This window comes from Pseudomonas sp. P4_C1 (assembly GCF_056402155.1).
Window position 1 is genome coordinate 1 of sequence record NZ_JBFUHY010000021.1, and the last position, 57,671, is coordinate 57,671.

Sequence of the window (57,671 nt, forward strand, 5' to 3'; positions counted from 1 at the left end):
GGCCTGACACCCATCAAACCTGTGGGAGCGAGCTTGCTCRCGATGAGGCCATGCCAGCCAACAGAGATGTTGAATGCAAGACCGCCATCGCGAGCAAGCTCGCTCCCACAGGGTTTGTGTACTACATATCGACCTTGTGTTTGGCCGYATACAGACACAGCATCTCCATCGCCAGCGTCGCCGCCGCCAGTGACGTAATCTCCGCGCTGTCATAGGCCGGGGCCACTTCCACCACGTCCATGCCCACCAGATTGATCCCGCGCAGACCGCCGAGAATCTCCAGCGCCTGCACCGTGCTCAGGCCGCCGCACACCGGTGTTCCGGTGCCCGGAGCGAAGGCCGGATCGAGGCAGTCGATGTCGAAGGTCAAGTACACCGGGTTGTCGCCGACCCGCGCGCGAATGGCCTCGACAATCGCTTCGCAGCCACGGCGATGCACCTGCCGCGCGTCGAGCACTTGAAAGCCTTGATGATCATCGTTGGTGGTGCGCAAGCCGATTTGTACCGAGCGTGACGGGTCCACCAGCCCTTCCCTGGCCGCGTGCCAGAACATGGTGCCGTGATCGATGCGCTTGCCCTCTTCGTCCGGCCAGGTGTCGCTGTGGGCGTCGAAGTGGATCAGCGACAACGCCCCGTGCTTGCGGGCATGGGCCTTGAGCAGCGGATAGGTGATGAAATGGTCGCCACCAAAAGTCAGCATCGCCGTGCCGGCATTGAGGATGCGTTCAGCGTGGGCCTCGATGCATTCCGGTGTCGACTGCGGCGAGCCGAAATCGAAGTCGCAATCGCCGTAGTCGATCACCGCCAGGTGATCGAACGGGTCGAAGGTCCATGGCCAGTGCCGTTCCCAGGCAATTCCGGTCGAGGCCGCACGAATGCCACGTGGTCCGAAGCGTGCGCCGGGGCGGTTGCTGGTGGCCGTATCGAACGGCACACCACTGACCGCCACATCGACCCCGCGCAAGTCGCGGCTGTAGCGCCGGCGCATGAAACTGGTGATGCCACCGTAGGTACTTTCGGCGGCCGTGCCGTAAAGGCTGTCACGGGTGATAGCTTGATCGTTCTGCATCGGAACGTCCATTGAAGGCTCCTTCTCTTTTCTTATTGGCGGCTACGGAAAGTGGTCCACAAGCGGGTGCGCTGGCGCATGTCCTTGAGGCTCATGCTGCGGTCGGCGTAAAGCCGGTCACGCACATCGGCGGGTGGGTAAATGTCCGGATCTGTGCGCACTGCCTCATCCACCAGCGGCGTGGCGGCCTGGTTGGCGGTGGCAAAAAATAGCGTGTTGGTCAGCGCCGCGACGGACTCGGGGCGCRACATGAATTCGATGAACTGGCGGGCAGCCTCGGGGTGTGGCGCGTCCTTGGGGATCGCCAGGTTGTCCTGCCACACGATGGTGCCTTCCCTGGGAATCCGGTAGGCGATTTCATAGGGCTTGTTGGCCTTGCGTGCCTGGTCGGCGGCCATGCTGGCGTCACCGTTGTAGGTCAGCGCAAGGCAGATGCTGCCATTGGCCAGATCGTTGATCTGCCGCCCGCTGGCGACGTAAAGCACCGAGGGTTGCAACTGATGCAATAACGTTTGGGCCGCGTCGAGATCAATCTTGTCGGTGCTGTACGGATCCTTGCCCAGATAATGCAAGGCCAGGCCGATCACTTCCTGTGGTGAATCAATGACCGCGATGCCACAGTCCTTCAGCTTGCTGGCGTATTCCGGTTTGAACAGCAGGTCCAGGCTGTTGAGCGGTACATTCGGCAGGCGTTTGTTCACCTCCTCGACATTCATCCCGAGCCCCAGGGTGCCCCAGGTATAGGGCACGCCATAGCGATTACCGGGATCGACCGCGGCCATCTTTTCCAACAGGTCGGGATCAAGATTGGCGTAGCCCTTCAGGCCCTCATGGGGGATGGCCTTGAGCGCACCTGCCGCCAGGCCGCGCGCCAGTACACTGGACGACGGGACGACCACGTCGTACCCGCTGCCACCGGTGAGCAGCTTGGTTTCCAGTATCTCCGGCGCATCGAAGGTGTCGTAGCGCACATGGATGCCCGTCTCCTGCTCGAACCGTTGCAGGGTTTCGGGGGCGACGTAATCGGCCCAACTGTACAGATTGACCACCTTGTCCTCGGCCTGGGCCGAAGCGGCAACGACGAGCAACAGCGCGGGTAAACACAGCTTGAACATGGGAGCCATGACGAACACCTGACCAGAGGAAGTGGTTGCAGGATGCGTCGTTGGATACATTGGTAAAATATCAAGTTAATTAACCTGACTTTATGACGGAGTAATGTTTGATGCTCGGCCAACTGCATGATCTGGATCTGCAATTATTGCGGCTGTTCGTCAGCGTGGTGGAGTGCGGCGGCTTCAGCGCAGCCCAGGGCGAGTTGGGGTTGAGCCAGTCGAGCATCAGCCAGCAAATGGCCAAACTGGAAACCCGCCTTGGCTATCGCTTGTGCAGTCGCGGCAAGGGCGGATTCAAGATCACTCCCAAGGGCGAGCAATTGCTCAGCGCCACCCGTGGACTGTTCGAGTCCATCGAAGCCTTCCGTCATCAATCCAACGGCGTGGCCGGACGCCTGATCGGCGAAGTGCGTCTGGGCCTGTCCGAAGCCCTGGATCAATCGGTGCTGCAACGGGTGGCCGAAGCAATCCGGCGCTTCCGTGAGCGGGACGAGTCGGTGCGTATCGAGCTGATCAGCGCCATGCCCGGCGAGATGGAACGCCTGCTGCTGCAACAGCGGCTGGACCTGGCCATCGGCTACTTCTCGCAAGTACAAAGTGCGTTTGACTACCGCGAACTGTTCATTGAAACCCAGCACCTGTATTGCGCCCCCGGCCATCCACTGTTCACCAACACGAACCCGATCGATCAGGACCTGCAGGCCAGCGACCGGGTCGATCACCCCTACCGTTTCCTGCGCAGTGACGAACCCTTTCAGGGCAAGCGGTGTTCGGCGCGCTCCGAACAGGTCGAAGGCACCCTCGCCTTCATCCTTTCCGGCAAGCATGTGGGTTATTTGCCCAGCCACTTTGCCCGTGGCTGGGAAGACAAAGGTCTGCTCAGGGCCGTGCGTCGCGGCGACATGAGTTTCGATGTCGCGTTTCATCTGGCCCGGCACCGGGCACAGGTGGCCGGCGATGCGCAGAAGGCATTCGAAGAGGACCTGCTCGCGGCGTTTGCCTGAATACGTCGTGGTCTACGCTGTAACAGTACCGGACACAGACATGCAAAAATGCACAGATAACCTGCACTTATCCGGGTTGTACAAGGCAAATTTGCACTGATACGATCCGTCATCGCTCGCGCGCGAGCATCTCGATAAAGAACAATAAAAGCAGGGAGTTAGTGATGACTGCTCAGGTTTCATCGAAGGGGGCGCTGCCCATGGAGGCCATGCAAAACGAAGTGCTGGCCGAGGTTCGCAACCACATTGGTCACCTGACCCTCAACCGCCCCGCCGGCCTCAACGCCCTGACCCTGGACATGGTGCGCAGCCTGCACCGCCAGCTCGACGCCTGGGCCCAGGATTCGCGAGTGCATGCCGTGGTCCTGCGCGGTGCCGGGGAAAAAGCCTTCTGCGCCGGCGGCGACATACGCTCGCTGTATGACAGTTTCAAAAGCGGCGACACCCTGCACGAAGATTTCTTCGTCGAGGAATACGCCCTCGACCTCGCGATCCACCATTACCGCAAACCGGTGCTGGCCCTGATGGACGGTTTTGTCCTCGGCGGCGGCATGGGTCTGGTGCAAGGCGCAGACTTGCGCGTGGTCACTGAAAAAAGCCGTCTGGCGATGCCGGAAGTCGGCATTGGCTACTTCCCCGACGTCGGCGGCAGCTACTTCCTGGCGCGCATTCCCGGTGAACTGGGAATTTACCTCGGCGTCAGCGGCGCACAGATTCGCGCCGCCGATGCGCTGTATTGCGGGCTGGCGGACTGGTACCTGGAAAGCGACAAACTGGGCGCCCTGGACGAGAAACTTGACCAGCTCGAATGGCACGACACGCCGCTCAAGGACCTGCAAGGCCTGTTGGCGAAATTCGCGGTGCAGCAACTGCCTGATGCGCCACTGGCGACTTTGCGCCCGGCCATCGACCACTTCTTCGCCCTACCCGATGTGCCGAGTATTGTGGAGCAACTGCGTCAGGTCACGGTCGCCGACAGCCATGAGTGGGCCGTCACCACCGCCAACCTGCTGGAAACCCGCTCGCCGCTGGCCATGGCCGTGACCCTGGAAATGCTCCGTCGCGGACGCGAGCTGCCCCTTGAACAATGCTTCGCCCTTGAGCTGCATCTGGACCGCCAGTGGTTCGAGCGCGGCGACCTGATCGAAGGCGTGCGCGCCTTGCTGATCGACAAAGACAAGACACCCCGTTGGAACCCGCCCACCCTCCAGGCGCTGGACGCCGAACACGTGGCGAGCTTCTTCAGCGGGTTTGACCAGAGCGAGAGCTGAGCCATGCACGATATCGAATTGAGCGAAGAACAAGTCATGATCCGCGACATGGCCCGGGATTTTGCCCGCGGCGAAATCGCGCCCCATGCCCAGGCCTGGGAAAAGGCCGGCTGGATCGACGACGGTCTGGTGGCGAAGATGGGCGAACTCGGCTTGTTGGGCATGGTTGTGCCCGAGGAATGGGGTGGCACCTATGTCGACTACGTCGCCTACGCCCTGGCGGTAGAAGAGATTTCCGCCGGCGACGGTGCTACCGGCGCTTTCATGAGCATCCACAACTCCGTGGGCTGTGGGCCGGTACTCAACTACGGCAGCGAAGAACAGAAACAGACCTGGCTGGCGGACCTGGCCAGCGGAAAGGTTATCGGCTGCTTCTGCCTGACCGAACCCCAGGCCGGTTCCGAGGCACACAACCTGCGCACCCGTGCCGAACTGCGCGACGGCCAGTGGGTGATCAACGGCGCCAAGCAATTCGTCAGCAACGGCAAGCGCGCCAAGCTCGCAATTGTATTTGCCGTGACCGATCCGGACCTGGGCAAGCGTGGCATCTCGGCGTTCCTGGTACCCACCGACACCGCCGGTTTTATCGTCGATCGCACCGAACACAAGATGGGCATCCGTGCTTCCGACACCTGCGCGGTGACCCTGAACGACTGCACCATTCCCGAAGCCAATCTGCTGGGCGAACGCGGCAAGGGTCTGGCCATCGCCTTGTCCAACCTCGAAGGCGGGCGAATCGGCATCGCAGCTCAAGCACTCGGCATCGCTCGCGCGGCGTTCGAAGCGGCGCTGGCCTACTCCCGTGATCGGGTACAGTTTGGCAAGACGATCAATGAACACCAGAGCATCGCCAATTTGCTGGCCGACATGCACATGCAACTCAACGCGGCGCGACTGATGATCCTGCACGCCGCGCGCCTGCGCACGGCCGGCAAACCCTGCCTGTCGGAGGCCTCACAGGCCAAGCTGTTTGCTTCGGAAATGGCGGAAAAGGTCTGCTCGTCCGCCATTCAGATTCATGGCGGGTATGGGTACCTGGAAGACTATCCGGTGGAGAAGTACTATCGGGATGCGCGGATCACGCAGATCTACGAAGGGTCCAGCGAGATTCAGCGGATGGTGATTGCCCGCGAACTGAAGAACTATCTGGTGTGAAGCCCTGTAGGAGCGAGCTCGCTCGCGATGGAGGTCAACGATGACGCGGGGCACCTGAATCAACCCGGTGCCCTCAGGTTTTTCGCGAGCAGGCTCGCTCCTACAAGGGATCGTGTAAACACTGAGATCCAATGTGGGAGCGAGCTTGCTCGCGATAGCGTCAGCAGTAACGCCGCATCACTTGCCTTGGAACTCAGCCTCGCGCTTGGCAATAAACGCCGCCATCCCTTCCTTCTGATCCTGCGTCGCAAACGCCGCATGGAACACTCGACGCTCAAAGCGCACGCCTTCGGCCAGGCTCACTTCAAAGGCACGGTTGACGCTTTCCTTGACCATCATCGCAATCGGCAGCGACTTCTTGGCGATCAATGCCGCGACTTTCAGCGCTTCATCCAGCAACTCATCGCTCGGCACGATACGCGCGACAATCCCGCAACGCTCCGCTTCCACGGCATCGATCAAGCGGCCGCTCAGGCACATTTCCATGGCCTTGGCCTTGCCCACCGCACGGGTCAGGCGCTGGGTGCCGCCCATGCCCGGCAGCACGCCGAGGTTGATTTCCGGCTGGCCGAATCTGGCGTTGTCGCCGGCCAGAATGAAGTCGCACATCAGCGCCAGCTCACAGCCGCCACCCAGGGCGAAACCGTTGACCGCCGCGATGATCGGCTTGCGGCGGTTGGCCACGCGGTCGCTGTCGCTGAACAGGTCGTCGATGTAGATCTGCGGATAGGTCAGCTCGGCCATTTCCTTGATATCGGCACCGGCGGCGAAGGCTTTTTTCGATCCGGTCAGGACGATGCAGCCGATGTTCGAGTCAGCCTCGAAGCCATCGAGGGCCTGGTTCAGTTCGCTGACAATCTGTGCGTTCAACGCGTTCAGCGCTTGTGGCCGGTTGAGGGTAATCAGGCCCACGCGGMCGTGGGTTTCCAGCAAAATCGTTTCATAGCTCACAGGGGACTCCTTCTTATAAATTGCGCGAAATGACCATGCGCTGAATATCGCTGGTGCCTTCGTAGATCTGGCAGACCCGCACGTCGCGGTAGATCCGCTCCAGCGGGAAGTCGTTGAGGTAACCATAACCGCCGAGGGTTTGCAGCGCCGAGGAGCATACCTTCTCGGCCATTTCCGAGGCGAACAACTTGGCCATCGAAGCCTCGACCAAAGCCGGTTTGCCACTGTCACGCAGGGCGGCGGCGTAATGCACCATTTGCCGCGCCACGGCGATCTGGGTCGCCATGTCCGCCAGGCGAAACGCCACGGCCTGGTGCTCGATGATTGGCTTGCCGAAACTCTCACGCTCACGGGCGTAGTCACGAGCTGCTTCGAAAGCAGCGCGGGCCATGCCCACCGATTGCGAAGCGATGCCGACGCGACCGCCTTCAAGGTTGGCCAGGGCAATCCTGTAGCCTTCGCCCTCCTCGCCCAAACGGTTGGCCACCGGCACCTTCACGTTTTCGAAGAGAATCTGGCAGGTGTCGGACGCATGCTGACCGAGTTTGTCTTCGACCCGCGCAACGGTGTAGCCCGGCGAATCGGTCGGCACGATAAACGCGCTGATGCCACGCTTGCCAGCGCTCGGATCTGTCACGGCAAACACGATCACCACCCCGGCATTCTGCCCGGAGGTGATGAACTGCTTGCAGCCGTTGAGCACGTAGTGATCGCCTTCCAGGCGCGCACGGGTTTTCAGGCCACTGGCGTCGGAACCAGCCTGGGGTTCGGTCAGGGCGAACGCGCCGAGCATCGCACCGCTGGCCAGCGGTTTGAGGAAGCGCTCCTTCTGATCGTCGTTGCCGTACTTGAGGATCGGCACACAACCCACGGAGTTGTGCACGCTCATGATGGTCGAGCAGGCGCCATCGCCGGCAGCGATTTCTTCCAGGGCCATGGCGTAGGCCAGGTAACCGGTGTCGCATCCGCCCCACTGCTCCGGCACCAGCATGCCGAAGAAGCCCAGCCCGGCCATCTCGCCGATGGCTTCCTTGGGAAAGCGATGCTCGCGGTCCCACTCGGCGGCGAAGGGTTTCAGCCGTTCCTGGGCAAAGTCCCGGGCCATGTCGCGGATCTGTTGTTGGTCGTCATTGGGGATCATGGTGAATCCTTGAAGTTTAATTGCCCCCTGTAGGAGCGAGCCTGCTCGCGAAGAACGTCAGGGCACCGCGTTCCTCCAGGCACCCCGCGTCATCGTTAACGCCCATCGCGAGCAGGCTCGCTCCTACAAGGGACTGCGTAGTCAGTAGAGGCATTCCACGGCCATGGCCGTCGCTTCACCGCCGCCGATGCAAATCGCCGCGACGCCACGCTTCAAGCCTTTCTGGCGCAGGGCCGAGAGCAGGGTCACGATAATCCGCGCACCGGACGCCCCGATCGGGTGACCGAGGGCGCAAGCGCCGCCGTGCACGTTGAGTTTCTCGTGGGGGATTTCCAGATGAGTCATCGCCGCCATGCCGACCACGGCGAAGGCTTCGTTGACTTCCACCAGATCGACGTCATTGAGCGACCAGCCGGTTTTCTTCATCAACTTCTTGATTGCGCCAATTGGCGCCACTGGAAACAGACCCGGGGTGTCGGCGAACGCGGCGTGGCCATGAATCACCGCCAAGGGTTTCAGGCCTTGCTTCTGTGCCTGGGACTGGCGCATCAGCACCAGCGCGGCCGCACCGTCGGAGATCGAACTGGAGTTGGCCGCCGTCACCGTACCGCCTTCACGAAACGCCGGCTTCAGCGAAGCGATCTTGTCCAGTTTGGCTTTTGGCGGCTGCTCATCRTTGCTGATCACCACTTGCTCTTTGCCAACTGTCACGGTGAGCGGGACGATTTCGGCCTTGAAGCTGCCGTCCTTGATCGCCTGTTGGGCGCGGGTGGTCGAGGCGATGGCGAACGCGTCCTGGGCTTCACGGCTGAAGCTGTTGGTTTCGGCGCAGTCTTCGGCGAAGGTGCCCATCAGGCGGCCCTTGTCGTAGGCGTCTTCGAGGCCGTCGAGGAACATCGAGTCCTGCACCCGGCCATGGCCCATGCGGTAGCCGGCACGGGCACGGTCCAGCAGGTAGGGCGCGTTGGACATGCTTTCCATGCCACCGGCGACCACGATGTCGGCACTGCCCGCCACCAACATGTCGTGGGCCAGGATCGTCGCTTCCATGCCCGAACCGCACATCTTGTTCAGGGTGGTGCAGCGGGTCGATTTATCCAGCCCCGCACCCAGCGCCGCTTGACGCGCGGGCGCCTGGCCCTGCCCCGCAGGCAGTACGCAGCCGAACAGCACTTCGTCGATGGAATCACTGGCGACCCCGGCGCGTTCAACCGCAGCCTTGATGGCTGCAGCGCCAAGTTGCGGCGCCGTCAGGCTTTTCAGATCGCCCTGAAAACCACCCATCGGGGTACGGACGGCGCTGACGATTACAATCGGATCATTGGACATTGTCATGACAAATCCTCCTTATTTGGCGGCCATGCGCAAGGCACCGTCGAGACGGATCACCTCGCCATTGAGCATGCTGTTTTCAATGATATGCCTGACCAGCCCTGCGTACTCGGCCGGTTTGCCCAGGCGTGGCGGGAACGGCACGCCGGCGGCCAGGGAATCGCGGACTTCCTGGGTCATGCCAGCCATCATCGGCGTTTCGAAGATGCCGGGGGCGATCGTCATGACACGGATGCCGAAGCGCGCCAGTTCTCGGGCCGCCGGCAAGGTGAGGCTGACAATCGCGCCCTTGGACGCCGAGTAAGCCGCCTGGCCAATCTGGCCGTCGTAAGCCGCCGCAGAAGCGGTGTTGATGATCACGCCGCGCTCGCCATCGGCATCCGCTTCGGTCTCGGCAATCGCCGCTGCCGCGAGGCGCAGCATGTTGAAACTGCCGATCAGGTTAACGTTGATCACCTGGCTGAAACTGTCCAGCGCGTGTGGACCGTTCTTGCCGAGAATCTTCTCGCCACGCACGATGCCGGCGCAGTTGACCAGACCATTGAGGCCGCCGAAGGCCTTGACCGTCGCCTGCACGGCCGCTTCGGCCGCCGCTTCGTTGCTGATGTCCGCCACCACGCTGTGCGCGCCAAGGCGCTGGGCCTGGGCTGCAACGGCTTCGGCGTTCATGTCCACCAGCATCACTTTCGCGCCAGCGGCAACCAACACCTCGGCAGTAGCTGCACCGAGGCCGGAAGCGCCACCGGTGACGATAAAAATCTTGTTCTCGATCTGCATCATTGTTTCCCTGGATTCAAGCTGGAACGTTCTTCGCCGCGGCCTCTTGAGCCTTGGCGATTTCCTGGTTGCGCAAGATAAAGCGCTGCAATTTGCCGCTTGGGGTTTTCGGCAATTCGCTGACAAATTCGATTTCACGGGGGTACGAGTGCGCCGCCAGACGCTTGCGCACGTGTTGGCGCAGCTCTTCGGCCAACTCGGGGGCGGCGCGGTATTGCGGGCTGAGCACGACGAACGCCTTGACCAGCTCGGTGCGCTCCGGATCGGGTTTGCCGACCACCGCGGCCTCGACCACGGCCGGGTGTTCGATCAGGGCACTTTCCACGTCGAACGGACCGACCCGGTAGCCGGAGGTGGTGATCACGTCATCGCTGCGACCGACGAAGCTGATGCTGCCGTCCGGGTTCCACTCGACGGTGTCGCCACTCAGGTAATAGTTACCGACAAAGGCCTTGGTCGGCCCGCCTTCGTAGCCGGCGAACCAGCACATCGGCGATTGGCTGCGGTCGATGGCCAGGATGCCCGGCTGGCCAACGCCGAGTTCCTTGTACTCGTCGTCCAGCACCACGATGCGGTGGCCCGGCGAGGCAAAACCGGCGGCGCCCATGTGAATCGGGTGCTCAAGGCCGTGGTGGTTACAGAGCACCATGCCCAGTTCGGTCTGGCCGTAATGGTCGTGGATCATGACGTCGAGGTTGTCGGCGAACCAGCGGATCACTTCCGGGTTCAGCGGCTCGCCTGCGCTGCTGACTATGCGCAGCTTGCCCTTGATCGATTTGGCGAATTCATCGCCGCCGGCAATCAGCAAACGGTAGGCCGTCGGCGAACCGGTGAGGTTGGTAATCCCGTACTTGTTGATCACCCGGCAGGTGCTTTCGAGGGTGAACGGGCCATCGTAAAAGGTGATCGGATGCCCCATGGACATGGGTCCCGTGACACCGAAATAAATGCCGTAGGCCCAACCCGGATCGGCGACGTTCCAGAACGCGTCTTCCGGGCGCAGATCCACCGCATCGCGGGTGTAGCTCTGGAACGCAACGATGGCCTTGAGCGGCACCGACAGTGCTTTCGACGGGCCGGTGGTGCCCGAGGTGAACATCAGCAGGAACGGATCTTCCCCGGTCAGCAGCACCGGCTCGCAGTCGGCGGAATAGTTGGCCAGTTCGGCCCAGAAACTGAAATCGCCGCGAACCAGGCCCTGCCCTTTGGGGCCGGTGACGGTCACCGTGGTCGGGCAATCGGCGACTTCGGCCAGTTTCGGCCGGTTCACTGCATCGGTCACCACCACTTTGGCGCCAGAGCTGCTCAGACGGTGCTCGATGGCTTTGGGACCGAACGCGGTAAACAGCGGTTGATACACCGCGCCGATGCGCCAGGTGGCGAACACGGTGATCAACAATTCGATATTGCGTGGCAACAGGCCGGCCACCTTGTCGCCTTTCTTCACGCCCTGGGCCTGCAGGAAATTGGCGAAACGCGCGGCCTTGTCCTGCAGTTCGGTGAAGGTGTAAGCCGCGCTGCTGCCGTCGCGGCCTTCCCAGAACAGCGCGATGCGACCCGGCAAGGCATGCCGGTCACAGCATTCGACACAGGCGTTGAGGGCCGTCAGATCGCCTGCGAGTGCGGCATCGACGGTGTGCTGATAATTGAACTGAGAAGTAGCAGACAAGTAATCGCGCATTGCCAGAATCCCTCTGTGTTTTTTATTAGGTTGGGGGGAACCGTAATCAACAGGGAAATACTCGCTCTGCGCGGGGTGCCGGGCAATGGTCAAAGCTATCAAGTTGTCTGACTGCTTTGGCCAAAGCCCGCAGGGCATCAAGCGATGAAGTGCACCCCGGGTTTGGCGCGCTCGTCCACGGTCAGCTCGAACACATCCGGGCGGGCGTAGTGGCCGACCACGTCAAAGTCATAACGGGCGCGTACCAGGTCGTCGGTGTCGATTTGTGCAGTGAGCAGACCGGCGCTGTCGCGCAGAGGTCCGGCGAGGATGTCGCCCATGGGACCGACGATCACGCTGCCGCCGGCAATCAACGGCCGATCCGCCGGCCAGTTGGCGATGTCCAGGCCCTGGGCTTGCGGCGATGCCTGGACCTGGCAGGCGCTGACCACGAAGCAACGCCCCTCATGGGCAATGTGGCGCATGCTGACTTGCCACATCTCCCGTTCGTCCACGGTCGGCGCGCACCATACCTCCACGCCCTTGCCGTACATCGCCGTGCGCAGCAGCGGCATCATGTTTTCCCAGCACACCAGCGCGCCGACGCGCCCGACCTGGCTGTCGATCACCGGCAAGGTCGAGCCATCGCCCTTGCCCCAGATCAGCCGTTCGGTACCGGTGGGCATCAGCTTGCGGTGTTTGGCCAGCAGCCCGGCCTGCGGATCGAAGTACAGCGCGGTGCAGTACAAGGTGCTGCCGGCGCGCTCGATCACGCCGATCACCAGATTGGCCCCCGTGCGTGCGGACAGCCCCACCAGCGCCTCGGTTTCGACACCGGGCACGTCAATGGCATTGGCGAAATAGCGGGCAAAGGCTTCGCGCCCTTCCGGCAGGCGATAGCCCAGCTGCGTGCCAAAGCCCTCGCCTTTGGGATAACCACCCAGCAGCGCTTCGGGCATCACCACCAACCCGGCGCCGGATTCGATGATCGCGTTTTCATAGGACAGGATCAGTTCCAGGGTTTGCGCCTTGCCACCGGGCAAGGCGCCGATTTGCAGGGCCGCAACGATTGACTTGGGCATTTCGAAAACTCCATTCGCATCAGGGGTTGCTCATTCTCCGGCGTCACATGATCATCAATAAAGACCGATTCACTGCTGAATGATATGAGCCAAATGAATATCACCGACATCGACCTCAACCTGCTCAAAGTCTTCGAAGCGCTGCACGAAGAGTCCAGCGCCAGCCGTGCCGCCTTGCGCCTGGGCGTGACGCAATCGGCAGTCAGCGCGGCCTTGCGTCGGTTGCGCGAGGTGTATGGCGATCAACTGTTCGTGCGCACCGGACGAGGCCTGGCCCCCTCGCTCAAGGCCAATCAGCTCAAACCGGTGGTCAGCGATGCCCTGAACAAATGCCGGCAGAGCCTGGCGATGGTCGATCCGGCCGCGCAACAGTACGAAGGTCGCTCGGTCACTGTGGGAATGTCAGATGATTTCGAGATTGCCTACGGCCGGCGGCTGATCGAAGAAATCGCCCGCAGTGCGCCGAAGTTGCGGCTGATTTTCCGCCAGACCCACAGCCAGATCGTCGCCCAGGCGTTGCTGGAGCGCAGCATTGACCTGGCTATTACCGCGGGCGGGTTTGCCGAGCGGCTGCTCAGCCGTCAGGTGCTGGGGGAAGGTGGTTATTTGTGCCTGGCGGACCCGTCGAGCCTGGTCGAGGGCCAGCAGAGCATCAGTCTTGAGGAGTTTGTGGCCCGCGAACACATTCTGGTGTCGTCCGGCGGTTTTATCGGGATTACCGATGAAGGATTGGCGGCGCTGGGACTGAGCCGACGGGTGTGCGCCTCGACTACGCATTTTGCCGCGTTGCCGCATTTGCTCAAAGGCAGCCGGGCCGTGGCGACCATTCCGGCCCATGCCGCCCGAAGCATCGCAACGCTCAGCGGACTGGCGCTGCTGCCCTGCCCCCTGGCGTTGCCGCGTTACCCGATCGAACTGGGCTGGCGCACCAGTACCCAGCTCGACCCGGTGGTGTTGAAAGTGCGCGAGGCGATTGTCGCGAGTTTCACGTGACGACCGATGTTACTTGTTGGCCGCCATCAGGCGATTGACTTCACTGCGCACCATGTTGGCGAATTCCGGGGGCGACATACCGTCCAGCTCGGCACGTACCCATTCAGCCCACTTGCCTTTGCGCTTGGCCCGCTCGCCGAACAACCGCGCGGCCTCGCCCTTGGCTTTGCCGAGGTTGTTTTGCCAGAGTTCGAACAGACGGGATTTCTCGTCTTCAAGCGCAGCGCGCTCGGCGAGGGGTTTGTCGGCCAGATTGAAGCTCATGGGAATTTCCTGCTGCGTAAAATAGGCGACATCTTACACTGTAGGACGAAATGTCCTGCGTCGGTTTTTCAGCAAGATGGCCTTCCCCGGCAAAATAATTGGTGGGCATCCATGGCAAACCGTGGCCATTTGCGTCGGGTTCGGTCTGGTCGTCGGGTTGCTGCTGGGCCAGCGATAAACGCGCAATCCGCCAGCCATGAAGCCCCCTGTGGGAGCGAGCTTGCTCGCGATGGCGACAGTCCAGTCAACATCTGTGTTGAATAGGCTGACGTAATCGCGAGCAAGCTCGCTCCCACAGGTTCTACAGCGCCTGTTGACAGCGTCACTCCCCCGCCAGCTCCCGCAAGTTCGCCAGCGTCTGCGCATCCAGCTCAATGCCATTGACCTGTGATTTGGCGCGTTGATGGTGACGCCGGTCACCGGGCAAACGCTTCAAGCCGACACCGTGCATTTGCCGCACCAGTTCCTGGCTGCGCTCGGCAAAATTTTGCCCCGCCGATTTGCTCGGGTCGATCACGATAAGCAATTGGCCAGTCCAGGGCGTCTTGGCGCCGGGATGGTTGTTCCAGTCGAATTCGAAGGAAAAATTGCCGCCAGTCAGTGCCGCCGCGAGCAACTCGACCATCATCGACAATGCCGAGCCCTTGTGCCCGCCAAAAGGCAGCAATGCGCCGCCCTCAAGAATCGCTTTCGGGTCTGTGGTCGGCTGGCCGAGGCTGTCCACGCCCATCCCTGCCGGCAAGCGTTTGCCCTCGCGTGCGGCAATTTGCACATCGCCATGGGCAATGGCACTGGTGGCCAGGTCGAAGACAATCGGTGCGCCATCGGCCCGCGGCGCAGAGAAGGCAATCGGGTTGGTGCCGAACAGCGGCCGGTCGGCACCGTGGGGCACCACGCAAGTCATGCTGTTGACCACGCTCAAGGCCACGAGGCCTTCATCGGCGAAGGGCTCGACATCCGGCCACAAGGCAGCGAAATGGTGCGAGTTACGGATTGCCAGCACCGCAATGCCGGCACTTCGGGCCTTCTGCACCAGTAGTTCACGTGCAGCCGCCAGGGCCGGTTGCGCAAAGCCGTTAGCGGCGTCGACCCGCACAAACCCTGAAGCCACATCTTCGACCACCGGAACGGCCTGGCCATTGACCCAGCCGCTTTGCAGCGTCGAAACATAACCCGGAATCCGGAATACCCCGTGACTATGCGCGCCGTCGCGCTCGGCACTGGCGCAGTTTTGCGCAAGCACCCGGGCAACGTCGGCCGACGTGCCGTGACGCAGAAAAATCTTCTCGAGCAAAGCGCTCAGCGCTTCGAATGACAGGTGTGACGAGATCGCAGTAGACGTGTGATCGTGTGGCGCAGACATCTGAAGCTCCAGACTGATTATTGGAGGGAACAACAGCGTACAAAGACCCGCCGATTAACAACGCGCGGCGAGCGACCTGTCAACCTTTCGCTCAGGGTCGATGAGGTATATCCGTATCACGAATGCCCAAGGCCCGTGCGTTATCCATGTCGATGGAAACACCCAAGGAAGAATTGTTCGCACGCTGGAACAGTGGACTGAAAAAGTGGGTCAGCCTTGATTCGATTCCGGATTCTGATCACGTCGGCAAGGCCATTCTACGGCTGACTGGCAGCAAGACCATGGAGAAGGCACGGGAAGCTTTTTTAAACGTGCAGGATCCGAAATCCCGAGCCGATGTCATTTTGCACAATGCCGACTCGATCGCCTTTCTGATCTGCGAAATGGGCCGGCAACTGGACCCGGTGCCGGTCGCCACGACCTCTGACACCTGATCCCGACGTAATAACGCGCAGATCTGCGGATCTGCGCTGCACAGCGGTGTTTGTCTTGATCTCTTTTTCACGCGCCTCACGCGCACTGTGGATTCGCGTGACCGGTACCCAATTCAACGTCTGGATGTATGAAGACCAGGTCAAGGTCAATCTGATCGAAGGCTCGGTACTGGTCGGCAGCAACGCCGACCAGCCCGGTGACGGCTTGCGCCTCGACCCGGCGCGTTTTACCGCGTAATGGCGCATGGACTCACGGGTTGATCACGCGATGGCGACAAATTTTCTACATTTGAGCCTTCATGATTTGCGCTGCTCATGCGTCTAGTCTTGTAAGAGCGCCCACTTTTTCCTGATCAGGCTCTGAAAAGGAGTTTTGCAATGTACAACTCGCAACTGCCAACGGACGGTAGCAATGCGCCAAAGGGTACTTCCATGGGAGTCGGCGTATTCGAGCCGCGTACCGATCGCCACCGCAACGAGCGGATCAGGATCCTGCTCAAAAGCTTTGGCCTGCGCACCAGCCTGATCCGCCTGAAAGTCATCGATGCCCTGCTGACGGCCGCCGAAAACGACCGCAGCCTTGGCGTGCGTGGCGTGCACAGCCAATTGCTGGACCTGGACATTCCGTTGTCGTTTCTGAGCGTGCGTGAAGTGCTCAAGCGCTTGTGCAGCGAAGGCGTGATAGTCCTCAACCCCGACAAAAGCTACAGCCTGCATCCCCAGGCTGCCGCCATTCTGCGCAACCCTTGATCGACTGATCAGGGCTTGACCTTGCGGCGCATCACACCATTGATGACCACCACGATCACCGCCACGCCAATGGCGATGTACTGGAACATTTTTTCGCTGATGACGCCGGTGTTCTGCAACCAGGAAAGGCCAAACATGATCCCCAGTACCACCAGGGAGATCAGAATCGAGTATTTCAAACGTTGCGACTGAGTCATTGCGGGTTCCTGAATCTGAAAATGTATCCGGTTTGTATCGATACGCATGCCAGGTGCCTACCCTGTTTCGGGGATAAGCAACTACAAGCGGGGTCTCATGTTACAGCCGATGAAGAGTTTTAGCTTCATTGCGGCGATAACCATGGCGGACCGGGTTACTACCAGCATCGTTAACAGCTATTCAACCTCCTGAATCCTTTCGATAGAAGTCATTGCCGGGCTGGGCACACAGCTCCACCAGCCAATCGACAAACACACGCACCCGCCGGGATAACTGGCGGTGCGGCGGATAAAGCGCCGTCATCGGCATGCCCGGTGGCGGCACTTCTCCAAGCACTTCACACAAGCGTCCCTCCTGCAGTTGCCGCGCCACGTGATAGTACGGCGTCTGCACCAGACCATATCCGGCCTCGCACGCTGCCAGATAACCATCGGCACTGTTGACCGCCACCTGCTTGGGCAGATCGACCGACCGCACCTGGCCATCCACGACAAACTCCAGCCCATAGCGTTTTGCGTTGCTGGAGATGTACTCGACCATCCGGTGCCCGTCCAGGTCGTCCAAGGTATGGGGCGTTCCGTGCCGCTGCAGGTAGTCGGGACTGGCACAGGTCACCTGATCCATCATCACCAGCGGCCGTGCCACCAGCGAATCGTCCAGCGGCGAGCCTCCGCGCAACACACAATCGACACCTTCGCGAATCAGGTCCACCGGCCGGTCATTCAAACCTATTTCCAGCTCGATCAAGGGATAGCGGGCCGTGAATTGCGGCAGCGCCGGAATCACTACCAGGCGCCCCACTCCCGCCGGCATGTCCACCCGCAACAGCCCCTTGGGATTGTGGCGTGCAGCACTGAACACCGCTTCAGTCTCTTCAAGATCCGCCAGCAAGCGCACGCAACGCGGGTAATAGGCCGCACCGTCGAGCGTCAGGCTGATCTGCCGCGTGGTGCGTTGCAGCAGTTGTACCCCCAGATGTGCCTCCAGTTGCTTGATCAGGATGGTCACCGAGGCCCGGGGCAATTGCAGGCTGTCGGCGGCCCTGGCAAAGCCACCCAACTCGACGATTCGGGTAAAGACGCGCATGGCGTTGAAACGGTCCATTGCTGGCTCCACCGGCAGATTGTTTAGATTTAACGAATAGTGATAGCCGATTTAGCCGGTTTATCTAGTTTCTGTCGAGACGAACAATAGCGACTCACTTCACAGGGAGCTGATTTCATGCACACACGTCAATTGGGAAAAAACGGTCCGCAGGTGTCGGCCATCGGCCTGGGCTGCATGGGCATGACCGACTTCTACACCACCGGCACGGATACCCGCGAAGCCACGGCCACCCTGCATCGCGCGCTGGAACTGGGCGTCAACCTGCTCGATACCGCCGATATGTACGGCCCGCACACCAATGAAGAACTGATTGGCAAGGCCATTGCCGGCAAGCGCGATCAAGTGTTCCTGGCCAGCAAGTTCGGGATCGTCCGCGACCCGGCCAACCCCACCGCCCGGGGCGTCAACGGTCGGCCGGAATACATTCGCCAGTCCATCGATGGCAGCTTGAAACGCCTGGGCGTGGAGACCCTCGACCTGTATTACCAGCACCGAATCGACCCACAGGTGGCTATCGAGGAAACCGTCGGCGCCATGGCCGAACTGGTCAGTGCCGGCAAGGTGCGTTACCTGGGATTGAGCGAGGCATCGGTGGCGACCCTGGAACGGGCGCACAAGGTTCATCCGATCAGTGCGTTGCAAAGTGAATATTCATTGTGGAGCCGTGACCAGGAAGAAAACGGTTGCCTGGCGGCCTGCCAGCGTCTGGGCGTCGCCTTTGTGCCCTATAGCCCGTTGGGCCGAGGCTTTCTGACCGGCGCTTTGAAAAGCCCGGATGATTTCGCGGCGGACGATTATCGTCGCTTCAGCCCGCGCTTCCAGGGCGAAAACTTCGCTAAAAACCTGCTGCTGGTGCAACAGGTACAAGCGCTGGCGGCAGAAAAAGGCGTGACGGCGGGACAACTGGCGCTGGCGTGGGTGCTGGCCCAGGGTGATTACCTGATTCCGATTCCGGGCACCAAGCAACGTAAATATCTGGAAGAAAACGTGGCTGCTCTGGATGTGACGCTGAACGCCGAAGAACTGCACGCGCTGGAAGCGATCTTTCCGGCGAATGCCACCGCAGGCCTGCGTTATCCGGAAGAAGTCATGAAACTGCTCGACCGCTAAGGGTCACCGGCCCGTTCGATGAACCGGGCGGGCCGGGCAACATTCCAACCTGACGATTTTGTAATGCATCCCTCATCAGCCTGACAGCGTTGATCTACGATGATGAAGCTGCCGAGCTCTGTAGTAATTCGAAACACTCCAAGAATACCTGACCCGGAAAAGTGGTCAGAATGCGTTTTTTGCCCGTGAGCCGAGACGAGTTTCCCCATGCGAACCCACTTGCGACTGATCGCCCTGAGCGCCCTGTTCATGTCCTCCCTGGCCCAGGCCGCCGACCTCATCCCGATCGAGGTTCATCGCGACGCCAATTGTGGTTGCTGCAAAAAATGGATCAGCCACCTGGAGGCCAATGGCTTCAAGGTCGAAGACCACGTCGAAGCCAGCATGAGTGAGTTCAAGCAACAGCACGGTGTGCCGCCGCGCCTGGCGTCGTGCCACACCGCGTTGATCAACGGCAAATTCGTCGAAGGTCATGTCCCGGCCGACCAGGTCCTGGCCCTGAGCAAGCGCGACGATCTGTTGGGTATCGCCGCACCCGGCATGCCCATGGGTTCGCCCGGCATGGAAATGGACGGCATGAACGATGCCTATCAGGTCATCGGCCTGAAAAAGGACGGCACTGACGTGGTGGTTGCGGATTACCCCGCCCATTGATGTCCGGCGCGTATCTCGGGCTGTTTTTCGCGGCATTCGGTGCCGCCACGCTGCTGCCGCTGCAATCCGAAGCCATGCTGGTGGGCCTGTTGCTCAGCGATCGGTATTGGCTCTGGGCACTGCTGGCAGTGGCAACATTCGGCAATGTTCTGGGGTCGCTGCTTAACTGGTGGCTGGGGCGCGGGATCGAGCGGTTCCGCGACCGGCGCTGGTTTCCGGTAGGCCCCCGACACCTGGAAAAAGCCCGGCTGCATTATCAACGCTACGGCCACTGGTCATTACTGCTCAGCTGGCTGCCGGTGATCGGCGATCCGCTGACGCTGGTCGCCGGGGTCATGCGCGAACCGCTGGGGCGCTTCCTGCTGATCGTCACCCTGGCCAAAGGCGCCCGCTACGGCGTGCTGGCCGTGGCGACCCTGGGCTGGATGGGTTGAACCATCGAGGGCGGCGATTGCCTGTGTTTAATAGCGCCCTAATCGAGCCGATCCAGCATCGGCGGATTTTCCATGGAGCTCTCCCATGTCGCGTCCCCTCACCCGCTGGTTACCCAGCCTGTTGCTGACCGCCGCCCTGCCCGCCATCGCCCACGCCGAAGGACCGGCATATGGCCCCCAATTGCAAGGTTTCGACTACCCCTACACCCTCAAGCACTTCGCCTTTGAATCCCAGGGCCAATCCCTGCAAATGGGTTACATGGACGTCGCCGCCCACGGCAAGGCCAATGGTCGCAGCGTGGTGTTGATGCACGGCAAGAATTTCTGCGGCGCCACCTGGGACACCTCGATCAAAGCCCTCAGCGACGCCGGCTATCGGGTCATCGCCCCGGACCAGATCGGTTTCTGCACCTCCAGTAAACCGGCGCACTATCAGTACAGCTTCCAGCAACTGGCGACGAACACTCAACAATTGCTCAAGGCGCTGGGCATCCAGAAAGCCACCCTGCTGGGGCACTCCACCGGCGGCATGCTCGCCACCCGCTATGCCTTGCTATACCCCGAACAGGTCGAACAACTGGCGCTGGTCAACCCCATTGGCCTGGAAGACTGGAAAGCCCTCGGTGTGCCCTATCGCACCGTTGATCAATGGTACGAACGCGAACTCAAACTCAGCGCCGACGGGATCCGCACCTACGAGCGCAACACCTATTACGGCGGCCGCTGGAAGCCGGAATTCGATCGCTGGGTCGACATGCTCGCCGGCCTGAACAAAGGCCCGGGGCATACGCAAGTCGCGTGGAACTCAGCGCTGATCTACGACATGATCTTCACCCAACCGGTGTACTACGAATTCCAGAACCTGAAGATGCCGACCCTGCTGTTGATTGGTACGTCCGACACTACCGCCATCGGCAGTGACATCGCCCCGCCCGAGGTCAAGGCGAAGCTCGGGCACTACGACGTCCTCGGCAAACAGGTGGCCAAGCGGATTCCCCAGTCCACGCTGGTGGAATTCCCTGGCATGGGCCACGCGCCACAGATGGAAGAACCGGCAGAATTCCACCAGGCCCTGCTCGCCTGGCTGAACAAGACCAACCCCGTGCGTTGAAGAGGAAAGGCTGATGCCCGTGCAAATTGCAGTGCTTGATGATTGGCAGGATGTGGCGCGGAACGTGGTGGACTRGTCGGCGCTGGACAGCGTCGGCCAGGTGAGTTTTCTCCATGACTACCCCACCGATACCCCATCCCTGGCCGAGCGCCTGGCCGGGTTCGAGGTGATCTGCGTGATGCGCGAGCGCACCCGTTTCGATGAAGACCTGCTGCGCCGCCTGCCGAAGCTCAAACTGCTGGTGACCGGCGGTATGCGCAACGCCGCCCTGGATCTGAAAGCCGCTGCCGCGCTGGGCATTCAGGTCTGCGGCACCGACAGCTACAAACACGCCGCGCCGGAACTGACCTGGGCGTTGATCATGGCCGCAACCCGCAATTTGGTGGTCGAGGCCAATGCCCTGCGTGCCGGCCAGTGGCAACAAGGCCTGGGCGGTGACTTGCATGGCAAGACCCTGGCCATCCTCGGTCTGGGCAGCATCGGTCAGCGTATTGCACAGTTCGGTCAGGTGTTCGGCATGCGCGTGATCGCCTGGAGTGAAAACCTCACCGCCGAACGTGCGGCGCAGGTCGGTGTGACCTATGTCAGCAAGCAGGAACTGTTCGAACAGGCTGACGTGTTGTCGGTGCACCTGGTGCTCAGTGAGCGCAGTCGGGGCCTGGTGGATGCACAGGCACTTGGCTGGATGAAGCCCACGGCGCTGCTGGTGAACACCGCTCGCGGACCGATTGTCGATGAAGCGGCGCTGATCAAGGCGTTGCAGAAACAACGGCTGGCCGGTGCCGCACTGGATGTCTTCGAGCAGGAACCGCTCCCTGCCCACCATCCGTTTCGGACCCTGGATAACGTGCTGGCAACGCCCCATGTCGGATACGTGAGCCAACAGAACTACCAGCTGTTTTTCTCGCAAATGATCGAGGACATCCAGGCCTGGGTGGCGGGTTCACCCATTCGTTTGCTGGGCTGATACCGCGTCATCGTTCATCGCGAGCAAGCTCGCGCCCACAGGGTTACATTGGCGGACGCAGCAATTGTGCCCGGCACAAATCCTCTGTGGGAGCGAGCTTGCTCGCGATAGCGGAGTTTCAGTCGACATAAACGTTGAATGACACTGCGCTATCGCGAGCAAGCTCGCTCCCACAACGAATAATTGTTCATGCTGCAGTGTTCTCATCACATCGACCTTGCACTGCGTCTGACGAGGCGCGACCTGATCTGAAACCCGTGAACCTCTGGAGCAAAGCCCATGAATATTCGTTTTGCCGTTCTGATGACCCCGCTGTTGCTGACCGTTGCGTTGTCCGGCTCCCTTGCCCTGGCCAACGGTGGTGGCGGCGGTAACGACATGCCCACCAGACCCACCTGCCCGAAAGGTCAGGTGCTGGATACCCGATCGCAGCGGTGCGTCAGGCAGACCAGCAACCTGGTGCCGGACGAAGACCGCACCAACTATGCGTATCAACTGGCCAAGGACGGACGTTACGAAGAAGCTCTTGCCCTGCTTGACACGCTGAAACAGCCAAATACGGCAAAAGCGCTGAACTATCGCGGCTACGCCACGCGTAAACTAGGGCGTACCGACGAAGGCATCGGCTATTACCTGCAATCGGTGAAACTCGACCCGCAGTACGCGCAAGTCCGCGAATACCTCGGCGAGGCCTATGTGATCAAAGGCCGGCTGGATCTCGCGCAGGAGCAACTGCAGCAGATCAAATCCATCTGCGGCAATACCCAGTGCGAGGAGTACCAGGATCTGGCCGAAGCCATCAACGACTCATCGAAAACCTGACAACCCGAGCGGACGGAGGTCGCCATCGCCAGCGATCAGGCAATACGAACGGAACTGAACCAGCATCTGGCGCGGTTATGGCGCTACGGCCTGCTGCTGTCCCGGCAACGGCATGTCGCCGATGACCTGGTGCAGGCCACCTGCGTGCGGGCGCTGGAACGGGCCGCGCAATTCGTGGCGGGAACGCGCATGGACCGCTGGCTGCTGAGCATTCTGCATTCGATCTGGCTCAACGAAGTCCGCGCCCAGCGGGTGCGTCAGGGTCAGGGTCAGGTGGATGCCGATGAGGCCTTGTCGTTCGATGGTGAATCCGTGGCCCAGACCCATGTGTTGGCGGCACAAGTCATCCGTCGCGTCGATGCGTTGCCCGAGACCCAGCGCGAAACGGTGTTTCTCGCCTACGTCGAGGGCTTGTCCTACCGCGAAGTCGCCGACGTGCTGCAAGTGCCCATCGGCACGGTGATGAGTCGCCTGGCCGCCGCTCGGGCGAAACTGGCCGAATATCCACCGTTGCACACGGTGCCGCACCCTTACCGAGGAGAACATTGATGAGCGCGAGAACCTCGGACGAACAACTGGTGGCCTACCTCGACAACCAACTCGATGCCGAGCAGCGCTCGCGCGTCGACGCGGCCATCATCAAAGACCCGATGCTCGGCCTGCGCCTGCAATGGCTGGATCGCAGCAGCCTGCCGTTCAAGGACGCCTACGATGAACTGGCCCGGCAGGCGCCGGTGGATCGCCTGCAAGCCATGCTCGCGACGCTGCCCTCGCCCGTCCGCCCCGGGCTCAACCGGCGCTGGTTCCTTGCCGCCGCGGCCGCACTGTTGGCCGGCGGCGTGCTGGCGGACCGGTTGTTTCTCGGCTGGCAAGCGAGTCGGCAGACACACAACTGGCGCGGCCTGGTGGCCGATTACATGGCGCTCTACGTGCCGGAAACCCTGGATCATTTACCCGCTGATGAAGCCGCCCAACGGGCACAACTGCGGACCATCGATGCGCGCCTGGGCCTCGATCTCGCGCCGGCAAAACTGAGCCTGCCTCGTGCCGAGTTCAAGCGTGCGCAAATCCTCGAGTACGACGGCGCGCCCATTGCCCAGATCACCTACCTCGATCCGGTGCACGGCCCCATGGCGCTGTGCATAACCCGCTCCAACAGCGGCAGCCGCCAATTCGCCCATGAACAGCGGCGCGAGCTGAACATCGTGTATTGGGCTGACATGGAACACGCCTGGATGCTGATCGGGCATCAGCCGATCGCGGATCTGGAGGCGATGGCGAAGCTGTTGCGTAGTCGCCTGAGTACCTGAGAAACCCTGGCTCAACGCAGGCGCTGCGACAGTGCCTGCGAAGCGCGTCAGGCCGAACCCGGCAACCACAAGCGAAACCGCGCCCCACCCAGGGGCGAGGCTTGCACCGTCAGCGTGCCGCCCTGAGCCTCCAGGGCGCGGCGGCTGATCGCCAGCCCCAGACCGAAACCACCCGTGGCGCGGTCGCGGCTGCGGTCGAGGCGGTAGAACGGTTCGAAAATCCGCTCGCGCTCGTCATCCGGAATGCCAATGCCGTCATCGTCGACCCAGATTTCACAGGCGCCGGCATACACCTGCACACCGATCTGGATACGCTTCTCGCAGTAGCGCATGGCGTTGCGCAGCAGGTTTTGCAGGGCGCGAGCGGTCAGGCGCGGGTCCAGGCTGAAGCGTTCGAGTTGGCCGTGCAGCAGCACGTCGATGACGATATCCGGGGACTCCAGTTCTTCGTCGACGCTGCCCAGAATGCTGTCGATGAATTCATCCAGCGACACCTCGACCTGCTCTGGTAGCCGCGCCGGGTTTTGCAGGCGACTGTAGGACAGCAACTCCAGCACCAGCTCATCAAGCTCACGAATGTGCGCCACCAGGCTTTGCAGGCGCTCGCGGCTGGCCGCTGGCAAGTCGTCGGACAGCGCCAGCGCCAGGCCGAAATCCAGGCGCGTCAGGGGCGTGCGCAACTCGTGGGATACCGCATTGAGCAAGTCCCGCTGCTGGTTGAGCAGGTTTTCGATGTCGCCGGCCATGGTGTCGAACACTGTGGCCAGGCTACCAATGTTGGAGCTCGGGGAGATTTGCGTGCGCTCGCTCAGGTGCCCCTTGCCAAAGCGTTCGGCCGTGCCCTTGAGGCGCTCCAGATCACGCCAGTGCGGGCGCAGCCACAACAACAGGCAAGCGAGCATGGTCGCGCCGATCAGGACGTTGATGCTCCAGTACAACAGGTTGACGTCCAGTGGATCGGGCGGCACGACCATTTGCACCACGGTGTGCTCATTCAGCGGCGCGACCGCCAGCGTGCGCCAACCCCAGTCGCCCACGCGCACGACGTTCTCGCCGCGCTGCAAACGCTGCTGTTCATCAGGCGTCAGGCTGCTGTCGTCATTGCTGCCGAGCACGATGTGCAGCGGTTCGAAGTCCTCGTCCATCTCCTTGGCCAAGGCTGGCCATTGTTCCGTCGGGGCCGCGTGAAACTGTTTGACGATCAGCGTTTGCAGCCCACGGGAATAATCGAGGTTGTAGGTGACAAAGCGCTCGTGGAACACCTTGATCACCAGATCCGGCACCAGGTAAATCGCGGCGCTGAAGGAGACGATGGTCACCAGGTACAAACGAAAGAGGATTCTGAACATCGGCTCAGCATTCCCATTCGGAACGGCTGAACAAGTACCCCTTGCCCCACACGGTCTTGATCTTGCGCGCCTCGCCGGCGTGGTCGTCGAACTTGCGCCGCAATTTGGAAATCGCCACGTCCACCGAACGGTCAGTGCCATTGAATTCGATGCCACGCAGGCGTTGCAGGATCTGGTCGCGACTCAACACTTCACCGGCATGCCGGGCCAGCACCACCAGCAGGTTGTACTCACCACTGGACAGGTCCACCAATTGCCCGCGCCAGGTCACGGTGCGTTCAGACAGGTCGATGCACAGGTTGCCCATCAGAATGCGGTCGTTGGCGGTCTGCGGTTCGCTGAGGCTGCTGCGGCGCAACAAGGTTCGCACCCGGGCCAGCAGCACCCGCGGCTCGCACGGTTTGGTGACGTAGTCGTCGGCGCCCATTTCCAGGCCCAGGACCTGGTCGTGGCTGTCATCGCGGGCGGTGAGCATCAGGATCGGCAGGGTCGCCGAATCGGCGCGCAGCAAACGACAGACTTGCAAGCCGTCGAGGCCGGGCAGCATCAGGTCGAGGATCACCAGGTCCGGCGGATTGAGCCGCGCTCGTTCGCGCACATGGTCACCACGACCGATCACGCTGACGGAATAACCGTTGCGTTCCAGGTAGCTGGCAATCAGTTCGGCGAGGGCGGTGTCGTCTTCGACCAGGAGGATGTTGGGCATGGGGTGTTTCCAGAAAGTGCTTTGGCGCCAGATAGATTGCCATCGCGAGCAAGCTCGCTCCCACAGGGATTTGATGTGAACACAAATGTTGTGAACACCACCGGCCACTGTGGGAGCGAGCTTGCTCGCGATGGCGGCGTATCTGGCGCAATAGAAATCAAGGACTGAAGGATATACGCCCTCACGCACACCTGAGTAAAACCCTTACACAATTTCACACAGCACCAACAAAGCTTCACCGCTACCCTCGCCTGCGCCCAGTAGGATGCTGGGGTCATTATTGGGGTTATTACATGTCAAACAATCTGCTTGCCAGGCTCAGCCTGATTGCACTGGCGCTGATGCTGGCCGCTTGCGACAAGGCGCCGACTGCCGAAGAGCAGACGCCGCTGGCCACGGTTCGCATCGAAACCATCGAAGCGCGGCCGCTGACCATCAGCAGCGAACTGAGCGGGCGGATTGCCGCACCGCGCATGGCCGAAGTGCGTGCCCGCGTGGCTGGCGTGGTCTTGCAGCGCACCTTCCGTGAAGGCAGTGATGTGAAACAGGGTGATGTGCTGTTCCGCATCGACCCGGCGCCGTTCAAGGCCGACCTGGACAGCGCCGAAGCGGCGTTGCGCAAGGCCGAAGCCAATGCGTTCCAGGCCCGGCTGCAGGAGCAGCGCTACGCCCGGTTGATCGACGACAAGGCCATCAGCGGTCAGGACTACGATAACGCCCGGGCCAACGCACGGCAGACCGCCGCCGACGTCGCCGGCAACAAGGCCGCGGTGGAACGCGCCCGGCTGAACCTCGGCTACGCCACCGTCACCGCGCCGATTTCCGGGCGTATCGGTCGCGCGCTGGTCACCGAAGGCGCGCTGGTCGGGCAGAACGAAACCACGCCGCTGGCGCTGATTCAGCAACTGAACCCGATTCACGCCGACCTGACCCAGTCCACCCGCGAACTCAACGAACTGCGCCGCGCCTTCCGTTCCGGCCAGTTGCAGCAGGTCGGCCAGGACCAGGCCAAGGCCACGCTGATTCAGGATGACGGCAGCCTGTACCCGCTGCCGGGCAAAATGTTGTTCAGTGACATCAGCGTCGACCCGGGCACCGGCCAGATCATCCTGCGCAGCGAGTTCCCCAACCCCGACCTCGACTTGCTGCCCGGCAGTTTCGTGCGCGTACGCCTGGAACAAGCGGTCAACCAGCAGGGCATTAGCGTGCCGCAACGGGCCATCCAGCACGACAGCGCCGGCATCGCCCAGGTGCTGCTGCTCGACGACGAACAGCGGGTCGGCCAGCAACCGGTCGAACTGGGCGCCGTGCAGAACGATCGCTGGATCGTCACCAGCGGCCTGAAAGCAGGCGACCGCATCGTCATCGAGGGACTGCAGCACGCCCGCCCCGGCGAGAAAGTGCAGATCGACGACACCCCTCTTCCACTTGCCCAGGTGACTGGTCAGTAAGCAGGACGCTTTTTTATGCCGCAGTTCTTTATTGACCGCCCGGTGTTCGCCTGGGTGGTTGCCCTGTTCATCCTGCTGGCCGGTGCGCTGGCCATTCCACAACTGCCGGTGGCGCAATACCCGGATGTCGCGCCGCCACAAATCGAAATCTACGCCGTGTACCCGGGCGCTTCGGCGCAAACCGTGGACGAGAGCGTGGTCAGCCTGATCGAGGAAGAGCTCAACGGCGCCGATCACCTGCTGTATTTCGAATCCCAGAGCAGCCTCGGCAGCGCGACCATCAAGGCCACCTTCCAGCCGGGCACCAACCCGGAACTGGCTCAGGTCGATGTGCAGAACCGCCTGAAAGCCGTGGAGTCACGCCTGCCACAAGCGGTGATCCAGCAAGGTTTGCAGGTGGAGAAAGTCTCCTCCGGTTTCCTGCTGTTGATCACCCTGACGTCCAGCGACGGCAAACTCGACGACGTGGCGCTCAGCGATTACCTGGCGCGCAACGTGATGAACGAGGTCAAGCGTCTGGACGGCGTCGGCAAGGCGCAGCTGTACGGCGCCGAGCGGGCGATGCGGATCTGGATCGACCCGCAAAAACTGCTTGCCTTCAATCTGACACCGGCGGACGTCAACGCCGCCATCGTCGCGCAAAACGCCCAGGTGTCGGCGGGCAGCATCGGCGACCTGCCGACCCGCACCACCCAGGAAATCACCGCGACCATTCTTGTCAAGGGTCAGTTGTCGACCCCCGAAGAGTTTGCCGACATCGTCCTCAAGGCCAATCCGGACGGTTCTACCGTGCGCGTCAGCGATGTGGCGCGGGTCGAGATCGGTAGCCAGGAATACCAGTTCTCCACGCGCCTGAACGGCAAGCCGTCCACCGCCGTCGCCGTGCAGTTGTCGCCCGGTGCCAACGCCCTGAACACCGCGACCCTGGTGCGGGCGAAGATGGATGAACTGTCGCGCTACTTCCCGGCGAACGTCGAATACAAGATCCCGTATGACACCTCCCCCTTCGTCAAGGTCTCGATCACCAAAGTGGTCTACACCCTCTTCGAGGCGATGCTGCTGGTGTTCGCGGTAATGTTCCTGTTCCTGCAGAACATCCGCTACACGCTGATTCCGACGCTGGTGGTGCCGGTGGCGCTGATGGGCACCTTTGCGACAATGCTGGCGCTGGGGTTTTCGATCAACGTGCTGACCATGTTCGGCATGGTGCTGGCCATCGGCATTCTGGTGGACGACGCCATCGTGGTGGTGGAAAACGTCGAGCGAATCATGACCACCGAGGGTTTGTCACCCAAGGAAGCCACGCGCAAGGCCATGCGGCAGATCACCGGGGCCATCATCGGCATCACCCTGGTGCTGGTCGCGGTGTTCATTCCGATGGCGTTCATGCAGGGCTCGGTCGGGGTGATCTACCAGCAATTTTCGCTGTCGATGGCCACGTCCATCCTGTTCTCGGCCTTCCTCGCCCTGACCTTGACTCCGGCCCTGTGCGCGACATTGCTCAAGCCGATTGCCAAGGGCGAACACCACGAAAAGACCGGCTTCTTCGGCTGGTTCAACCGTCGCTTCGAGCAACTGACCGAGCGCTATCAGGGCTGGGTTGCCTATGCACTGAAACGCAGCGGGCGTTTCCTGCTGATCTACGGTGTGCTGCTGGTGGGTCTGGGCGTGTGCTTCAGTCGTCTGCCCTCCTCGTTCCTGCCGGTGGAAGACCAGGGTTACACCATCACCGACATTCAATTGCCACCGGGCGCGAGCAAGAACCGCACAGTGCAGGTGGCCGAGCAGGTTGAAGCGCACAACGCCGGGGAACCGGGCATTCGTGACAGCGTGGTGATTCTCGGATTCAGCTTCTCCGGCAGCGGGCAGAATGCGGCGCTGGCGTTCAGCACGCTCAAGGACTGGTCCGAGCGTGGCAGTGACGATTCGGCCAGCTCGATTGCCGACCGGGCCAACGTTGCCCTCAGCCAGATCAAGGACGCGGTGACATTTGCCGTACTGCCACCGCCCGTGGATGGCCTGGGTACCTCCAGCGGATTCGAATTTCGCCTGCAGGATCGCGGCGGCCTCGGTCATGAGAAGTTGATGGAGGCTCGCACCGACCTGCTCGCGGCGGCCGAAAAAAGCCCGATCCTGATGAACGTGCGCGAAAGCGCCCTGGCCGAGGCACCGCRGGTGCAACTGATCGTCGACCGCAAGCAGGCCAACGCGCTGGGTGTGTCCTTTGCCGACGTCGGCAACGTGCTGTCCACGRCCGTGGGCTCGGCCTACATCAACGACTTTCCCAATCAGGGGCGGATGCAGCGCGTCGTGGTGCAGGCCGAGGGCGACCAGCGCAGTCAGGTGGCTGACCTGCTGAAGATTCACGTGCGCAACACCCATGAAAAAATGGTGCCGTTGTCGGCCTTTGTGCAGGCCAAGTGGACTCAGGGCCCGGCGCAGTTGACCCGCTACAACGGCTACCCGGCAATCAGCATTTCCGGTGAACCGACGCCGGGCCACAGTACCGGCGAGGCCATGGCCGAGATCGAGCGGCTGGTGGCGCAAGGCCCGGCAGGCCTGGGCCAGGAATGGACCGGGTTGTCGTTGCAGGAACGCCTGTCCGGTAGCCAGGCACCGATCCTGCTGGGGTTGTCGCTGTTGATCGTGTTCCTGTGCCTGGCGGCGTTGTACGAGAGCTGGTCGATCCCGACCTCGGTGCTGCTGGTGGTGCCACTGGGTGTGCTCGGCGCGGTGCTGGCAGTGACCTTGCGCGGGATGCCCAACGATGTGTTCTTCAAGGTCGGGCTGATCACCATCATCGGCCTGTCGGCAAAGAACGCGATCCTGATCATCGAGTTCGCCAAGAGCCTGTACGACGAAGGCCACGACCTGATCGACGCCACCCTGCAAGCGGCACGCCTGCGCTTGCGGCCGATTGTCATGACCTCGCTGGCGTTCATCCTGGGCGTGGTGCCATTGGCGATCGCCACCGGCGCCAGTTCGGCGAGCCAGCAAGCCATCGGCACCGGGGTGATCGGCGGGATGATCACCGCGACCCTGGCCGTGGTGTTCGTGCCGGTGTTTTTTGTGGTGGTGATGAAGCTGGTGCGCAAGCGACATAAAAACACCTGACCAAACACTGGTCCCTGTGGGAGCGAGCTTGCTCGCGATGGCGGTGTGTCAGTCGATGACTGTGTTGACTGTCAGCCCGCCATCGCGAGCAAGCTCGCTCCCACAGGGGGCCTCAGTGATTTCAAGAATGTGTTCACCTGGGCTAAGGTGATTGCACAGCCCCAATCCAACGAGCCTCCATGATCTTCCTCGCACGCACCCACCCTCGCCTGTCCGCCGCCATCCTGCTGGGCATCGCGGTGGGCTTTCTGGTTCCGGCCGATTCGCCGATCGGCAAGATCCTCATCGGCTGGAATGCCGGCGTCTGGATCTACCTGTTGCTGATGTTCTGGCTCACCGTGCGTTCGAAAGCGACTGACGTAAAACGCATCGCCGAAATCGAAGACGAAAACGCCGGGCTGGTGCTGGCGCTGGTGTGCATTGCGGCACTGGCCAGCCTGGCGGCCATCACCTTCGAACTGGCCGGCAGCAAAGACCTGGAAACCACCCGCAAGCTGCTGCACTACGGCTTCACCGCGCTGACCGTCATCGGCTCATGGCTACTGATCGGCGTCATCTTCAGCCTGCATTACGCCCGGCTGTATTACATCTGGGACGGCAAGGAACCGGCGCTGCGTTTTGCCGAAGGCCTGACGACCCCCAACTACTGGGACTTCCTGTACTTCTCGTTCACCATCGGTGTGGCGGTGCAGACCTCGGATGTCGGTGTGGCCACCCGGGGCATGCGCAAGATCGTGCTGGCGCAGTCGTTGATCGGTTTTTTGTTCAACACCGCCATTCTCGGGTTCTCGATCAACATCGCCGCCGGCCTGTTCGGCTGATGCCTGCACAAACGTTCTAGGCATGGTCCTCGGCCGAGGGGTTTAATAGCCCGGCAAACCGTTTCACAGGTACCCCATGAACACTCACAACTGGATCGACCTGGCCCAGGATGCCGACACCGGCATCGAGACCCTGCGCGCGCATTTCGAAGGTCACGCCTACGACCCGCACTGGCATGACAGCTATTTGGTGGGCGTTACCGAGCAAGGGGTCCAGCAATTCAATTGCCGACGGGCCAGGCACCAGAGCACGCCGGGCAAGGTGTTTCTGCTTGAACCGGGTGACATCCATGACGGCGAAGCCCCGACCGCCGACGGTTTCACCTACCGCATGCTGTACCTCGACCCACAGTGGTTGCAGCGTGAACTCAGTGCCGTGTTCGACCATGCCCCCGACAACAGCCAGCTCAGCTTCGCCGCCACCTTGGCCTGCGATGCGCGTCTGGCCCAGGCCACCAGCCTGGCGTTTGAAACCCTGCATCGCGGTGAACTGAAGATCGTCCGCCAGACCGCCCTCGACGGTTTGCTCGAGCGCCTGACCAGCCACTTGCACTGGCGCGCCCGCGATGGCCAGGACCCGCGTCTGCCGCGGGTGGCACAGAAAGCCCGGGAATACCTGCATGCCAACGCGCAATACGACATCGGCCTCGATCAACTGGCCGCCGTCACAGGCGTCGACCGCTTCCGCCTCTCCCGCGCGTTCAAGGCTGCCTATGGCATGGCGCCCCACGCGTATCTGGTGCAACTCCGCCTGGCCACCGCCCGCCGCCTGCTGGCCCGTGGCGAACAACCGGCGGCGGTGGCGATGGCGCTGGGCTTTGCCGATCAGAGCCATCTGGGGCGCTGGTTCATGCGTGCCTACGGCCTGACGCCGGCGCTGTACCGCAAACGCTGCTCAAATCTTCCAGACAGATAACCCCCGGGATTGTGAAGATCGACTTCACTGATCTTCACCGGAGTTAGCCCGCGATGCTGCCCTCGTTCCCGACGTTACTGCCGTTCCTGCTGTTTGCCTTTGTGGCTTCGATCACCCCCGGCCCGACCAATATTCTGGTGCTAAGCAACAGCGCTCGATACGGGTGGGTCGCGGCTGTGCCGATCATCGTCGGCGCCTGTGCCAGCGCTGCGACGCTCGTGTTGCTGGTGGGCACGGGCATCGGTTCATCATTGACCGCGTGGCCCGCCGTGCAAAGCGTCATGCAATGGGCCGGCGTGGCGTGGCTGAGTTATCTGGCCTGGCAGATTTTCAGCACCCCGGCGACTGCCATTGCCGCCCGCAACAGCGAAGCGCGCCTCGGATGGATGGGCGCCGCCAGCCTGCAACTGGTCAATCCGAAAACCTGGATGATGGCGCTGGCGGTGGTCAGCGTATTCGCCGGGGGTGGCGAGCATCGCGCCGTGCAGGTGGTGTATTTGTCCCTGGTGTTTTTTCTGGTTTCCCTGCCATGTCTCGCGGTCTGGGCGATGCTCGGCGCCGGTTCAAGCCGCTGGTTGCGCTCACCCCGTGCCATGCAACGCTTCAATCGCTGCATGGGCCTGTTGCTGCTGGGTTCGGCATGGTTGAGCGTGCTGGCCTGACGGTCACTTGTCGCTCATTGTTCGACAATCAACCATTAGGGGCTTGACGGCGAATTGGATTTTGGTGTCTTCTGAAACCGGTTTCAGTGCTGTCTCACGAAGCACTCGACCTTATAAATCCAATAAGAAGGTTTCAGACCGTGAACGATTTCTCCGCCGCCCAGCGCAGCCGCGTGACCATGCTTGACGTGGCCGAACACGCCAAGGTCTCCAAGGCCAGCGTGTCGCGGTTCATTGGCGAAGACCGTGCCCTGCTTTCCGATGCAATTGCCTTGCGCATCGAGCAGGCGATTGCCGAATTGGGCTACCGCCCGAACCAGATGGCCCGCGGCCTGAAGCGCGGCCGAACCCGCCTGATCGGCATGCTGGTGGCCGATATCCGCAATCCTTATTCGATTGCCGTGATGCACGGGGTGGAAACCGCGTGCCGTCGGCACGGCTACAGCCTGGTGGTGTGCAACACCGACCGCGATGACGAGCAGGAACGCCAGCACCTGGCCCTGCTGCGTTCCTACAACATCGAAGGCCTGATCGTGAACACCCTCGGCCACCATCGCGATGAATTGCGCGAACTGCACCGGGAAATGCCGCTGGTACTGGTGGACCGCAAGGTCGAGCAGCTCGAAAGCGATCTGGTCGGGCTGGACAACCCGGCGGCGGTCGAGATGGCTCTGACCCACCTTGAAGCCCAGGGCTACCGCGATGTGCTGCTAGTCACCGAACCCTATGACGGCACCAGTTCGCGAATCGAGCGGGTCAGCAGTTTCAAGGCGCGGATTGCCCAGCGTCCGGCGCTTCGCGGCACGCTCATCGAAACCGGCAGCGAACTGACTGCCCGACTGAAAACCTTCCTCGATGCGCCAGGTCCCGGCCCGAAAGCCCTGTTCTGCGCGAATGGGATTGCGGCGTTGGCCAGCACCCATGCCTTGCGGGAATTGCAGTGCAAGCTGTTCGAGGATGTCGGCCTGATCGCCCTCGATGACCTGGATTGGTACCCCTTGGTGGGCAGCGGCATCACTGCCCTCGCCCAGCCGACTGCCGAGATTGGCGCGAGCGCTTTCGAGTGTTTGCTCAAGCGTTTGCGTGGGGATGACGGTCCGGTGCGGACGGTGGATTTTTCGGCGCGGTTGATTGTGCGGGGGTCGACGCTTGGGAATTTGCGTTGAATGTTAAGACGCCATCGCGAGCAGGCTCGCTCCTACAGTGGATTTGTGAATATAGGCCCATTGTAGGAGTGAGCCTGCTCGCGATGGGGCCCTGACTAGCACCACAAAAAAATTTGAACAAAAATGAAACCGGTTTCAGAGGTAGAAAAACAATGAATAAACCACCCGTTTCCATCAGCCTCTCCAGCTACGGCGCCGACCTGGTGCGCCAACTCGGCCAAGGCAGTTTCATCGAGATTCTCGCCGCCGCCGGCGCCACGCGCATTGAGTGGCGTGAGGAATTACTGACCATCGAGGACCCCGCTCAACTGGCCGATGCCACTCAAGCAGAAGGCCTGCAGAGCGTGTATTCATCACCCATGGAGCTATGGCTGGCCGGGCAATCCAGACCCAACCCCGAACTGATCACGGCCCTGCAGCGCGCCCAGGCGTTCGGCGCCAAATGGCTGAAAGTGTCGTTGGGCTATTTCACCGACAACTGCGATCTGCAAACCCTCGCCCGAGTGCTGGGCGAAAGCGCCGTGCAGTTGCTGGTGGAAAACGACCAGACCCTGCACGGCGGCCGCATTGAACCCTTCCAGCGCTTTTTCGCGGACGTCGAGCGGCACGAGCTGCCGATCAAAATGACCTTCGATATCGGCAATTGGCACTGGCAGGACCAGTCCGCCGCCAGCGCCGCACGGTTGCTCGGTCGTCATGTCGGTTATGTGCACTGCAAAGCGGTCACGCGCCGTGCCGACGGCAAACTGGTCGCCATCCCGCCCGCCGCCAGTGACCTGCAACAGTGGGAACACCTGCTGCAGCACATGGCCCAGGGCGTTATGCGGGCCGCGGAATATCCGCTGCAAGGCGATGACCTGGTGCAACTGACCACCGAGCACGTCGCCGCCCTCGTCCACCTCGGCCAATCGCAGCTGGAGAGTGCTCATGTCTGAGATCGATATTCTGTCCTTCGGCGAGACCATGTCGATGTTCGTCGCCGAGCAGGCGGGTGATCTGGCCAGCGTCGGCGCTTTTCACAAACGCATTGCCGGCGCTGACAGCAATGTCGCCATTGGCCTTTCCCGACTGGGCTTCAACGTGGCATGGCTGAGCCGCGTCGGTGCCGATTCGCTGGGCCGGTTCGTGGTCGATACCCTGGAAAAAGAAGGCCTGGATTGCCGCCACGTCGACATCGACACCGCCCACCCGACCGGTTTTCAACTCAAGTCCCGCACCGACGATGGCAGCGATCCGGTGGTCGAGTATTTCCGCCGCGGCTCGGCGGCCAGTCACCTGTCGCCGCAGTCGATCATGCCCGAATTGCTCAAGGCCCGACACCTGCACGCCACCGGCATTCCTCCGGCGCTGTCGGAGTCGGCGCGGCAGATGTCGTTCGAATTGATGACCCGCATGCGCGCCGCCGGACGCAGCGTGTCCTTCGACCCGAACCTGCGCCCGAGCCTGTGGGCGAGTACGCAACAGATGATCACTGAAATCAACCGCCTCGCCGCCTTGGCCCATTGGGTGCTGCCGGGCTTGAGCGAAGGTCGGCTGCTGACCGGTTTCGAAGACCCCGCCGACATTGCGGCGTTTTACCTCGACCAGGGCGCCGAAGCCGTGGCGATCAAACTCGGGCCGCATGGGGCGTACTACCGCACCCACCAGGATCAGGGATTTGTCGCGGGCGTACCGGTGAATACCGTGGTCGACACCGTCGGTGCCGGCGACGGGTTTGCCGTCGGCATGATCAGCGCGCTGCTGGAAAACCATAGCTTTGCCGACGCCGTGAAGCGCGCCAACTGGATTGGCAGCCGGGCGGTGCAGAGTCGGGGGGATATGGAGGGGTTGCCTACCCGATCCGAAATGGTCAGCGAATTTGAGGCCACCATCGCGAGCAAGCTCGCTCCCACAGGGGATATGTGTCGAACCTAGATCCCTTGTGGGAGCGAGTTTGCTCGCGATGAGGCCAGTAAAGGCACCGAAGATTCAAACCGTTACCTGCTGCGACAAAAACAACAAGCTCAGGAGCACCACCATGAAAACCGCAACCCTCGCCACCCGCCGCTGGTGGTACATCATGCCCATTGTGTTCATTACCTACAGCCTGGCGTACCTCGACCGCGCCAACTACGGATTCGCCGCCGCATCCGGCATGGCGGCGGACCTGATGATTACGCCCGGCCTGTCGTCGATGCTCGGCGCGCTGTTCTTCCTCGGCTACTTTTTCTTCCAGGTACCCGGGGCGATCTACGCGCAGAAACACAGCGTGAAAAAGCTGATCTTCGTCAGCCTGATTCTCTGGGGCAGCCTGGCCACCTTGACCGGGATTGTCTCCAACGCCTGGTGGCTGATCGTCATCCGTTTCATGCTCGGCGTGGTCGAAGCCGCGGTCATGCCGGCGATGCTGGTGTACCTGTGCCACTGGTTCACCCGTGCCGAACGCTCGCGCGCCAATACCTTCCTGATCCTCGGCAACCCGGTGACCATGCTCTGGATGTCGGTGGTATCGGGCTATCTGGTGCAGCATTACAGCTGGCGCTGGATGTTCATCATCGAAGGTTTGCCGGCAGTGCTCTGGGCGTTTATCTGGTGGCGCCTGGCCGATGACCGTCCGGCCCAGGCCAAGTGGCTCAGCGACCAGGAAAAACAGGACCTGGAAAGCGCCCTGGCCGCCGAACAGGTCGGCATCAAGGCGGTGAAGAACTACGCCGAAGCCTTCCGCTCGCCGAAGGTGATCATCCTGGCCTTGCAGTTTTTCTGCTGGAGCATCGGCGTCTATGGCTTCGTACTGTGGCTGCCGTCGATCCTCAAGGCCGGGGCGCAAATGGACATGATCGAAGCGGGTTGGCTTTCGGCGTTACCTTATCTCGCCGCAGTGATCGGCATGCTGCTGGTGTCCTGGGGTTCGGACAAATTGCAAAAACGTAAACGCTTCGTGTGGCCACCGCTGTTGATCGCCTCGATTGCGTTCTACGGCTCCTACGCCCTGGGCGCGGAACATTTCTGGTGGTCCTACACCTTGCTGGTGATCGCCGGCGCTTGCATGTACGCACCTTACGGGCCGTTTTTCGCCATCGTTCCGGAAATCCTTCCGGCCAACGTGGCGGGCGGCGCCATGGCGTTGATCAACAGCATGGGTGCCCTCGGTTCGTTTGGCGGTTCCTATCTGGTCGGTTACCTGAACAGCTCCACCGGATCGCCCGGTGCGTCGTATCTGTTGATGAGCGGCGCACTGATGCTGTCGGTGGTGCTGACGTTGTGTCTCAAGCCAGGCGCCAGTGACCGGGTCGTGAACAAGGTTGCTGTACAACGGCCAGTGGCTACTCACCCTTGAATTGATGTTGAGATGACGACAATGAAAAAGCAGGTTGTGCTGTACAAGAAACTCTCGCCGGCGCTGATGGCTCGCCTGCAAGCGCAGGCCGAGGTGACGCTGATCGAAAGCCTCGATGCCGCAGGCCTGGCCAGTCTGCGTGATGCCCTGCCCCGGGCTCATGGCTTGCTCGGTGCCAGTCTGAAACTGGATGCCGAGCTGCTCGATCTGGCGCCACATCTGCAAGCCATCGCCAGCGTCTCGGTGGGCGTCGACAATTACGACGTCGACTACCTGACCGAACGGCGAATCCTGCTCAGCAACACCCCGGACGTGCTAACCGAAACCACCGCCGACACCGGGTTCGCGCTGATCCTGGCGACTGCCCGACGCGTGGTGGAACTGGCCAACGTGGTTCGCGCCGGCGAGTGGACGCGCAATGTCGGCGCTGCGCAATTCGGCACCGACGTGCATGGCAAAACCCTGGGCATCATCGGCATGGGACGGATCGGCGAGGCGCTGGCCCAGCGCGGGCATTTCGGTTTTGGCATGCCGGTGATCTACCACAGCCATACGCCGAAACCGGCGGTGGAACAGCGATTCGATGCGCAGTACAGGAGCCTGCCACAGTTGTTGCAGGAGGCTGATTTCGTCTGCCTCACATTGCCACTGACGGCTGAAACCGAAGGACTCATTGGTGCTGAAGAATTTGCCCTGATGGGGCCTGAAACGATCTTCATCAACATCTCCCGAGGCAAGGTGGTGGATGAAACCGCCATGATCGAAGCGCTGCATAACGGGCAGATTCGGGCCGCGGGGCTGGATGTGTTCGAGCGTGAGCCGTTGAATGCCGACTCGCCGTTGTTGCAGCTACACAACGTGGTGGCGACGCCGCACATTGGCTCGGCGACCCACGAAACGCGCGAGGCGATGGCGAAGTGTGCGGTGGATAATCTACTGGCGGCGCTGGGGGGTGAGCGGCCGAAGAATCTGGTGAATGTTCAAGCGTGGAAGGCCTGATGGATCTGGCGATTATGAGATAGCCTTCGCGAGCAGGCTCGCTCCCACAGGGTTTTGTGAACACCACAGATCAAAATGTGGGAGCGAGCCTGCTCGCGAAGAGGCCAGCCAATCTGCACAAAACCCTCAGGCCCGCCTCGCCTCCAGAAGCTGCGACGCACACGACGCAATCCGCCGACACGCATCGGCCAGCTTGCGCCTGTCCACTACCAGTCCAATCCGGATATGCCCCGCCGCACTCGGTCCAAACGCTTCGCCGGCCAGCACCGAAACGCCATAACCGTCCAGTAGTCGCTCGGCAAAACGCTGGGCCGACAGGCCGGTCTGGCGCACGTCGACCATCACGAACATCCCGCCATCCGGGCGTATCGGCCGCAGGCCCGCGCATCCGTCCAGGCTCGCGCACACCAGGTCGCGACGCTGGCGGTACTCCTCGCGCATCGACGCCACCTCGGGCAGCTCCTCTTCCAGGGCCCGTTGCGCCGCCTTCTGCACGAACTCCGGAATACCGAACAGCATGCACAGCGACAGATGTTCCAGGTGATCGGCCAAGGGCTTGGGCCCGATCACCCAGCCCACCCGCCAGCCACTCATGGCGTGGGATTTGGACAAGCTATTGATGGTCGCGGTGCGTTCGGCCATGTCCGGCAGGCTGGCCGGACTGATGTGGTCGCCCTCGTACAGCAGATCGCTGTACACCTCGTCACTGATCAGCCACACGTCATGCCGAATGCACAACGAAGCCAGTGCCTGCCAGATCTTCAGAGACAGGCTCGCACCGGAAGGATTGTTCGGGCTGTTGAGTAAAATGGCCCGGGTTCGTGGCGTGATCAGCGCCGCGACATCGCCCGGATCGACCCGAAAGCCGTTCTCCGGACACACCGCAACAGGCACGACTTTCGCCCCAATGGCACCGAACACGCCCTCATACGTCACGTACATCGGTTCGGCGACAATTACCTCGTCCCCCGGATCGAGCAGGCATTGCGCCACCGAATACACCGCACACTGGGCACCGGGCATGACGATCACATGCTCGGCATCCACCGCCTGCCCGCTCTGTCGCTGATGGCGACGGGCGATGCTGTCGCGCAACCGACGGTTGCCGCGGACTTCCGAGTAATGGGTGTCACCCGCCAACAAGCTGTCTATAGCGGCTAGAACGATAGGTTGCGGGGTATCGAAATCCGGGTCGCCGACCGAAAGCAGCAGTATATCGACGCCCTGTTCGCGCAATTGCACTGCGCGATTGTGTATCTGCCAGGCCGCGGCGCCTTCACCGGCGATGCGTTGGGTCAAGCCTGAATAGCGCATGTGGTTCTCCAGTCGCGCAGGTTCCTGAGTCAACCCTATCTCAATTCACCAAACGCGCCACCCTGGCATTCAAAATCCCTGGCATGGGACGAACGGTGGCGGGAATCGAAGTTTTTTTTTTTGGCAAAACACAGAAGATTCAGGAGGTTCCGGCGAATGAAGGAGGCTACCTGTAATTTGTGACAGGTCCCAAGAATTATTATTCGCGATATAAGAAGACCGAACCGACAGCCGCCCACACAGGCCTCTGACCATCTCGTCAATGCGCAACAAGGCAATCAGAGCGAGACTTTGCGTTTTTATCAGGGCCAGCAACTGAACGCTGTCGTTCAGGATGATCGCCAGACTCAAATCCTCTACAACCTGGACCAGCCCCTAGGGCAACAACAAACGGGTGACACTGCACAAACCTTGCTGTTGATGACTGACGCGAACAACAGCGTACTGGGTGAAAGCCAGCAACGTGACCTGCGCACGGCCGTCTACAGCGCCTACGGCGAACGCCACAGTGATGACGCGCTACAAAGCCTGCTGGCGTTCAACGGCGAAGTGCGTGACCAAGCCAGCGGTTGGTACTTGCTGGGCCGGGGTTACCGGGCTTACAACCCGTGCCTGATGCGCTTTCACAGTCCGGACTCGCTCAGCCCGTTCGGCAGCGGCGGGGTCAATCCTTACACGTACTGCCTGGGCAACCCAATCGCGCTGCGTGACCCGACCGGGCATGAGGCGATCGGCTGGAGTGGCAGGTTGCGGCGGCCGGATGAGGACCAGACGCCTTCATTGTCAGCGGGTGGGGGCGGTGACTGGCTGGCATGGGTGTTTGTGGGTGTCGGAGCACTGTTTACCGTGGGTGCCAGCGTTGCGGCATACAAATCCGTTGTCGTCGCTACAAAATTGGCTGGGAAGGCCTTGATCTCTGCCGCTATCGGTGCTGCGCTGCTTGTAACGAGTGCGACCTTGACCGCTGCAGCAACTGTCGCCAGTGGATACGCCACTGCGACCGGTGACGAGGAGGCAAACGAATGGGCAGGGTATTTCGGGATTGGGGCGTTTGTGACGGCGATACCCAGTATCGGCAGTGGCATTTTTGGGGTAGTGAATAAGTTCTTCACGAGGAGGGCTGCAAACTCAGCGTGGAAAGAGATGTTGGATGAGATACCCATTTACTTGGCACAACAGACGCGAGCAGCACCCAACGGCATGAATGCTGACCTGGGAGGACTTAATCGCTTTAGTCTTCCCGCAACGGTGGGCCCATCAGCACAACCACCGGCACCACCACCGGCACCACCAATTGCACAGGCATCAAGTTCACCGCTTCTCCGCACCCAGTCAGTCCCAAATCTTACTGACATACAGCAGGGGAGTTCAAACCTGAAACCGACTCCGCCCAGTGGACCTAAGCAAGTTGGTGAGACGAATCCGTTTATTCGGCAGCTCCAAGAAGCGACTTCAAATTTCAACGGCGATCCCCGCTCGGCTGCGAATCACGCAAATAGCAAGGTCAAAACCTTCATAGATGCTACGGTGAACGGTAGAACGGTTCGCCAGAATTAATACTTACTTAAACTTCGGCGGCAACTTATCAGCTTTGCCGCCGAAGCTTTTATCTTCCCATCGCCACTTCGATCTAAAATTCGATCACAACCAAGATACTTCCCAACGCCCGCCCCCAACCCCTTGCACGCCCTCCTCAAACATCCCTGATTAGTCATCAACATTTTTTGTCGCAACACAATTTGAAAAAAATAATATCAATACAAACAATATTTTACGAAAAAACATAGCCAATAGCCAGCATCGAGAGTATTCCTACACACCCCGTCGAAATATCAACATAACGATCACTATCCTAATTATAAAACCCCCTCTAAGATCCCTCCCGATCATGACTAACTGATCACAACCAACCCAGTACAAGTGCACCCATCTAAAACTACATCTTGTACTAACGCGCACCAAACCAACTAAGGATTCACCATGAAAAAACATCTACTCGCACTTTCCCTGGGACTTTCTGCTGCAGTGGCAGGCACTTCCGTGTATGCAAACACCGGCACCATCCATTTCGAAGGCAAGATCAAGAACAGCACCTGCCCGATTGAAATCATCAACCCGGAAGATGGCTCTGTCGGCAATCAGGTGAAAATGGGTAGCATCGAAGCATCCCGCTTTACCGCCGTTGACCAGGAGTACAGGGGCAAGAGCTTTGCATTACGCGTAAGTGGCGGTCCCGGTTGTGGCCTTAAGCCAGCTGACAACACCGCCAAAGTCACCTTCAACGGCACTGCACATGCGGACGACAGTGATTACTTCGCGGTCACCAGCACCCCTGATGGTGCCGGAGGCGTAGCGATCTCACTAAGGGATAGAAGCGGTGCCTCGATCGCGCCGGGCACATCGTCCGTCGATTACGATCTGGCAGATACCGGTTCTACCGACATGGTATTCAACGCCTACTACCGCTCCATCACCCTGCCAGTGACAGCCGGTGCGGCTTCGGCCGACGTCCCGTTCATCGTCACCATCAACTGATAGTCACCCTGCCCTCTTGAACACAGTGCCTGAGTGCGTCGTGTTCAAGCGGCATTTCGATACGTCCGGGTGCAATGTGCTCACCCGGGCGTATGGAGTTAGATCCCATGTCCCGCATACCCCCACCACCGGTAATTTCATGGCGTGCACTGGGCGTCGGCCTGACCGTGCTCATGCTCAATGTACAGGCCCCCACCGCCCAGGCGGCTTTGACCATCGGCGCCACTCGCGTGGTATTCGACAGCGACAAGCGCAGCACCTCGGTGATAGTCGCCAACCCCAGCAACCGGCCGTTCGCCGTGCAAACCTGGGTTAACACGGCCAGTGACGATGACACCGTTGCCGTTCCCTTCATCCCGTCCCCGCCCTTGTTTCGACTCAACCCCGGCAAGGAGCAGCAAGTACAGATCAATGGACTGCCTAACATGCTGCCAAGCGATCGCGAGTCGCTGTTCTATTTCAATGTGCAGGAAATTCCTCAGGCCGACGGCAATGACAGCAATGTCCTGAACATTGCCCTGCGCACCCGTATCAAGCTGTTCTATCGCCCCGTCCAGCTCAAGGACAACCCCGTCACACGCCTCAAGGACCTGCAATGGTCGATCAAGGACCTCAATGGCCAGCCACACCTGATGGTGGATAATCCGACCCCCTTTCACGTGTCATTTGTTCGTATCGAGATGACGGGCAACGGTGAGCATCAGGCGATCAAGAACCCGGACATGGTCGAGCCGCTCAGCCGCCAGACGTTCGCCCTCAAACCAGGCAAATCCAGTCAAGGCTTGCAGGTCGTGTTCTCGGCGATCAACGACTATGGCGGCTACACCGTGCCATTGACCGTGCCAATTCAACTGGCCCCCTGAGGCAGTGCTTCCGCACTAACTGCCAGGAACCATCACCATGACTTTTTCTTTACCCGCCCGCGGGTGCGCGGCCGTGCCTGCGCGTCTGCGCCTCGCTCAGTTGCTCTTCATCGGCAGCAGCGGTGCTCTTTTGCTGGAAATCAAGCCCGCCAATGCCGCTCAGCCGATTGAATTCCAGAGCGGTTTCATGCGCCAGAGCCCGGCACATGCCAGCGACGCCGGCGTCGCGGCCCTGCGCGCCCTGACCCATGCCCAGGACTTGGGACCTGGGCGCTATTGGGTTGATATTCAGGTCAACCTGCGTTACTTCGGCCAGCGCGAAATCACCTTCGAGCCCGGTCCCGAACGCGATCGTCTGTTGCCTTGCCTTTCTCCCGAATTGCTTGAAGAGTTGGGGGTTCGGCTCGACAGCCTGGCCGACCCGACGTTGTTGCGAAGCCCATGCGTCGATCTGTTCGCACTGATCCCCGGTGCCGAGGTCGACCTGGACGCCGGCAAGCTGTTGCTGTCGATTTCCATTCCACAAATCGCCATGCGCCGCGATGTCATCGGCCGCGTCGATCCGGAGCGCTGGGACTACGGCATCAACGCCGCCTTCGTTAATTACCAGCTGTCTGCGCAACAAGGTACCAGCCGCTATGGCGGGCGTAACACCTCTGACGATCTGTACCTCAACAGCGGCATCAATCTGGGCCCCTGGCGATTGCGCAGCAACCAGTCGATGCGGCAGGACGAAGAAGGTAAACGCGTCTGGAGCCGGGCTTATACCTATGCCCAGCGCGATCTGCCCGGCACCCATGCCAACCTGACATTGGGTGAAACCTTCACCGGCGGCGATGTTTTTCGTAGCGTGCCGATCAAGGGTGCGCTGATCAATTCGGACCTGGGCATGCTGCCCGACTCGGCCCAAGGCTATGCACCGATCATCCGCGGCGTGGCGCAATCGCGCGCCAAACTGGAGGTACTGCAGAACGGCTACCCGATTTATTCCACCTATGTCAGCGCCGGCCCTTATGAAATCGACGATCTGAGCACCGTGGGCGGCGGCGGCGAACTGGAAATCGTCCTGACCGAGGCCGACGGCCAGGTTCGGCGGTTTACCCAGCCCTACGCCACGCTCGGCAACCTGCTGCGTGAAGGTATATGGCGCTACAGCGGCGCGGTCGGACGCTACAACGCCACCGGCGACCTCGATGAGCCGCTGCTATGGCAAGGCACTCTGGCGATGGGAACCGTCTGGAACTCGACGCTGTATGGGGGCCTGATGGCCAGTGACTTCTATCGTGCCGGCACCCTGGGCATTGCGAGGGATCTGGGATCGATCGGTGCGGTGGCCCTGGACGTCACTCGATCCGACGCCGACATCGACACCCTTGACACGCAATCTGTTCATGGCATGAGTTATGCGCTCAAATATGGCAAATCCTTTGCGACCAAAACCAACCTGCGTTTTGCCGGGTATCGCTATTCGACCGAGGGCTATCGGGACTTCGATGAAGCCGTTCGCCAACGCAGCGCCAGCTCGACGTTCCACGGCAGCCGCCGCAGCCGCCTGGAGACTTCGATTTATCAGCATCTCTGGACCGGTAGCGCACTGAGCCTGAGTCTGTCCCAACAGGATTACTGGCACAGCACTTATCGACAACGTCAATTCCAGTTCACCTTCAGCACCCAACTCAAGGGGGTGAGTTACAACCTGTATGCCTCCCAATCGCTCAGCGATAACCGCAGCAACCGTGAGACCGACCGCCTGTTCGGCCTGAGTGCGTCGTTGCCCCTTGATTTTGGCCATTCCAGCAACGCGACCTTTGATGTACAGCGCAACCGCGACCGCTACAGCCAGCGAGCCAGCCTCGGCGGCAGCGCCGACGACAACCGGCTTAACTACAGCGTCAGCCTGAGCAGTGATGAAAGCCGCCGGCAATCGACAGCATTGTCGGTCGGTTATCAAGCGCCCTTTGGCGCTGTCGGTGCGGGGATGACCCAAGGCCAGGATTACCGCAGCGTTTCAGTCAATGCCAGCGGTGCCGTGCTGTTACACGCCGACGGTCTCGAGACAGGTCCTTATCTGGGCGAAACCAACGCTTTGATCGAGGTGCCAGGCATCGCCGGCGTCGGCGTCATGAACGCGGCGGGCACCAAGACCACCCGACATGGCTACGCCTTGGTGCCGCATATGCAACCCTACCGGGCCAATCAGGTGGTGCTGAAGACCGACGATCTGGGGCCCGAGGTAGAAATCGATAACGGCTCCGCCCAAGTCGTCCCCAGACGCGGCGCGGTCGTCAAAGCCACCTTCCCCGCACGCACGGTCAATCGCCTGATTATTTCTGGCCGAACCGCAAAGGGCCAGCCATTGCCTTTCGGTGCTCAGGTCAGCAATGCCGAAGGCACCCTCATGGGGATCGTCGGCCAGGCCGGGCAAGTGATGCTATCCACCGGCACCGATCCTCAGACCCTCGATGTTCACTGGGGAGAGCAAGCCGACCCGCAGTGCCGGCTGAGTATCGATCCTGAGAGCATGGAGCAGGCTCAAGGTTACCGATTACAGGAACTGACATGTCTTTGAGCATGAAGAAGTCGGCCCACACCCACGGCCGCCCATCAGGAAACACCATGAAACTCAAGATGCACCGAGTGCTGCGCGCCGCCCTGCTGGCCGCCGGATGTATGCCTCCATTGGCGCTGGCGGCCAATTGCGAATGGGTCCCCGCGGGGGGGCCGACCACCATGAACTATCAGAGGAACATGGGCACCCTGTACGTTCCTCGAGACGCCCGTGTCGGCACCATTATTGGCAGCATTGATATGAGTCATTTCACGCCTAACAACGCGAACATGCTAGCAAGCTGCCGTAACGATGGTAGCCATCGTCTGGAGTTCAACGCCCGCGCCACTGCACCGATCTTTCCTGGCCCGCTGGAGCCGATCAATGGAGAGGATGTCACTGGCAAAATCCTGCAAACCAATATTGCCGGCGTGGGCGTTCGAATAAAACTGGGCTTTCCACTCAATGGCGAGGGTACCACCTCTTTCGTCCCTATCGGCCGTCCGACCGTGCCCTATGATGGATTCAACGACAAAAACATATTGACAGCCATTCAGCTCAATAGCTTGAACAATCAGGTAACACTGGTGAAAACCGGCCCTTTGGCACCAGGCCCTCACAGCCTTGATGGTAGCGAGCTGTTCAGTGGGCATATCACTGATCTGGGCAAAGCGTTCGGATATGGATTGATTGGCACCATCATTCAGGCCCAATGCAGCGTCGGCGTCAACCCGGTCAGTGCCGACCCCGTACCACTTGGGAGTTGGGACACCACTGACTTCACCGGGGAGGGCTACACCACCACGCCGGTCCCTTTCAATATCACGTTGAGCCAATGCGAGACCGATCCGCGTGTAGGTTTCGTCGCGACGGCCAATATCCGCCTCGACGGCATCCTTGGGTCAGCCCCCATCGGCCCTACCACCGACGGCGTATTCAGCCTGACAACCGATTCGGATGCCAAAGGAATGGGCATTCAGATACTCAAGGGTGATGGTTCGCCCGTGGAGCTTGCCACCGAAGTGCCAATAACCGCGATATCGCCAGGCACCACCGTGCTGAATTTCAAAGCGCGCTTCTACCAGACCGAACCCACCACTGCGGTTCGCCCTGGTGTGGCCAAAGGTGCACTGAGCTTTACCCTCACCTACAAATAAACCCAGATAAGGGGTACCCGGAACGAAGGAGCGGGTTTGTCCTGTCAGACAAACCCGCTCCTCCAATCAAGCCTCAGGCAATGAGTTGCGGGGTCAATTTTCCAAACGTCTTCCAGGTCTGCAGGCTGTCGAAACTTACCTTGACCACCACCTCAAACCCCAGATTCAGTTTGAAACGTTGCAGATCGGCCTTTGCAATCCGCCCGACAGAAATGACTGGCGCCACTTCCGGAACCCGGGAGTCGGTGAGTATCGGGATCTCGAGTTTTTGACTGTTGCTGTCGACGCCTACCACGGTGACGGTAAGGTACTGATCGGTCGCCATGAAGGTCCAGCTTGCGAGCGTGAAGTCAGCGAACCCTGTCGTGAGGCTCGCGAGGCTGAGCTTGCCGCCCGCTACCTGGGTGCATTGCACACTGGGTAAACCGGTCAGCTCTTCAACCCGTAAACTGTAATTTTGCGACTTATGCGGGTCTGTCACACCGGGCTCGATGACCTCGTAATACACCGGCAAGGTCTTGCCCAGATGCTGAGCAATCTTGTCTTTTGGAATGTTGTACTCCCTGGAACCTGCCGAGACCGGCGTATTGGTTCTAAATTCGCCGACAGTCCCTGGCGCGGCCCATTGCACGAAGGCCTCTTCACCCTCGTAAATGACTGCGTCGGACGGGATAGTGACCGTGACACCGTTGACCCCATGGCTGGGGATCAGTACACCGCTCGATGCTCCCGACGACGCCTCCTTGACTTTTGATGGTGGCAATTTGCGCGGGATTGGCGTGGCGTCGACGTCCAACTCGACGAAATCCACAGACTTGCTGACGTTRCCAGCCCGGTCTTTGATCTCGTATCGCACGTACCGCACGCCATTGCCCCGATCACGTATCAGATCTCCAGTAACGTTGAACTTAACAGGCAAGGTGTAATTGGTATCGTTAAGCTCAATGACGCCGCCAGGGTTCTCATCACTCAGTCTTACCCCCCAATGCCAAGTGATGCGGTCCCAGGGTCGGGGGGCTGTATAGCCAGGCAGTTCAACCTTTACCTGATCGCTGTTTTGCTCGAGGTAGCGGGCGGTGAGTTTGTTGGACGGGAGCACTTCACGAGGGAAAATCAGTTTGCTGTCGGCCGCCAGAACAGGGGCCATGATATCGAGCGTGATCACCAGATCTTCGGAAAACTCTTGCGCCCCGTTATAAATCGTGAACCGATAAGCCAACCGGTGTTGACCTTCATTACCTACGTTTCTCAACCACGCTTTGGGCAACCAGACAAACTGATCCGAATCCTCGATGGGGGCGCTCCACTCCCGTTTAGAAATCGGGATCGAGGTGTCGTCAACATAGTCAACGAACAGTTCGACTGTTTCCTCGTCGGCCGAGGGATCCGAGTGAGCCGGCACTGTGAACCATACTTTCAAATCGTCATGGGTCAACGTCGCTGGAATCAGGTTCGGCTCCCCTCCCGGCACTTCGGGAAGCAATCCTGACACCTCGGGTTGTGGCATTTTGATATCACTGAAAATACTCATGACCATGAACAAGACTCCTCAGCAAAAGTGCGCCGGAGAAATCATCCAGTCCCCTGAACAACTCTCCCGCGCCCCACGAAAAGAATATTGAATGCACGGTGTAACGGTTTGCCTCAGCCCGGTGACATCAAGTCATCCGACTACCAGTTGTAACGAACACCGACATTGGCGCCCCAAGGCTGCTCGATCTTGTCGCCATTGCTGTAATCAAGATCAACGTGCATCGACACCCTGTCGGTCACAGTCATCGCCACGCCCGCGCCCAACTCGCCGCGAGAACCCGACAAATCATTACTGAAACGGTTGCTGTTGACTTCGACGTCACTGTTCTTGGCGAATTCATGCACGTAAGCGGCGCGCAGATACGGCTGCACCACCTTGCCTTCACTGAGGGTGAAATTGCGTCCGACCGTGGAGCCCAGCTTGGCCAGCAACGAGCGTGAGCGGTCGCCGTCAGCTGACAAGCCATTGTCCAGATCGTATTTCGCGCCCTCGAAGGTCACGGCGGACAGTTGGGTAAACGGCTCGACAAAGTAGTCATCCGCCAGCTTGATGTTTCGCCCAAACTCCAGCGATGCACCGATGCCGTCAGTGTCGTAATTGCCCTTGGTTTTCTTGCCGTCGCTGAGTTGAACGTCAGATTCGTTCTGGAACCGGTTGTATTTGATGACACCGTCGAAGTAATACCCGCTCTGCGCATCCAGCCAGGTGGTATAGGCGCCCAGGTAGTAGCTGTCGACTTCGCCGGTGGTGCCACGGCTCATGTCCAGGTCGGACTGGCTGTAACCGCCCAGCACACCGACCAGCCATTGCCCGCCGCCCATGGGCAGCGGCGCATCGGCACCGAACGAAATGCCTTGCTGGGTTTGCTTGTAGGCCACGCCGGCACTGTCACTCACGTTGTATTTGTTGCCGTAGGCACGGACCCAGCCACCGGCCTTGCCCTGATCCATGCGCACCTCGCCCATGCGGGTGCGCAACGTGCTGAGCTCACCGTACCAGACCGTCGGGGCCGCATTGAACAACGCCATGACCGACTGTGTACCGGGGCTGATCGTCTTTGTGGCCGTATCCAGCACCCAGTCGTTGTCGCCTTGCTTGATCAAGTCGTAGGAAAACGCCCCGAGGTTCACGGCACCACCGGCCAGGGCGAATGTTGCGTCACCCGAGCCGATATGCACCACCGCCTTGGAACCAGCCCCTGCCGGCTCTGTGCCCTGGCTGTCGAGGGCGACAAGATGGTTGCCACTGGCATTGCCAGACACGGTCAGGGTATCCACCTGCCCGGTGGTGAAGTCGTTGTGCATATGGAACGTTCCCCCCGTACCCGACAGGGTTTCCACGGAGAGATTGAAAKACTGCCCCGGGTTGCCGAACTGGACGCCACCGCCGTTGAGCGAAAGGTTCTCGACACTACCGTCACCGACCATCACCCAGAGCGCATTGTTGTTGACCGCCAGGTTCTGAACGTTTTCCAGGCGCCCGGTCAGGGTTGCAGACTGGTCGAGCAACACGTCGGCACTGCTGCCGTCGGCCACGACGATATCGCCGACCAGATGGCTGTTGTTGACGTTGAAATTAGCTGCAGAACCGTTGGTGACTTCCAGCAGCGTGCCGTTTCCCCCTTTCAACGTAGAACCGTTCGTGACCGTGATATTGGCCCGCTCGGAGTTGGTTTGGGTCTGGCCGTTGACAATAATGGCCGAGCCACTCAAGCCCTCGACATGGGTCTTGTCAAGAATCAGTGCATTGTTCGCTGGCAGGTTGCCCGCGGTGAACAGGCTGACACCGTTGAGCCCGCCGACGATCGTGCTGCCAGTCGCCTGTACCTTGCCGCCGAAGCTTTGAATACCAATGCCGTCAGCGTTGCGAGCGGTGACCGTGGTGCCGGACTCCAGCGTCAGCTCCGATTGCGCGCTGAGGCTTGCGCCAAACTGGCCGCCGGTGATCTGGCTGGCGCTGACCCGTGCAGTTGAGCCACCGTTGGCCGTGCCGATCAGACGCAATCCAGTGCGATCACTGACGACCCGACTGTTGGTAATGCTCGCCTCACTGTTGGACAGTTCGATGCCGTTGCTTGTACCCAAGGCCGTCGCCGTGGTGCCGTTGAGTGAAAGCTTCGACCCCGTCTCGACACGAATCTGGTTAGTGGCGGCACCGTTGGCCGTCAGACTGGAACCGCCTCGCACCAACCAACTGTCCTGCGTCGTGGTTGCGTCGATGGTCATGGAGGCGCCATTTTCAATCGTTGAAAGTGCCAGCGCGCACGGACTGATCAATAGCATCGGCGCAAAGGTGGCAAGCTTGAGCTTGCGTGCGAGCGGCGAAAATGAAAATGAATGTCTGACGTACATGAGGTCGCTCCTGAGTCTGTCGGCTATAGGCAAAAACTCCACCTACTGGCGCTTTTCCAGATCGTGTATCTGTTGGGGCGGCAATCCTAAGAAACTTCCTACACCAGATATGTAGGAGTAATCCGAAACAACACTTGAGTACTCCCTTCCAACTGGGTAGCCGATGTTCACAAGTGTTGAGCCAGAGTCGACACGGACGGCAAACATCCGAATCGACTCTGTGATTTCACCTAAGGCACTATTGGGCAAGGATCATTCGGCCTGTGGAACGCTGTGCGACTGACCAACGCCTCAGACTCGACCGTCTCTGTTCCATCATCGAAGAAATACTGGATCTTCACTCGCCCCCGGCGAGTCGTCGGATTCTGGTCATAAAGCGGCTGGATATAAGTGGCGTAAGGCTCAACCCGAAATTCGAAGCCGGTCACGGGCGTACCCGCACTACCCAAGTCAAAATCCTTTTCGAACTTCACGTTGGGAATGGGATTGTCGGGCGAGGACAAGTCATCCCCTATCATGGGAGTGAACTCGAAACTGATGGTGTCGCCATCGTCTAGCAGCCCCGTCAGATCGGGTATTCGCACCAACAGCGCGCCATCAGACTCCAGCGCCGAACACCCCGGATAACCGGCTGGATTGGGGATTTTCGGAAAGCTTGCAGCGGGCAACTCAACTGCTACCGCATTGACCTCAACGTCCGTGGTTTTGGAATCCTGGTCGTTTTCCACACCAGGCCGGTGGACCCGATAGTGCACTGGTACGGGGTCGCCATTGCCACCGTCTCTGATGTATTTCCAAAGGATATCAACCGTAAGGTCATCGCCAGGCGTATGGGTTGCTGCGTCAAAAATGACCTGTGCCTCAACGACTCTCAGCCCGTTCCAGAAAAAATCAACGACATCATCATCCTTTGCCGAGGCATACCACTTGAAGGTGAATTTGGCGTCCTTGCCCTTGTCAGCCCTTATCAGCTGATTGGTCCGGCTGTCATCGAAGTTTTTGACTTCACCGGCGAGCAGGTCTGGATGAACAGGATTCGGCCAATCAATGGGGGGCCACGGAATCCATGGAATAGGTACCTCGAAGTTCACTGGAAAGTTGGCGGACTGAGGGCCGAACGGGCGGCCCTTGCGGAAAATCTGATAACTGACCGGTGTCGCTTTGGTTCCGGTGCTGGCCTGCCCGTACTCATTCAACATGAGCACGGCAGGCAACACCGGAACTTCCATGGTGGATATGTTGAGAAAGTCAAGGTCCGGCTCTACGCGAGTGGCGCCCCATGTAACACGAACCTTGTCACCAGCCTTCCAGTTATCGTACTTGTCGATCCAGACACTCACACCCGCTCGAACATGTTCGTTCACCAACGGCCCCGGGTCCGCTTGCGGAACTTTCGGTGGTTTTAAATTTGCGGGCAGAGGCCCGAAGGTCAGGCCAACCAATTTGTGCACAGACACTGCGCTGGGGTTTTGCGCCTCATCAATCAACACATAAAGAAGCACACATTCCGCATCGCCAAAAGCACGGATCTTATCGGCAGGAACCTGCACCGGTGTATCGCTGATACCGGGTGACGGAACATTGTCGAAAAACACCAACTCGGCATCCGTCGGATCAGGCGGAATTTGCGCAGCATCCACCAGATAGATGGCAATTTTATCTTTTGCTTTCCAGTCCGGATAACCGGGAACCGTAACAGTGAGGTTTCCTCCAGCGGGCAGATTGGTGTCATCCAGGTAATCAGCAGCGAGTTTCAGTGCATCGGGGGGCAAGTGCTTGTAGGGTGGCAAACGATCGCAAATGACCGTTGTTTCCTGAGAAGGAGTTTCCTCTTCGTTGTAACTGGTAATGATGTACTGCAGTTTGCACGTCGCGTCATCCGGAAGACTATTGACACCGATAGTCATGGGATAAGGGAACTTCTCCGGGAAGGGCGCAATGAACTCGTGATAGCCGACCTCCTCCCAGCCCGCTCCGCTATCAAAATAAAGCCTGACTTCATCACTGGCACCTGGCGGGGCCGCGTTGTCCCATTCCGGGATATAAACCGTCAGCCCGCTGGCCAGCCTGGGTCCGTTGAGCAGCCCCGTTGCAGCGTCGGCATAATCCTCAGATTTGATCTCGATCACCATATCGGCAAGATTTGCCCGATACTCCGTGCGCATTTTCAAATAGGCCGCGCTTGCCTCCTGTCGTTGCAGCTTGCTCGCTTGAGTTGCCATGTCCCGCTCTCCTGGTAGCCACTTGAACCATCGGCCATGTAATGGCCTTTCCATCGGTCGACAACAGGGACGCTGCGGGCAAGCCAAATGAACGTCTTCGCGCAGCAGGCCGAACTGACCTTGGGCGGATTAAGCACTCATGGAAAAAAAAGCGATACTGTCAAAGTTGACAGGTGGGTGCCGATTCCCTGCGCAGGAAGGATGGGGGCGCAGGGTTCAAAACGACGAAGAAAACCTCAAGACCGCGCCGAAAAGCTCAGGCTCGCAGCCCCCTCGAGCAAGTCCGTTACACACAGAGAAATACGTCGACAGGCGTCCGCCAGCTTCAGCCGGTCCACCACCAGGCCGATGCGAATGTGCCCCGCCGCACTCGGCCCGAAGGCTTCGCCGGCCAGCACCGAAACGCCATATAGCCATCCAGCAGCCGCTCGGCGAAATGCTGGGCCGACAACCCGGTCTGGCGCACGTCGACCATCACGAACATGCCGCCATCGGGGCGAATCGCCCGGATGCCAGGGCACAGATCCAGACTGGCGCGCACCAGGTCGCGACGCAGGCGATATTCCTCACACATCAGCGCCACGTGCGGAAGGTTTTCATCCAGCGCCAATTGCGCGGCGTTCTGGATGAAATCCGGAATGCCGAACAGCATGCACAACGACAGATTCACCAAATGTTCACACAGCGATTGCGGCCCGACCACCCAGCCCACCCGCCAGCCACTCATGGCGTGGGATTTCGACAGGATGTTGATGGTCGCCGCTCGCTCGGCCATGCCCGGCAAACTCGCGGGGCTGATGTGCTCGCCCTCGAACAGCAGCTCGCTGTACACCTCGTCGCTGATCAACCACAGGTCATGGCGAATGCATAATTGGGCCAGCGCTTTCCAGGCCTTCATTGGCAGGCTGGCCCCGGAGGGGTTGTTCGGGCTGTTGAGCAACATCGCGCGGGTGTTCGGTGTGATCAGTGCCGCGACATCGGCCGGATCGACCCGAAAGCCGTTCTGCGAACACACCGGCACCGGCACCACTTTGGCCCCGCTGGCACCAAACACGGCTTCGTAGGTCACGTACATCGGTTCAGCGACGAGCACTTCGTCGCCCGGGTCAAGCAGGCATTGCACCACCGAATACACCGCGCACTGCGCCCCGGGGAATACGATTACATGCTCGGCATCCACCGACTGGCCGCTGCGCTGGCGATGACGCCGGGCGATGCTGTCGCGCAAGCCTTGGCTGCCGCGCACCACCGGGTAGTGGGTGTCGCCGGCCAGCAAACTGCCAATCGCGGCCTGGACGATGGGTTGTGGGGTGTCGAAATCCGGGTCACCGATCGACAGCAGCAAGACATCGACACCCTGCTCGCGCAGCGCCAGCTGCTCGATCATGAATCTGCCAGGCCGCCGCTCCGTCACCGGCGATTCGTTGGGTCAAGGCTGAGTAGCGCATGGTGTTCTCCTGTGGCGCGTGTTCCTTGCCTCAACCCTATGTCAAATCGCGAAACACGCCAGCCGCGGGCGCCTGTTTAAAGGCGTTTAAGATTACTTCATGCAAGCTACAAGACCTTGCACCATTGCCTACGGTTACGCCAGAATCCGCCGGCTTGTGCGCCTTGGAGCCCATCGGTAACTTGATTCGCGTCACTGATTGTCAGTGATCGGGTTTAGCAGCCTGTGTTAACTCAGTTGTGCGTGCATCTGTCATGCAGGTCTTTCTGTTGCCTGTACTTGATGGTAGCTGTACGCAGGGCGCTCTCGAGCGCGCCGGATTGCTGAGTTTCCGGTCTGCTAACCTGCGTGCAGTTGCCACCCTCTTCGTTTAGCGGCCGGAGGGTTGGCACATCATTAGGACAACTCAGCATATGTTCAAAGTAACTCCAAACCCGCCGGACACCGACCCGACATCCCCGTACGAACCCGATTCAAAAAAACTCAACGAAGCCGCCGAGCGTGCCCTCGCCTTCCACTTCCCCTCGACCGCCGACATCAAAGCCACGCCGCGTACTCCCGGCACGCTGTTTACCGTGAACCTTGAAGCCACGACCGAAACCCTGGTGGTGTATCTGGTGGAAACGCTGGCGTCAGTCGACGTGATGGTCCACCAGTTGGTGGATCATCTGGACGGAGGGTCACGCAATGCGCTGCTGGGGATTTCCAACAGCGTGATGCTGGCGGAGATCACGGCGAATCGAGTGCTGGATCAGATTGATCCGCCCGAATAGCCGATCAAGACACAAAACCTGTGGGAGCGAGCTTGCTCGCGATGGCGTCTTGTCAGTCAGCATTGATGTCGCTGACACTCCGCTATCGCGAGCAAGCTCGCTCCCACAGGGATCGTGGTGTTCAAACGCTTTACTGACTGGCCGCCCGCCACACGCGTGCAATATCACTCGCCCGCTCGCGCAGCAAGCGCGGCGCCTCGGCACAGGCCTGCTCCAGGGTCATCGGCCCGCTCGCCAGGGCAAACGCAGCGTCGATGCCGTGTTCATAGAGCGCCTGATAACCGTCGCCCAGGGTGCCGGCGATGACGATGACCGGCACCCCGTGTTCCCGGGCGATCCGTGCCACACCAAAGGGCGTCTTGCCGCGCAGGGTTTGCGCATCGAAACGACCTTCGCCGGTGATCACCAGGTCGGCGCCGGCTACGGAGTCAGCCAGGCCCACGAGTTCGGCCACCACCTCGACCCCGGCCTTGAACTGCGCACCGAGGAACGCCTTGGCGGCAAACCCCAGGCCGCCCGCCGCGCCACTGCCCGGCTCGTCGCGCACGTCGTTGCTCAAGGCAATCGCGCAATGGTCGGCAAAATGCCCCAGGGCACGGTCCAGTTGTTCGACCTGTACGGGCGAGGCGCCTTTTTGCGGGCCAAAAATCGCCGAGGCGCCGTGGGGACCGCACAATGGGTTGTTGACGTCGGCGGCGATGTCGAAGCGCACCCGCGCCAGACGCGGATCAATGCCGCTCAGGTCGACCCGGGCCAATTGCGCAAGGGCAAGACCGCCTGGTGACAACGTCTGCCCCCGGGCGTCCAGCAGTTTCACGCCCAGGGCCTGCATGGCACCGGCGCCGCCGTCATTGGTCGCACTGCCGCCAATCGCCAGGATCACCCGTTGCGCACCGGCATCCAGCGCGGCGCGGATCAATTGCCCGGTACCGAAAGTGCTGCTGATGCAGGCATCGCGTTGCGCCACCGGGACCAACTGCAAACCGCTGGCCTCGGCCATTTCGATGATCGCGGTGTGGCTCTGCGGCAACCAGCCCCAGGCGGCATCCACCGTTGCTCCCAGCGGCCCGCGAACCATGGTGCGGCGCTGTTCGCCTTCACAGGCGGCAAGAATCGACTCGACAGTCCCCTCCCCGCCGTCGGCCATCGGGCATTTGATCAGTTGGGCATCAGGCCAGACTTGCGCCAATCCCAATGCAATGGCGTCGGCCACGCCTTGAGCGCTGAGGCTGTCCTTGAACGAGTCGGGGGCGATCACGATTTTCATGGGAATTCTCCAGTTCCAATGCCCACATGCTGCCAGCCGCCTTGAACAATAACGCCGGGCCGCTGCACAAGCGGTGTTGAGGATTATTGTTCATTTCCACAAAGCCCGGCGGAAGCGGCATCGTCCACAAATCTGTGCACCACCACAAATAACTGTGGGAGCGAGCTTGCTCGCGATGGCGGCGCATCAGTCAGCATTAATGTCTCTGACACACCGATATCGCGAGCAAGCTCGCTCCCACAGGGAATGTGTATGGTTCAGGGGTTCGTGTCTGTCTGGGGGAGCAGTTGCACGCCGAGGTACAGCGCGAGCATCCCATCGAGTCGCAGTGGATCAACCCCGCTGAGCTCGGCAATCCGCTCCATGCGATAACGCAGGCTGTTGCGATGGATGCCCAGTGCATCGGCGCAGGCCTGGCTCTGGCCGTCGTGTTCGCACCAGCTGCGCAGGGTCGCCAGCAACTGACCGTTGCTGTCCTTGGCAATGACCCTGCGCAGCGGGTTGAGCAGTTCGTCGAGGGCGTCGTCGTTGCGGTGGCGCCAGAGCATCACCGGCAGCCGATAGCGGTTCAGCATCAGCAATCGGGAGCGCGGCAGCACCTCGCGTCCATAGGCCAGCAAGTCACCGACCCGACGATAGCAGCGGCGCAACCCGGCCAGCCCGTCGGCTTGCCCACCCACGGCGATACGCAGGATGTTCCAGCCAAGGCCATCGAGCTTGTCCAGCAAGCGCTCGTTCTCCACCGACTGACTGGCCGGCCGGCACCAGAGCAATGAAGTTTTGGCCGAACTCACGCACCAACTGTCGGGGTGACGGGTCGTCAACCAGGCACTCAGAGCCTCGACGGTTTGCCCTGGAGCGTGTTCCAGGCCCAGCTCGAACAGATAGGGCACCCGGGTCATTTGTGGTTTGAGCCCAAGCTGCTGCGCTTCATCGACCAGTCGCGGAGAATCTCCGGCTTCGCTGAGCAACAGCGCCAGCAGATCATCGCAGCGCTGGCGCCGCCATTGCTGTTCGGCCTGCTGGTTGCGCTGGCCCACCAGCATTTCGGCGGTCATGCGCACCAGTTCGGCGTAGGTGCGCAGT

At 60.6% G+C, this 57,671-nt stretch carries 50 protein-coding genes and 4 pseudogenes (1 of these 54 running past the window's edge); 33 read left to right on the top strand and 21 right to left on the bottom strand.

The features are described from left to right. Window positions 1–121 precede the first annotated feature (121 nt). On the bottom strand, window positions 122–1,081 hold the full coding sequence (gene speB, locus AC1DU9_RS14635) for an agmatinase (protein ID WP_477810402.1): 960 nt from the start codon (window positions 1,079–1,081) through the stop codon (window positions 122–124). A gap of 20 nt (window positions 1,082–1,101) precedes the next feature. Beyond that, the gene (locus tag AC1DU9_RS14640) at window positions 1,102–2,193 is read right to left on the bottom strand and encodes a polyamine ABC transporter substrate-binding protein (protein WP_477810403.1); all 1,092 of its coding nucleotides are present in this window, start codon (window positions 2,191–2,193) and stop codon (window positions 1,102–1,104) included. A 101-nt stretch (window positions 2,194–2,294) separates the two neighbouring features. On the opposite strand from AC1DU9_RS14640, the gene AC1DU9_RS14645 reads away from it, so the two are divergent. The 4 genes and pseudogenes from AC1DU9_RS14645 to AC1DU9_RS14660 all read left to right on the top strand — a co-directional run. Then, window positions 2,295–3,188, top strand: a complete 894-nt coding sequence (locus tag AC1DU9_RS14645; protein ID WP_223463894.1) for a LysR family transcriptional regulator — start codon at window positions 2,295–2,297, stop codon at window positions 3,186–3,188. A 164-nt stretch (window positions 3,189–3,352) separates the two neighbouring features. Further along, window positions 3,353–4,459, top strand: coding sequence for an enoyl-CoA hydratase/isomerase family protein (locus AC1DU9_RS14650; protein ID WP_223463893.1), 1,107 nt, complete (start codon window positions 3,353–3,355; stop codon window positions 4,457–4,459). A gap of 3 nt (window positions 4,460–4,462) precedes the next feature. Beyond that, complete coding sequence (locus AC1DU9_RS14655) at window positions 4,463–5,614, top strand: acyl-CoA dehydrogenase family protein (RefSeq protein ID WP_108217480.1); 1,152 nt, start codon at window positions 4,463–4,465, stop codon at window positions 5,612–5,614. A 27-nt stretch (window positions 5,615–5,641) separates the two neighbouring features. Then, window positions 5,642–5,719: pseudogene (locus AC1DU9_RS14660) on the top strand (outer membrane lipoprotein carrier protein LolA); the annotation flags it as partial. 72 nt (window positions 5,720–5,791) lie between these two features. Here AC1DU9_RS14660 and AC1DU9_RS14665 read toward each other — a convergent pair. The 6 genes from AC1DU9_RS14665 to AC1DU9_RS14690 form a co-directional block, all read right to left on the bottom strand. Then, entirely contained in the window at window positions 5,792–6,565 is a 774-nt protein-coding gene (locus AC1DU9_RS14665; protein WP_477810404.1) for an enoyl-CoA hydratase, read from the bottom strand. A 13-nt stretch (window positions 6,566–6,578) separates the two neighbouring features. Then, window positions 6,579–7,706 (bottom strand): acyl-CoA dehydrogenase, encoded by a 1,128-nt coding sequence (locus AC1DU9_RS14670; RefSeq protein WP_223463892.1) that lies wholly within the window; start codon window positions 7,704–7,706, stop codon window positions 6,579–6,581. 141 nt (window positions 7,707–7,847) lie between these two features. Continuing rightward, entirely contained in the window at window positions 7,848–9,041 is a 1,194-nt protein-coding gene (locus AC1DU9_RS14675; RefSeq protein WP_223463891.1) for an acetyl-CoA C-acyltransferase, read from the bottom strand. Window positions 9,042–9,053: 12 nt separating this feature from the next. Then, complete coding sequence (locus AC1DU9_RS14680; protein WP_223463890.1) at window positions 9,054–9,815, bottom strand: SDR family NAD(P)-dependent oxidoreductase; 762 nt, start codon at window positions 9,813–9,815, stop codon at window positions 9,054–9,056. A gap of 16 nt (window positions 9,816–9,831) precedes the next feature. After that, entirely contained in the window at window positions 9,832–11,496 is a 1,665-nt protein-coding gene (locus AC1DU9_RS14685; RefSeq protein WP_223463889.1) for an AMP-binding protein, read from the bottom strand. 137 nt (window positions 11,497–11,633) lie between these two features. After that, window positions 11,634–12,557, bottom strand: a complete 924-nt coding sequence (locus AC1DU9_RS14690; RefSeq protein ID WP_477810405.1) for a carbon-nitrogen hydrolase family protein — start codon at window positions 12,555–12,557, stop codon at window positions 11,634–11,636. Window positions 12,558–12,641: 84 nt separating this feature from the next. On the opposite strand from AC1DU9_RS14690, the gene AC1DU9_RS14695 reads away from it, so the two are divergent. Further along, window positions 12,642–13,550: a LysR family transcriptional regulator gene (locus tag AC1DU9_RS14695; RefSeq protein ID WP_477810406.1), complete on the top strand. Its 909-nt coding sequence runs from the start codon at window positions 12,642–12,644 to the stop codon at window positions 13,548–13,550. A 9-nt stretch (window positions 13,551–13,559) separates the two neighbouring features. Here the strand turns inward: AC1DU9_RS14695 and AC1DU9_RS14700 are convergent, their stop codons facing one another. Next, window positions 13,560–13,814 carry a hypothetical protein gene (locus AC1DU9_RS14700; RefSeq protein WP_057400121.1) on the bottom strand — a complete coding sequence of 85 codons (255 nt, stop codon included), beginning with the start codon at window positions 13,812–13,814 and terminating at the stop codon, window positions 13,560–13,562. A gap of 97 nt (window positions 13,815–13,911) precedes the next feature. On the opposite strand from AC1DU9_RS14700, the pseudogene AC1DU9_RS14705 reads away from it, so the two are divergent. Continuing rightward, window positions 13,912–13,992: pseudogene (locus AC1DU9_RS14705) on the top strand (glycine zipper domain-containing protein); the annotation flags it as partial. 144 nt (window positions 13,993–14,136) lie between these two features. On the opposite strand, the gene AC1DU9_RS14710 reads toward AC1DU9_RS14705, so the two are convergent. Further along, complete coding sequence (locus tag AC1DU9_RS14710) at window positions 14,137–15,177, bottom strand: Ldh family oxidoreductase (RefSeq protein ID WP_223463114.1); 1,041 nt, start codon at window positions 15,175–15,177, stop codon at window positions 14,137–14,139. Window positions 15,178–15,299: 122 nt separating this feature from the next. Here AC1DU9_RS14710 and AC1DU9_RS14715 point away from each other — a divergent pair, with 122 nt between their 5' ends. The 3 genes and pseudogenes from AC1DU9_RS14715 (at window position 15,300) to AC1DU9_RS14725 (ending at window position 16,361) form a co-directional block, all read left to right on the top strand. Beyond that, window positions 15,300–15,611 carry a hypothetical protein gene (locus tag AC1DU9_RS14715; RefSeq protein WP_223463113.1) on the top strand — a complete coding sequence of 104 codons (312 nt, stop codon included), beginning with the start codon at window positions 15,300–15,302 and terminating at the stop codon, window positions 15,609–15,611. A gap of 91 nt (window positions 15,612–15,702) precedes the next feature. Continuing rightward, a pseudogene (locus tag AC1DU9_RS14720) lies at window positions 15,703–15,834 on the top strand (peptide ABC transporter substrate-binding protein); the annotation flags it as partial. Window positions 15,835–15,989: 155 nt separating this feature from the next. Continuing rightward, window positions 15,990–16,361 (top strand): fe2+ zn2+ uptake regulation protein, encoded by a 372-nt coding sequence (locus AC1DU9_RS14725; protein ID WP_477810407.1) that lies wholly within the window; start codon window positions 15,990–15,992, stop codon window positions 16,359–16,361. An 8-nt stretch (window positions 16,362–16,369) separates the two neighbouring features. Here the strand turns inward: AC1DU9_RS14725 and AC1DU9_RS14730 are convergent, their stop codons facing one another. Both AC1DU9_RS14730 and AC1DU9_RS14735 read right to left on the bottom strand, forming a co-directional pair. After that, entirely contained in the window at window positions 16,370–16,558 is a 189-nt protein-coding gene (locus AC1DU9_RS14730) for a hypothetical protein (protein ID WP_007970993.1), read from the bottom strand. 181 nt (window positions 16,559–16,739) lie between these two features. Continuing rightward, window positions 16,740–17,663, bottom strand: a complete 924-nt coding sequence (locus tag AC1DU9_RS14735) for a LysR family transcriptional regulator (RefSeq protein ID WP_477810408.1) — start codon at window positions 17,661–17,663, stop codon at window positions 16,740–16,742. A 117-nt stretch (window positions 17,664–17,780) separates the two neighbouring features. Between AC1DU9_RS14735 and AC1DU9_RS14740 the strand changes: the two genes are divergently transcribed. The 8 genes from AC1DU9_RS14740 to AC1DU9_RS14775 all read left to right on the top strand — a co-directional run bounded on the left by AC1DU9_RS14740 (window position 17,781) and on the right by AC1DU9_RS14775 (window position 24,074). Continuing rightward, a complete protein-coding gene (locus tag AC1DU9_RS14740) occupies window positions 17,781–18,776 on the top strand; it encodes an aldo/keto reductase (RefSeq protein WP_223463110.1) in 996 nt (331 codons plus the stop codon). 207 nt (window positions 18,777–18,983) lie between these two features. After that, window positions 18,984–19,430 (top strand): DUF411 domain-containing protein, encoded by a 447-nt coding sequence (locus AC1DU9_RS14745; RefSeq protein WP_223463109.1) that lies wholly within the window; start codon window positions 18,984–18,986, stop codon window positions 19,428–19,430. Then, window positions 19,430–19,864 (top strand): YqaA family protein, encoded by a 435-nt coding sequence (locus AC1DU9_RS14750; RefSeq protein WP_457265974.1) that lies wholly within the window; start codon window positions 19,430–19,432, stop codon window positions 19,862–19,864. Before AC1DU9_RS14745 ends, AC1DU9_RS14750 begins: the two co-directional genes overlap by 1 nt. An 85-nt stretch (window positions 19,865–19,949) precedes the next feature. Then, window positions 19,950–20,975, top strand: a complete 1,026-nt coding sequence (locus AC1DU9_RS14755) for an alpha/beta fold hydrolase (protein WP_457265973.1) — start codon at window positions 19,950–19,952, stop codon at window positions 20,973–20,975. Window positions 20,976–20,988: 13 nt separating this feature from the next. Next, the gene (locus AC1DU9_RS14760; RefSeq protein ID WP_477810409.1) at window positions 20,989–21,942 is read left to right on the top strand and encodes a D-2-hydroxyacid dehydrogenase family protein; all 954 of its coding nucleotides are present in this window, start codon (window positions 20,989–20,991) and stop codon (window positions 21,940–21,942) included. Window positions 21,943–22,221: 279 nt separating this feature from the next. Continuing rightward, complete coding sequence (locus AC1DU9_RS14765; protein WP_223463105.1) at window positions 22,222–22,764, top strand: tetratricopeptide repeat protein; 543 nt, start codon at window positions 22,222–22,224, stop codon at window positions 22,762–22,764. Between the two features lie 66 nt (window positions 22,765–22,830). Next, window positions 22,831–23,313 (top strand): sigma-70 family RNA polymerase sigma factor, encoded by a 483-nt coding sequence (locus tag AC1DU9_RS14770; protein ID WP_477810422.1) that lies wholly within the window; start codon window positions 22,831–22,833, stop codon window positions 23,311–23,313. Beyond that, on the top strand, window positions 23,313–24,074 hold the full coding sequence (locus tag AC1DU9_RS14775; RefSeq protein WP_477810410.1) for an anti-sigma factor family protein: 762 nt from the start codon (window positions 23,313–23,315) through the stop codon (window positions 24,072–24,074). The genes AC1DU9_RS14770 and AC1DU9_RS14775 overlap by 1 nt, the downstream gene beginning before the upstream one ends. A gap of 47 nt (window positions 24,075–24,121) precedes the next feature. Here AC1DU9_RS14775 and AC1DU9_RS14780 read toward each other — a convergent pair whose 3' ends face one another. Next, window positions 24,122–25,423 carry an ATP-binding protein gene (locus tag AC1DU9_RS14780; RefSeq protein ID WP_477810411.1) on the bottom strand — a complete coding sequence of 434 codons (1,302 nt, stop codon included), beginning with the start codon at window positions 25,421–25,423 and terminating at the stop codon, window positions 24,122–24,124. A 4-nt stretch (window positions 25,424–25,427) separates the two neighbouring features. Next, entirely contained in the window at window positions 25,428–26,129 is a 702-nt protein-coding gene (locus AC1DU9_RS14785; protein WP_223463102.1) for a response regulator, read from the bottom strand. Window positions 26,130–26,422: 293 nt separating this feature from the next. On the opposite strand from AC1DU9_RS14785, the gene AC1DU9_RS14790 reads away from it, so the two are divergent. The 10 genes from AC1DU9_RS14790 (at window position 26,423) to AC1DU9_RS14835 (ending at window position 38,574) form a co-directional block, all read left to right on the top strand. Beyond that, window positions 26,423–27,580, top strand: a complete 1,158-nt coding sequence (locus AC1DU9_RS14790; protein WP_477810412.1) for an efflux RND transporter periplasmic adaptor subunit — start codon at window positions 26,423–26,425, stop codon at window positions 27,578–27,580. Window positions 27,581–27,595: 15 nt separating this feature from the next. After that, window positions 27,596–30,694: a multidrug efflux RND transporter permease subunit gene (locus tag AC1DU9_RS14795; protein ID WP_477810413.1), complete on the top strand. Its 3,099-nt coding sequence runs from the start codon at window positions 27,596–27,598 to the stop codon at window positions 30,692–30,694. A gap of 179 nt (window positions 30,695–30,873) precedes the next feature. Then, a complete protein-coding gene (locus AC1DU9_RS14800) occupies window positions 30,874–31,515 on the top strand; it encodes a DUF1345 domain-containing protein (protein WP_477810414.1) in 642 nt (213 codons plus the stop codon). A 76-nt stretch (window positions 31,516–31,591) separates the two neighbouring features. After that, complete coding sequence (locus tag AC1DU9_RS14805; RefSeq protein WP_223463098.1) at window positions 31,592–32,431, top strand: AraC family transcriptional regulator; 840 nt, start codon at window positions 31,592–31,594, stop codon at window positions 32,429–32,431. 53 nt (window positions 32,432–32,484) lie between these two features. Further along, a complete protein-coding gene (locus tag AC1DU9_RS14810; protein WP_223463097.1) occupies window positions 32,485–33,093 on the top strand; it encodes a LysE family translocator in 609 nt (202 codons plus the stop codon). 140 nt (window positions 33,094–33,233) lie between these two features. Further along, entirely contained in the window at window positions 33,234–34,259 is a 1,026-nt protein-coding gene (locus AC1DU9_RS14815) for a LacI family DNA-binding transcriptional regulator (RefSeq protein ID WP_317851133.1), read from the top strand. A 152-nt stretch (window positions 34,260–34,411) separates the two neighbouring features. Further along, the gene (locus tag AC1DU9_RS14820) at window positions 34,412–35,194 is read left to right on the top strand and encodes a sugar phosphate isomerase/epimerase family protein (RefSeq protein ID WP_477810415.1); all 783 of its coding nucleotides are present in this window, start codon (window positions 34,412–34,414) and stop codon (window positions 35,192–35,194) included. Beyond that, the gene (locus AC1DU9_RS14825) at window positions 35,187–36,173 is read left to right on the top strand and encodes a sugar kinase (RefSeq protein WP_411740715.1); all 987 of its coding nucleotides are present in this window, start codon (window positions 35,187–35,189) and stop codon (window positions 36,171–36,173) included. Before AC1DU9_RS14820 ends, AC1DU9_RS14825 begins: the two co-directional genes overlap by 8 nt. A gap of 103 nt (window positions 36,174–36,276) precedes the next feature. Then, window positions 36,277–37,575, top strand: coding sequence for an MFS transporter (locus AC1DU9_RS14830; protein ID WP_223463095.1), 1,299 nt, complete (start codon window positions 36,277–36,279; stop codon window positions 37,573–37,575). 21 nt (window positions 37,576–37,596) lie between these two features. Beyond that, window positions 37,597–38,574 (top strand): NAD(P)-dependent oxidoreductase, encoded by a 978-nt coding sequence (locus AC1DU9_RS14835; protein ID WP_223463094.1) that lies wholly within the window; start codon window positions 37,597–37,599, stop codon window positions 38,572–38,574. A 126-nt stretch (window positions 38,575–38,700) separates the two neighbouring features. Here the strand turns inward: AC1DU9_RS14835 and AC1DU9_RS14840 are convergent, their stop codons facing one another. After that, on the bottom strand, window positions 38,701–39,888 hold the full coding sequence (locus AC1DU9_RS14840; protein ID WP_223463093.1) for a pyridoxal phosphate-dependent aminotransferase: 1,188 nt from the start codon (window positions 39,886–39,888) through the stop codon (window positions 38,701–38,703). A 291-nt stretch (window positions 39,889–40,179) separates the two neighbouring features. Here AC1DU9_RS14840 and AC1DU9_RS14845 point away from each other — a divergent pair, with 291 nt between their 5' ends. The 5 genes from AC1DU9_RS14845 to AC1DU9_RS14865 all read left to right on the top strand — a co-directional run bounded on the left by AC1DU9_RS14845 (window position 40,180) and on the right by AC1DU9_RS14865 (window position 46,991). Beyond that, window positions 40,180–41,445 (top strand): RHS repeat-associated core domain-containing protein, encoded by a 1,266-nt coding sequence (locus tag AC1DU9_RS14845; protein ID WP_477810416.1) that lies wholly within the window; start codon window positions 40,180–40,182, stop codon window positions 41,443–41,445. A 423-nt stretch (window positions 41,446–41,868) separates the two neighbouring features. Then, window positions 41,869–42,423 (top strand): fimbrial protein, encoded by a 555-nt coding sequence (locus AC1DU9_RS14850; RefSeq protein WP_223463091.1) that lies wholly within the window; start codon window positions 41,869–41,871, stop codon window positions 42,421–42,423. A gap of 173 nt (window positions 42,424–42,596) precedes the next feature. After that, the gene (locus AC1DU9_RS14855; RefSeq protein ID WP_223463115.1) at window positions 42,597–43,286 is read left to right on the top strand and encodes a fimbrial biogenesis chaperone; all 690 of its coding nucleotides are present in this window, start codon (window positions 42,597–42,599) and stop codon (window positions 43,284–43,286) included. Between the two features lie 37 nt (window positions 43,287–43,323). Beyond that, the gene (locus tag AC1DU9_RS14860) at window positions 43,324–45,855 is read left to right on the top strand and encodes a fimbria/pilus outer membrane usher protein (RefSeq protein ID WP_477810417.1); all 2,532 of its coding nucleotides are present in this window, start codon (window positions 43,324–43,326) and stop codon (window positions 45,853–45,855) included. 101 nt (window positions 45,856–45,956) lie between these two features. Further along, the gene (locus AC1DU9_RS14865) at window positions 45,957–46,991 is read left to right on the top strand and encodes a fimbrial protein (RefSeq protein WP_411740716.1); all 1,035 of its coding nucleotides are present in this window, start codon (window positions 45,957–45,959) and stop codon (window positions 46,989–46,991) included. 73 nt (window positions 46,992–47,064) lie between these two features. On the opposite strand, the gene AC1DU9_RS14870 is transcribed toward AC1DU9_RS14865, so the two are convergent. The 4 genes and pseudogenes from AC1DU9_RS14870 to AC1DU9_RS14885 all read right to left on the bottom strand — a co-directional run bounded on the left by AC1DU9_RS14870 (window position 47,065) and on the right by AC1DU9_RS14885 (window position 54,546). After that, window positions 47,065–48,528: a hypothetical protein gene (locus AC1DU9_RS14870; RefSeq protein WP_477810418.1), complete on the bottom strand. Its 1,464-nt coding sequence runs from the start codon at window positions 48,526–48,528 to the stop codon at window positions 47,065–47,067. A gap of 134 nt (window positions 48,529–48,662) precedes the next feature. Continuing rightward, window positions 48,663–50,876 (bottom strand): autotransporter outer membrane beta-barrel domain-containing protein, encoded by a 2,214-nt coding sequence (locus AC1DU9_RS14875; protein ID WP_477810419.1) that lies wholly within the window; start codon window positions 50,874–50,876, stop codon window positions 48,663–48,665. A gap of 230 nt (window positions 50,877–51,106) precedes the next feature. Continuing rightward, window positions 51,107–53,098, bottom strand: coding sequence for a hypothetical protein (locus AC1DU9_RS14880; protein ID WP_457265961.1), 1,992 nt, complete (start codon window positions 53,096–53,098; stop codon window positions 51,107–51,109). 236 nt (window positions 53,099–53,334) lie between these two features. After that, window positions 53,335–54,546: pseudogene (locus AC1DU9_RS14885) on the bottom strand (pyridoxal phosphate-dependent aminotransferase). A gap of 412 nt (window positions 54,547–54,958) precedes the next feature. On the opposite strand from AC1DU9_RS14885, the gene AC1DU9_RS14890 reads away from it, so the two are divergent. Continuing rightward, on the top strand, window positions 54,959–55,318 hold the full coding sequence (locus AC1DU9_RS14890) for a DUF6124 family protein (RefSeq protein WP_223463085.1): 360 nt from the start codon (window positions 54,959–54,961) through the stop codon (window positions 55,316–55,318). A 130-nt stretch (window positions 55,319–55,448) separates the two neighbouring features. Here the strand turns inward: AC1DU9_RS14890 and AC1DU9_RS14895 are convergent, their stop codons facing one another. Then, window positions 55,449–56,585: a glycerate kinase gene (locus tag AC1DU9_RS14895; protein ID WP_477810420.1), complete on the bottom strand. Its 1,137-nt coding sequence runs from the start codon at window positions 56,583–56,585 to the stop codon at window positions 55,449–55,451. Between the two features lie 257 nt (window positions 56,586–56,842). After that, window positions 56,843–57,671, bottom strand: partial view of a sugar diacid recognition domain-containing protein gene (locus tag AC1DU9_RS14900; RefSeq protein WP_457265959.1) — the 3' portion only. Its footprint extends 293 nt past the window's final position; only the last 829 of its 1,122 coding nucleotides appear in the window; its start codon lies off the right edge, out of view — the gene reads right to left on this strand; the stop codon is at window positions 56,843–56,845.

Bases quoted from the DNA above. Each gene is read 5' to 3' on its own strand.
- AC1DU9_RS14645 (WP_223463894.1), top strand. From the start codon at position 2,295: ATGCTCGGCCAACTGCATGATCTGGATCTGCAATTATTGCGGCTGTTC.
- AC1DU9_RS14650 (WP_223463893.1), top strand. From the start codon at position 3,353: ATGACTGCTCAGGTTTCATCGAAGGGGGCGCTGCCCATGGAGGCCATG.
- AC1DU9_RS14655 (WP_108217480.1), top strand. From the start codon at position 4,463: ATGCACGATATCGAATTGAGCGAAGAACAAGTCATGATCCGCGACATG.
- AC1DU9_RS14670 (WP_223463892.1), bottom strand. From the start codon at position 7,706: ATGATCCCCAATGACGACCAACAACAGATCCGCGACATGGCCCGGGAC.
- AC1DU9_RS14680 (WP_223463890.1), bottom strand. From the start codon at position 9,815: ATGCAGATCGAGAACAAGATTTTTATCGTCACCGGTGGCGCTTCCGGC.
- AC1DU9_RS14685 (WP_223463889.1), bottom strand. From the start codon at position 11,496: ATGCGCGATTACTTGTCTGCTACTTCTCAGTTCAATTATCAGCACACC.
- AC1DU9_RS14690 (WP_477810405.1), bottom strand. From the start codon at position 12,557: ATGCCCAAGTCAATCGTTGCGGCCCTGCAAATCGGCGCCTTGCCCGGT.
- AC1DU9_RS14695 (WP_477810406.1), top strand. From the start codon at position 12,642: ATGAGCCAAATGAATATCACCGACATCGACCTCAACCTGCTCAAAGTC.
- AC1DU9_RS14700 (WP_057400121.1), bottom strand. From the start codon at position 13,814: ATGAGCTTCAATCTGGCCGACAAACCCCTCGCCGAGCGCGCTGCGCTT.
- AC1DU9_RS14710 (WP_223463114.1), bottom strand. From the start codon at position 15,177: ATGTCTGCGCCACACGATCACACGTCTACTGCGATCTCGTCACACCTG.
- AC1DU9_RS14715 (WP_223463113.1), top strand. From the start codon at position 15,300: ATGCCCAAGGCCCGTGCGTTATCCATGTCGATGGAAACACCCAAGGAA.
- AC1DU9_RS14725 (WP_477810407.1), top strand. From the start codon at position 15,990: ATGTACAACTCGCAACTGCCAACGGACGGTAGCAATGCGCCAAAGGGT.
- AC1DU9_RS14730 (WP_007970993.1), bottom strand. From the start codon at position 16,558: ATGACTCAGTCGCAACGTTTGAAATACTCGATTCTGATCTCCCTGGTG.
- AC1DU9_RS14735 (WP_477810408.1), bottom strand. From the start codon at position 17,663: ATGGACCGTTTCAACGCCATGCGCGTCTTTACCCGAATCGTCGAGTTG.
- AC1DU9_RS14740 (WP_223463110.1), top strand. From the start codon at position 17,781: ATGCACACACGTCAATTGGGAAAAAACGGTCCGCAGGTGTCGGCCATC.
- AC1DU9_RS14745 (WP_223463109.1), top strand. From the start codon at position 18,984: ATGCGAACCCACTTGCGACTGATCGCCCTGAGCGCCCTGTTCATGTCC.
- AC1DU9_RS14750 (WP_457265974.1), top strand. From the start codon at position 19,430: ATGTCCGGCGCGTATCTCGGGCTGTTTTTCGCGGCATTCGGTGCCGCC.
- AC1DU9_RS14755 (WP_457265973.1), top strand. From the start codon at position 19,950: ATGTCGCGTCCCCTCACCCGCTGGTTACCCAGCCTGTTGCTGACCGCC.
- AC1DU9_RS14765 (WP_223463105.1), top strand. From the start codon at position 22,222: ATGAATATTCGTTTTGCCGTTCTGATGACCCCGCTGTTGCTGACCGTT.
- AC1DU9_RS14775 (WP_477810410.1), top strand. From the start codon at position 23,313: ATGAGCGCGAGAACCTCGGACGAACAACTGGTGGCCTACCTCGACAAC.
- AC1DU9_RS14780 (WP_477810411.1), bottom strand. From the start codon at position 25,423: ATGTTCAGAATCCTCTTTCGTTTGTACCTGGTGACCATCGTCTCCTTC.
- AC1DU9_RS14785 (WP_223463102.1), bottom strand. From the start codon at position 26,129: ATGCCCAACATCCTCCTGGTCGAAGACGACACCGCCCTCGCCGAACTG.
- AC1DU9_RS14790 (WP_477810412.1), top strand. From the start codon at position 26,423: ATGTCAAACAATCTGCTTGCCAGGCTCAGCCTGATTGCACTGGCGCTG.
- AC1DU9_RS14800 (WP_477810414.1), top strand. From the start codon at position 30,874: ATGATCTTCCTCGCACGCACCCACCCTCGCCTGTCCGCCGCCATCCTG.
- AC1DU9_RS14805 (WP_223463098.1), top strand. From the start codon at position 31,592: ATGAACACTCACAACTGGATCGACCTGGCCCAGGATGCCGACACCGGC.
- AC1DU9_RS14810 (WP_223463097.1), top strand. From the start codon at position 32,485: ATGCTGCCCTCGTTCCCGACGTTACTGCCGTTCCTGCTGTTTGCCTTT.
- AC1DU9_RS14820 (WP_477810415.1), top strand. From the start codon at position 34,412: ATGAATAAACCACCCGTTTCCATCAGCCTCTCCAGCTACGGCGCCGAC.
- AC1DU9_RS14825 (WP_411740715.1), top strand. From the start codon at position 35,187: ATGTCTGAGATCGATATTCTGTCCTTCGGCGAGACCATGTCGATGTTC.
- AC1DU9_RS14830 (WP_223463095.1), top strand. From the start codon at position 36,277: ATGAAAACCGCAACCCTCGCCACCCGCCGCTGGTGGTACATCATGCCC.
- AC1DU9_RS14835 (WP_223463094.1), top strand. From the start codon at position 37,597: ATGAAAAAGCAGGTTGTGCTGTACAAGAAACTCTCGCCGGCGCTGATG.
- AC1DU9_RS14840 (WP_223463093.1), bottom strand. From the start codon at position 39,888: ATGCGCTATTCAGGCTTGACCCAACGCATCGCCGGTGAAGGCGCCGCG.
- AC1DU9_RS14850 (WP_223463091.1), top strand. From the start codon at position 41,869: ATGAAAAAACATCTACTCGCACTTTCCCTGGGACTTTCTGCTGCAGTG.
- AC1DU9_RS14855 (WP_223463115.1), top strand. From the start codon at position 42,597: ATGCTCAATGTACAGGCCCCCACCGCCCAGGCGGCTTTGACCATCGGC.
- AC1DU9_RS14860 (WP_477810417.1), top strand. From the start codon at position 43,324: ATGACTTTTTCTTTACCCGCCCGCGGGTGCGCGGCCGTGCCTGCGCGT.
- AC1DU9_RS14865 (WP_411740716.1), top strand. From the start codon at position 45,957: ATGCCTCCATTGGCGCTGGCGGCCAATTGCGAATGGGTCCCCGCGGGG.
- AC1DU9_RS14880 (WP_457265961.1), bottom strand. From the start codon at position 53,098: ATGGCAACTCAAGCGAGCAAGCTGCAACGACAGGAGGCAAGCGCGGCC.
- AC1DU9_RS14890 (WP_223463085.1), top strand. From the start codon at position 54,959: ATGTTCAAAGTAACTCCAAACCCGCCGGACACCGACCCGACATCCCCG.
- AC1DU9_RS14895 (WP_477810420.1), bottom strand. From the start codon at position 56,585: ATGAAAATCGTGATCGCCCCCGACTCGTTCAAGGACAGCCTCAGCGCT.